This window comes from Micromonospora sp. AP08 (assembly GCF_008085935.1).
GTDB lineage: Bacteria > Actinomycetota > Actinomycetes > Mycobacteriales > Micromonosporaceae > Micromonospora > Micromonospora chersina.
In genome coordinates this window covers 508,713-566,383 of the sequence record NZ_VSEZ01000001.1, presented here as the reverse complement: position 1 = coordinate 566,383, position 57,671 = coordinate 508,713, and the positions used below count along the sequence as shown (strand labels likewise).

39 protein-coding genes, 1 pseudogene and 1 riboswitch (2 of these 41 cut by a window edge) are annotated in these 57,671 nt (G+C 74.4%); of the genes and pseudogenes, 22 read left to right on the top strand and 18 right to left on the bottom strand.

Annotated features, from left to right (window positions below):
- Nucleotides 1-1,452 carry the 5' portion of a Xaa-Pro dipeptidyl-peptidase gene (locus tag FXF50_RS02555; RefSeq protein ID WP_148425549.1) on the bottom strand. It extends 465 nt beyond the left edge of the window, so 1,452 of the gene's 1,917 nt are visible here — the first part of the coding sequence; its start codon is at nt 1,450-1,452; the stop codon falls past the left edge of the window.
- Between the two features lie 542 nt (nt 1,453-1,994).
- On the opposite strand from FXF50_RS02555, the gene FXF50_RS02550 reads away from it, so the two are divergent.
- Nucleotides 1,995-4,052 carry a M4 family metallopeptidase gene (locus tag FXF50_RS02550; RefSeq protein WP_148425548.1) on the top strand — a complete coding sequence of 686 codons (2,058 nt, stop codon included), beginning with the start codon at nt 1,995-1,997 and terminating at the stop codon, nt 4,050-4,052.
- Nucleotides 4,053-4,151: 99 nt separating this feature from the next.
- On the opposite strand, the gene FXF50_RS02545 is transcribed toward FXF50_RS02550, so the two are convergent.
- The 3 genes from FXF50_RS02545 to FXF50_RS02535 form a co-directional block, all read right to left on the bottom strand.
- Nucleotides 4,152-4,610, bottom strand: coding sequence for a YbaB/EbfC family nucleoid-associated protein (locus FXF50_RS02545; RefSeq protein WP_148425547.1), 459 nt, complete (start codon nt 4,608-4,610; stop codon nt 4,152-4,154).
- A 167-nt stretch (nt 4,611-4,777) separates the two neighbouring features.
- Nucleotides 4,778-5,434: a transglycosylase family protein gene (locus tag FXF50_RS30095; RefSeq protein ID WP_148425546.1), complete on the bottom strand. Its 657-nt coding sequence runs from the start codon at nt 5,432-5,434 to the stop codon at nt 4,778-4,780.
- Nucleotides 5,434-5,604: riboswitch (cyclic di-AMP (ydaO/yuaA leader) on the bottom strand. It overlaps the preceding gene by 1 nt.
- A 144-nt stretch (nt 5,605-5,748) precedes the next feature.
- Entirely contained in the window at nt 5,749-7,581 is a 1,833-nt protein-coding gene (locus FXF50_RS02535) for a glycoside hydrolase family 3 protein (RefSeq protein WP_148425545.1), read from the bottom strand.
- A 165-nt stretch (nt 7,582-7,746) separates the two neighbouring features.
- Here FXF50_RS02535 and FXF50_RS02530 point away from each other — a divergent pair, with 165 nt between their 5' ends.
- From FXF50_RS02530 to FXF50_RS02515, 4 genes are all read left to right on the top strand, one after another.
- Nucleotides 7,747-9,315: an LLM class flavin-dependent oxidoreductase gene (locus tag FXF50_RS02530; RefSeq protein WP_148425544.1), complete on the top strand. Its 1,569-nt coding sequence runs from the start codon at nt 7,747-7,749 to the stop codon at nt 9,313-9,315.
- A gap of 74 nt (nt 9,316-9,389) precedes the next feature.
- Nucleotides 9,390-9,860, top strand: coding sequence for a helix-turn-helix domain-containing protein (locus tag FXF50_RS02525; RefSeq protein WP_148425543.1), 471 nt, complete (start codon nt 9,390-9,392; stop codon nt 9,858-9,860).
- Between the two features lie 34 nt (nt 9,861-9,894).
- Entirely contained in the window at nt 9,895-10,593 is a 699-nt protein-coding gene (locus tag FXF50_RS02520) for an SDR family oxidoreductase (RefSeq protein ID WP_148425542.1), read from the top strand.
- A gap of 30 nt (nt 10,594-10,623) precedes the next feature.
- A complete protein-coding gene (locus FXF50_RS02515; protein ID WP_148425541.1) occupies nt 10,624-10,983 on the top strand; it encodes a hypothetical protein in 360 nt (119 codons plus the stop codon).
- 96 nt (nt 10,984-11,079) lie between these two features.
- Here FXF50_RS02515 and htpG read toward each other — a convergent pair whose 3' ends face one another.
- Complete coding sequence (htpG, locus tag FXF50_RS02510) at nt 11,080-12,972, bottom strand: molecular chaperone HtpG (RefSeq protein WP_148425540.1); 1,893 nt, start codon at nt 12,970-12,972, stop codon at nt 11,080-11,082.
- Between the two features lie 135 nt (nt 12,973-13,107).
- Between htpG and FXF50_RS02505 the strand changes: the two genes are divergently transcribed.
- The 4 genes from FXF50_RS02505 to FXF50_RS02490 are packed head-to-tail and all read left to right on the top strand — an operon-like array spanning nt 13,108 to nt 16,602.
- Nucleotides 13,108-13,839 carry a FadR/GntR family transcriptional regulator gene (locus FXF50_RS02505; RefSeq protein WP_148425539.1) on the top strand — a complete coding sequence of 244 codons (732 nt, stop codon included), beginning with the start codon at nt 13,108-13,110 and terminating at the stop codon, nt 13,837-13,839.
- A complete protein-coding gene (locus tag FXF50_RS02500) occupies nt 13,836-14,663 on the top strand; it encodes a sterol desaturase family protein (protein WP_148425538.1) in 828 nt (275 codons plus the stop codon). The genes FXF50_RS02505 and FXF50_RS02500 overlap by 4 nt, the downstream gene beginning before the upstream one ends.
- Complete coding sequence (locus FXF50_RS02495) at nt 14,660-15,301, top strand: lysoplasmalogenase (protein WP_148425537.1); 642 nt, start codon at nt 14,660-14,662, stop codon at nt 15,299-15,301. The genes FXF50_RS02500 and FXF50_RS02495 overlap by 4 nt, the downstream gene beginning before the upstream one ends.
- Before the next feature lie 56 nt (nt 15,302-15,357).
- On the top strand, nt 15,358-16,602 hold the full coding sequence (locus FXF50_RS02490) for a vanadium-dependent haloperoxidase (RefSeq protein WP_148425536.1): 1,245 nt from the start codon (nt 15,358-15,360) through the stop codon (nt 16,600-16,602).
- 5 nt (nt 16,603-16,607) lie between these two features.
- Here the strand turns inward: FXF50_RS02490 and FXF50_RS02485 are convergent, their stop codons facing one another.
- Nucleotides 16,608-17,480: an NAD(P)-dependent oxidoreductase gene (locus FXF50_RS02485; protein ID WP_148425535.1), complete on the bottom strand. Its 873-nt coding sequence runs from the start codon at nt 17,478-17,480 to the stop codon at nt 16,608-16,610.
- Nucleotides 17,481-17,660: 180 nt separating this feature from the next.
- Here FXF50_RS02485 and FXF50_RS02480 point away from each other — a divergent pair, with 180 nt between their 5' ends.
- From FXF50_RS02480 to FXF50_RS02465, 4 genes are all read left to right on the top strand, one after another.
- Nucleotides 17,661-19,814: an FUSC family protein gene (locus FXF50_RS02480; protein WP_148425534.1), complete on the top strand. Its 2,154-nt coding sequence runs from the start codon at nt 17,661-17,663 to the stop codon at nt 19,812-19,814.
- 64 nt (nt 19,815-19,878) lie between these two features.
- Nucleotides 19,879-20,361: an SsrA-binding protein SmpB gene (gene smpB / locus FXF50_RS02475; RefSeq protein WP_148425533.1), complete on the top strand. Its 483-nt coding sequence runs from the start codon at nt 19,879-19,881 to the stop codon at nt 20,359-20,361.
- Between the two features lie 76 nt (nt 20,362-20,437).
- Nucleotides 20,438-21,013, top strand: coding sequence for a transcriptional regulator (locus FXF50_RS02470; protein WP_148425532.1), 576 nt, complete (start codon nt 20,438-20,440; stop codon nt 21,011-21,013).
- Complete coding sequence (locus FXF50_RS02465) at nt 21,010-22,287, top strand: MFS transporter (RefSeq protein WP_148425531.1); 1,278 nt, start codon at nt 21,010-21,012, stop codon at nt 22,285-22,287. Before FXF50_RS02470 ends, FXF50_RS02465 begins: the two co-directional genes overlap by 4 nt.
- Before the next feature lie 53 nt (nt 22,288-22,340).
- On the opposite strand, the gene FXF50_RS02460 is transcribed toward FXF50_RS02465, so the two are convergent.
- Entirely contained in the window at nt 22,341-24,986 is a 2,646-nt protein-coding gene (locus FXF50_RS02460; RefSeq protein WP_255509842.1) for a glycoside hydrolase family 3 N-terminal domain-containing protein, read from the bottom strand.
- Nucleotides 24,987-25,207: 221 nt separating this feature from the next.
- Here FXF50_RS02460 and FXF50_RS02455 point away from each other — a divergent pair, with 221 nt between their 5' ends.
- On the top strand, nt 25,208-26,446 hold the full coding sequence (locus FXF50_RS02455) for a glycoside hydrolase family 16 protein (protein ID WP_148425529.1): 1,239 nt from the start codon (nt 25,208-25,210) through the stop codon (nt 26,444-26,446).
- A gap of 126 nt (nt 26,447-26,572) precedes the next feature.
- The gene (locus FXF50_RS02450) at nt 26,573-27,415 is read left to right on the top strand and encodes a PhzF family phenazine biosynthesis protein (RefSeq protein WP_148425528.1); all 843 of its coding nucleotides are present in this window, start codon (nt 26,573-26,575) and stop codon (nt 27,413-27,415) included.
- Nucleotides 27,416-27,466: 51 nt separating this feature from the next.
- Here the strand turns inward: FXF50_RS02450 and FXF50_RS02445 are convergent, their stop codons facing one another.
- Together FXF50_RS02445 and FXF50_RS02440 are read right to left on the bottom strand one after the other, a co-directional pair.
- Complete coding sequence (locus tag FXF50_RS02445) at nt 27,467-37,138, bottom strand: calcium-binding protein (RefSeq protein WP_148425527.1); 9,672 nt, start codon at nt 37,136-37,138, stop codon at nt 27,467-27,469.
- Nucleotides 37,139-37,419: 281 nt separating this feature from the next.
- A complete protein-coding gene (locus FXF50_RS02440) occupies nt 37,420-43,218 on the bottom strand; it encodes a TIR domain-containing protein (RefSeq protein ID WP_148425526.1) in 5,799 nt (1,932 codons plus the stop codon).
- Between the two features lie 108 nt (nt 43,219-43,326).
- Between FXF50_RS02440 and FXF50_RS02435 the strand changes: the two genes are divergently transcribed.
- Nucleotides 43,327-44,559: an SLC13 family permease gene (locus tag FXF50_RS02435; protein ID WP_148425525.1), complete on the top strand. Its 1,233-nt coding sequence runs from the start codon at nt 43,327-43,329 to the stop codon at nt 44,557-44,559.
- A gap of 68 nt (nt 44,560-44,627) precedes the next feature.
- Here the strand turns inward: FXF50_RS02435 and FXF50_RS02430 are convergent, their stop codons facing one another.
- Together FXF50_RS02430 and FXF50_RS02425 are read right to left on the bottom strand one after the other, a co-directional pair.
- Nucleotides 44,628-45,077 carry a hypothetical protein gene (locus tag FXF50_RS02430; protein WP_148425524.1) on the bottom strand — a complete coding sequence of 150 codons (450 nt, stop codon included), beginning with the start codon at nt 45,075-45,077 and terminating at the stop codon, nt 44,628-44,630.
- The gene (locus tag FXF50_RS02425) at nt 45,070-46,389 is read right to left on the bottom strand and encodes a molybdopterin-dependent oxidoreductase (protein WP_148425523.1); all 1,320 of its coding nucleotides are present in this window, start codon (nt 46,387-46,389) and stop codon (nt 45,070-45,072) included. The genes FXF50_RS02430 and FXF50_RS02425 overlap by 8 nt, the downstream gene beginning before the upstream one ends.
- A gap of 175 nt (nt 46,390-46,564) precedes the next feature.
- On the opposite strand from FXF50_RS02425, the gene FXF50_RS02420 reads away from it, so the two are divergent.
- Nucleotides 46,565-47,626, top strand: a complete 1,062-nt coding sequence (locus FXF50_RS02420; RefSeq protein ID WP_148425522.1) for an NAD-dependent epimerase/dehydratase family protein — start codon at nt 46,565-46,567, stop codon at nt 47,624-47,626.
- Between the two features lie 56 nt (nt 47,627-47,682).
- Here FXF50_RS02420 and FXF50_RS02415 read toward each other — a convergent pair whose 3' ends face one another.
- The 3 genes from FXF50_RS02415 to FXF50_RS02405 all read right to left on the bottom strand — a co-directional run bounded on the left by FXF50_RS02415 (nt 47,683) and on the right by FXF50_RS02405 (nt 51,744).
- A complete protein-coding gene (locus FXF50_RS02415; RefSeq protein ID WP_148425521.1) occupies nt 47,683-49,011 on the bottom strand; it encodes a radical SAM protein in 1,329 nt (442 codons plus the stop codon).
- 204 nt (nt 49,012-49,215) lie between these two features.
- Nucleotides 49,216-50,088: a class I SAM-dependent methyltransferase gene (locus FXF50_RS02410; protein WP_187399479.1), complete on the bottom strand. Its 873-nt coding sequence runs from the start codon at nt 50,086-50,088 to the stop codon at nt 49,216-49,218.
- A 192-nt stretch (nt 50,089-50,280) separates the two neighbouring features.
- On the bottom strand, nt 50,281-51,744 hold the full coding sequence (locus FXF50_RS02405) for a hypothetical protein (protein ID WP_370464069.1): 1,464 nt from the start codon (nt 51,742-51,744) through the stop codon (nt 50,281-50,283).
- 145 nt (nt 51,745-51,889) lie between these two features.
- Here FXF50_RS02405 and FXF50_RS02400 point away from each other — a divergent pair, with 145 nt between their 5' ends.
- The 4 genes from FXF50_RS02400 (at nt 51,890) to FXF50_RS02385 (ending at nt 54,885) form a co-directional block, all read left to right on the top strand.
- Nucleotides 51,890-52,564 (top strand): glycosyltransferase family 2 protein, encoded by a 675-nt coding sequence (locus FXF50_RS02400; protein WP_148425519.1) that lies wholly within the window; start codon nt 51,890-51,892, stop codon nt 52,562-52,564.
- The gene (locus FXF50_RS02395; protein WP_148425518.1) at nt 52,561-53,298 is read left to right on the top strand and encodes a DUF2064 domain-containing protein; all 738 of its coding nucleotides are present in this window, start codon (nt 52,561-52,563) and stop codon (nt 53,296-53,298) included. Before FXF50_RS02400 ends, FXF50_RS02395 begins: the two co-directional genes overlap by 4 nt.
- The gene (locus FXF50_RS02390; protein ID WP_148425517.1) at nt 53,295-53,924 is read left to right on the top strand and encodes a class I SAM-dependent methyltransferase; all 630 of its coding nucleotides are present in this window, start codon (nt 53,295-53,297) and stop codon (nt 53,922-53,924) included. The genes FXF50_RS02395 and FXF50_RS02390 overlap by 4 nt, the downstream gene beginning before the upstream one ends.
- A 61-nt stretch (nt 53,925-53,985) precedes the next feature.
- Entirely contained in the window at nt 53,986-54,885 is a 900-nt protein-coding gene (locus FXF50_RS02385) for a GNAT family N-acetyltransferase (protein WP_148425516.1), read from the top strand.
- A gap of 36 nt (nt 54,886-54,921) precedes the next feature.
- Here FXF50_RS02385 and FXF50_RS02380 read toward each other — a convergent pair whose 3' ends face one another.
- Both FXF50_RS02380 and FXF50_RS02375 read right to left on the bottom strand, forming a co-directional pair.
- Nucleotides 54,922-55,047, bottom strand: a complete 126-nt coding sequence (locus FXF50_RS02380; protein WP_255509841.1) for a hypothetical protein — start codon at nt 55,045-55,047, stop codon at nt 54,922-54,924.
- A gap of 9 nt (nt 55,048-55,056) precedes the next feature.
- Nucleotides 55,057-55,849, bottom strand: a pseudogene (locus FXF50_RS02375) (dienelactone hydrolase family protein); the annotation flags it as partial.
- 268 nt (nt 55,850-56,117) lie between these two features.
- Here FXF50_RS02375 and FXF50_RS02370 point away from each other — a divergent pair.
- The gene (locus tag FXF50_RS02370) at nt 56,118-56,579 is read left to right on the top strand and encodes a hypothetical protein (RefSeq protein ID WP_148425514.1); all 462 of its coding nucleotides are present in this window, start codon (nt 56,118-56,120) and stop codon (nt 56,577-56,579) included.
- Nucleotides 56,580-56,591: 12 nt separating this feature from the next.
- Here the strand turns inward: FXF50_RS02370 and FXF50_RS02365 are convergent, their stop codons facing one another.
- Both FXF50_RS02365 and FXF50_RS02360 read right to left on the bottom strand, forming a co-directional pair.
- Nucleotides 56,592-57,230 carry a M23 family metallopeptidase gene (locus FXF50_RS02365; RefSeq protein ID WP_148425513.1) on the bottom strand — a complete coding sequence of 213 codons (639 nt, stop codon included), beginning with the start codon at nt 57,228-57,230 and terminating at the stop codon, nt 56,592-56,594.
- Nucleotides 57,231-57,246: 16 nt separating this feature from the next.
- Nucleotides 57,247-57,671, bottom strand: the end of a protein-coding gene (locus FXF50_RS02360; protein ID WP_148425512.1) for an inositol monophosphatase family protein. The gene runs 478 nt beyond the window's last position; only the last 425 of its 903 coding nucleotides appear in the window; its start codon lies beyond the right edge, outside the window; it ends in the stop codon at nt 57,247-57,249.

Sequence of the window (57,671 nt, the reverse complement as noted above, 5' to 3'; positions counted from 1 at the left end):
CTCGCCGTCGACGCTGGCGCTGATCTTCACGATCGGGGTGCCGGAGACGTGCAGCGGCGCGGTCAACGGCCCGGAGAGGAACACCAGGCGGTTGTCGGTGTTCGCCGCCGGGTCCGACGGGTGCCGGATGGCGTTCGTGGCGGTCATCGTGGGGGTGTCCTGGAAGGTCGCCGACCCGTTGCCGGGGCCGGAGCGGACGGCCAGCCCGCCGACGTTCCCGGCCGCCGGCGCGCGGAGGAACACCTGGGTCGGCCGGGCGTCGGGCAGCGGCCAGGCGCTCGCGGTCTCCCAGACGTCCGGGGCCCGCTCGATGTCGACGGCCGGCTCCCGCATGATCCCGTTGTCGACGCGCTGGAGCCAGTGGTCGAACCAGCGGTGCAGGGTGTCCACCCAGGCGCCGCGCCGGAAGTCGAACGGGTCGACGTGGCCGGTGCCGGTCAGCCAGAGCTTGCGCGGCACGCCCTGCTCGCCCAGCGCCGCCCACCACTTGCTGAAGTGGTCCGGGCGGACGTTGTCGTCGTTGATGCCGTGCACCACGAAGACGCTGGCGCGGACCCGGTCGGCGTGCGGCACGTAGTCCCGCTCCGCCCAGAAGTCGTTGTAGTCGCCCGTGACGTCGTCGCCGCCCTGCCCCAGGGCGGCCCGCACCGGGGCGCAGTACGCGCGGCGGGCCGGGTTGGTGACCGTGTTCGCGAGGCTGCCCGAGTAGTTGTTCGCCCGGGTGACGAGGCCGTTGCTGCGGGAGTAGTCGTACCAGCTGGAGATCGCCGAGATCGGCACGATGGTGGTCAGCCCCGCCACCCCGTCGGCCGCCGCGGCGTTGGCCAGGGTGCCGTCGTACGACTTGCCGATCATGCCGGTGCGGCCGTTGTGCCAGTCCGCCACGACCTCCCGGCCGGCGGCGTCGACGCCCGGCCGCCGCCCGTTGAGCCAGTCGATGGCGGTCGGCGCGCTGATGTTGTCGGCCCGGCCGCCGGTGACCGGGCAGCCGGTCGAGTTGTTGGTGCCGATCATGTCGAGCAGGACCACCGCGTAGCCGCGCGGGACGAAGTAGTTGTCGTAGAACAGGGGCCAGGTGTCGTTCAGCCCGTCGCCGTCGAGGTCGGCCTTGCACTCGCCCTCGTTGCCGCGGCAGACCGTCGAGTAGTACGGGCTGGCGTCCATCACCACCGGCACCTTGAGCCCGTTCTCGCTGGCCCGGGGCCGGATCACGTCCATCGCCACGATGTCGCGGGCGCCGTCGCCGTCGGTGTCCACGTCCGAGGTGACGAAGACCCGTTCCCGGACCGCGTCGGCGTAGCCGAACACCGGCTGGGTGACCCCGTTCTCGACCACCAGCCGGGCGTGCTCGTCCGCGCCCGGTTCGGCCAGGGCGCCGGTCGCCGGCAGGCCGGTGACCGCGACCGCCAGGGCCACCACGGCGGCCCGCCAGGCATGTCTTCCGCTTCGCATCCGCATGCTCCTCCTCCCCGCGCCGGCCGCCGGCCGGCGGCGCACCCAGGGGCGACGCCGCCGCGGCGGTGGCCCCGAACCTACGGATCGACAGGTGTACGGGTCTTCGGACACCTGTGGAAGAAGCCCGCCCCGGGCTCCTACGCCTGTCGCAGGCCCGGGAAGATCGACGGCTCGACCGAGGGCCAATGCGCTCCATGCGCACACAGCGGCAATCACCGCAGATCGGACGGGCCACCGTCCACGGCGGATGACATTCGGCCTGATCAGGACCTATTGAAGATCATGGCTTCCTGAACTCCCGGCGACGACGCGGCGACCGGGAGGCGTCGGTTGCCCGGGTCACCCATTGATCCCGGCGCGGGGCCGTGTGATTGTGCCCCCAGCGAGTCGCCGACCCCGGGGGCTCGCCGACGGTCGATCTGTCGAACCGGGGCCACGCCGGCAGCCTCGGAGACCGACCGTCACCCCGCCTCGCAACACCGCGCCGCCCGTCCCCACCGGGCTCCGTGCGGCGCGCCTAGGAACAGGAGCGAACCCCCTTGAAGCTCTCACCTCGCCTCGTCGCGCTCTCCGGCGCGGCGGCGGCCGGGCTGATCGCCGCGGGCACCGCCGCCGCGGTGCAGGCCGCGCCGCCCGGCCCCGCCGCCCCCGACGCCGCACAGGCCCGCGCGATCGCCGCCGACTCGGCGCGCGCGCTGGTCGCCGACCGACCCGCCTACCTGCACGCCAGCTCGGACGAAGCGTTCGTGCAGAAGCCGGTCATCTCCTCCGAGGGCACCCAGTACGTGCCCTACGAGCGCACCTACAAGGGCCTGCCCGTGGTCGGCGGTGACTTCGTGCTCGCCACCGACGCGGCCGGCAACCTGAAGTACGCCTCCGTCGCGCAGCAGCAGGCCATCGGCAGCCTCGCCACCACGCCGAAGCTCACCTCGGCGGCCGCGGCGAAGACCGCGCGGGCCCAGCTCAAGACGGTCAGCACCGTCGAGGGGACCAACCTGGTCGTCTACACCCTCGGCGCCAAGCCGGCGCTGGCCTGGGAGACCACCGTGCGCGGCACCGACGCCGAGGGCCCGAGCCGGCTCACCGTCGACGTCGACGCCCGCACCGGGGCCGTGCTGCGCAAGCAGGAACGCATCGTGCACGGCACCGGCACCGGGGCGTGGAACGGGCCCAGCCCGCTGACCCTGAACACCACCCTGTCGGGCAGCACGTACTCCATGAAGGACCCGTCGGTCACCAACCTGAGCTGCCAGGACGCCGCCACCAACACGACGTTCAGCGGCTCGGACGACGTCTGGGGCAACGGCACCGCCACCAACAAGGAGACGGGCTGCGTCGACGCGCTGTTCGCGGCGCAGACCGAGCACAAGATGCTCGCGCAGTGGCTGGGCCGCAACGGCGCCGACGGCAACGGCGGCTACTGGCCGATCCGGGTGGGCCTGAACGACCAGAACGCCTACTACGACGGCACCCAGGTCCAGATCGGCAAGAACACCTCGGGCCAGTGGATCGGCTCGCTCGACGTGGTGGCCCACGAGATCGGCCACGGCATCGACGACCACACCCCGGGCGGCATCTCCGGCGCGGGTACCCAGGAGTTCGTGGCCGACACCTTCGGCGCGTCCACCGAGTGGTTCGCCAACGAGCCGTCGAGCTACGACGCTCCCGACTTCCTGGTCGGCGAGAAGGTCAACCTGGTGGGCAGCGGCCCGATCCGGAACATGTACAACCCGTCGGCGCTGGGCGACCCGAACTGCTACTCGAGCAGCATCCCCAGCACCGAGGTGCACGCCGCGGCCGGCCCGGGCAACCACTGGTTCTACCTGCTGGCCAACGGCAGCAGCCCGACCAACGGCCAGCCGGCCAGCTCCACCTGCAACGGCAGCAGCGTGACCGGCCTGGGCATCCAGAAGGCCATGAAGATCATGTACAACGCGATGCTGCTGAAGACCTCGTCCTCGTCGTACCTGAAGTACCGGGTCTGGACGCTGCAGGCGGCGAAGAACCTCTACCCGACCAGCTGCACCGAGTTCAACGCGGTCAAGGCCGCCTGGAACGCGGTCAGCGTGCCGGCGCAGACCGGTGAGGCGACCTGCACGGGCAGCACCCCGACGCCGACCACCACGACCACCCCGCCGTCGGGCAGCTGCACCGGCCAGAAGCTGGCCAACCCCGGCTTCGAGTCCGGCAACGTGAGCTGGACCGCCAGCTCCGGCGTCATCACGAACGACACCGCCCAGGCCGCGCACGGCGGCTCCTACAAGGCGTGGCTCGACGGCTACGGCTCGACGCACACCGACACGCTCACGCAGTCGGTGACGATCCCGGCCGGCTGCCGGGCGACGCTGAGCTTCTGGCTGCACATCGACAGCGCGGAGTCGACCACGACCACCGCCTACGACAAGCTGACCGTGAAGGCGGGCAGCACCACCCTGGCCACCTACTCCAACCTCAACAAGGCCACCGGCTACGTGCAGCGGTCCTTCGACATCTCGTCGCTGGCCGGCACCACCGCCACCATCTCCTTCAGCGGCGTGGAGGACAGCTCCCTGCAGACCTCCTTCGTCGTCGACGACACCGCGGTCACCCTGAGCTGATCGCCATCGAGCGGCCGGTCGTCGTCCTCCCGACGGCCGGCCGCTTCGTCGTTCCCGCGACAGGTCGCCGCCGGCCGGGCTTCACCGGCCGGACGGTGGTCAGGCCGGGCGGGCCGCGCCGGAGCCGGCGCCGTCGCGGCGGATCCGGGCCGCGACGCCCTCCATGGCCCGGCCGAAGCGCTCCATGTCCCGCGCGGACTGCTCCGGCAGGCCGCCGAGCCGCGCGGCCAGGGCGTCCACGTCCGCCTGGGCCGAGGCGCTGACCCGGGCGTCCAGCTCGGTGAGGGCGGCGTTCACGGCCGACACCAGGTGCCCGCAGAGGGCCTCCATGGACTCCCCGGCCAGCGCGGGGTCGACGGTGACGGATTCCAGCCGGCCACCCTGGACGGCGACGGCACGGATCCGGCCGCCGGCCGCGGCGCCCTCGGCCCGGAGCAGCTCGCCGGGCGCGCCGTCGGGGTGCTCGGCGGCCCGGGACCGCATCGCGGAGAGCGCCTGTTGGGTCCTGGTCAGCAGCTCGTCGAGGCTCGCGGCCGCGGAGAACGGGTCGTTGGTCATATCCGCGCTTTCTTCACGTCTTTCCGAGCACCGTGACGATAGCAACCACCTCCGACGCGGACGCCGGTGAGCCCGCCCGCCCCGTCCGACACGAACGCCCGGCCGGGAATCCCGGCCGGGCGTTCGCGGTGCGGTGGACCGGCCCGCGCGGGGCCGTTCCGGTGGGGTCAGCGCAGGCGCAGCTTCTGGCCCGGGAAGATCAGGCCCGGGTTCGCGCCCACCACGTCCCTGTTGCGCTCGTAGAGAGCGTGCCAGCCGCCGGCCACGTTCTTCGCGTCGGCGATCTCGGAGAGGGTGTCTCCGGGCCGGACGAGGTAGCTGCCGGCGCCGCTCGTGCTCGGCTTGGCCCGCCGCTCGCCGCGGACGGTCGGCCGGTCGGCGCGCGACTTCCGCTCCGTGGTGGCCTTCTTGGCGGACTTCGTCGAGCCCGAGTCCTTGCTGGCGTACCTCTTGGTGGAGCCGCCCTTCTTGCCGCAGACCGGCCAGGCGCCGATGCCCTGCCCGTCGAGGACCTTCTCGGCGATGGCGATCTGCTCGCTGCGGCTGGCCAGGTCGGCGCGGCTGGCGTACTTCTGGCCGCCGTAGCCGTTCCAGGTGCTCCGGGTGAACTGGAGCCCGCCGTAGTAGCCGTTGCCGGTGTTGATGTGCCAGTTGCCGCCGGACTCGCACTGGGCGACGGCGTCCCAGTTGACGCCGGCGGCGCTGGCCGGGGCGGCCGGGCCGAGAAGGGCGGCGGCGCCGGTGGCGGCGCCGACGACGAGCGCCCCGACGGCGGTGCGACGCTGCGCGGTCCGGCGGTGACGGGCGACGTATTCACTTGCCATGTGGGTTTCCTCCACGCCGACGAGGTGAGCTGTCGGGTTCGGGCCGAGGAGCCCGGCCGCCGGTGGCGGCTTCACCCCGAGGTGTCGTGCACCGAGGAACGTGGGTCCCCCGCTCCCGCCCGAGGTCCAGGTACCACCGGGCCGGCGGCGGGATTAGGCGTTGCCGGCCCGTGGTGTCCGCGATCGCGAACGGAAACGACGTTAGGAACCTTTTGCGACGAACGCCCACTTCTTGTGAAGTTCTTCACCCGGCCGAGCGAAGGTCGCCCCGTTCGAGTTGCGCACCGTCCGAAGGGGGCTTATCGAGGGGCGGCTCAATAGGTCAGGCCGTATCCCTGCGGGAAGAGCGGGACCTTGCCGTCGCCGGCGTTGATGGGCTGCTGGCTGACCGAGTTCATCCAGGTCATCGGCAGTTTGCCGGTCGGCGCGTACCCGCCGAAGAGGACGTCGGCCACGCCGCCACCCTCGGTGCCGGGCAGCCAGGAGGCCAGCAGCGCGTTCCACCGTGGCAGCTCGGCGGCCACGTCCAGCGGCCGGCCGCTGACCAGCACCACGATCACCGGCACGCCCGAGTTGCGCAGCGTCGTGATGGCACGCAGGTCGTCGCGGTCCAGGCTCATGCTGCCGGTGCGGTCGCCCTGGCCCTCGGCGTACGGGGTCTCGCCGACCACCGCGATCGCCGCCCGGTAGGTCTTGTCGATGCCGGTGCCGCGCTGGTTGTACGTGACCGTCGTGGTCGGACCGGCGGCCGCGCGGATGCCCTGGAGGATGGTGGTGCCCGGGGTGACGGCGCCGGAGGAGCCCTGCCAGGAGATGGTCCACCCGCCGCTCTGGTTGCCGATGTTGTCGGCGTTCTTCCCGGCCACGAAGATCTTGTTGTTGTCCCGGGCCAGCGGGAGCACGCCGCCGTCGTTCTTGAGCAGCACCTGCGACTGCCGCACGGCCTGGCGGGCCAGCGCGCGGTGCGCCGCGCCGCCCACCGTCGGGGTCCAGCTCCGGTCGGTGTACGGCCGCTCGAAGAGGCCCAGCTCGAACTTCTTCGTGAGGATGCGCCGGTTGGCGTCGTCGATCCGGCTCATCGGCACGTGGCCGTTCTGCACCTCGGCCCGCAGCGTGCTGAGGAACGTCTTCCAGGCCGTCGGCACCATCACCATGTCGATGCCGGCGTTGACGGCGGCGCTGACCTCGGCGGCGGTGAACCCGCTGACGCCGTCGATCTGGTCGATGCCGTTCCAGTCGGACACGACGAAGCCGGAGAAGCCCAACTCCCCCTTGAGGACGTCGGTGATCAGGTAGCGGTGGCCGTGCAGCTTCACCCCGTTCCAGCTGCTGTAGGAGATCATCACCGAGCCGACGCCGCGCTGCACCGCGGCCTGGAACGGCGGCAGGTGGACGGCGCGCAGGTCGGCCTCGCTGAGCTGGGTGTCGCCCTGGTCGTCGCCGCCCGTGGTGCCGCCGTCGCCGAGGTAGTGCTTGGCGGTGGCGAGCACCGACGTGGGCCCGCCCAGGGTGGTGCCCTGGAGGCCGGTGACCAGGGTGGACAGGCTCGACGGCAGGTCCGGGGTCTCGCCGAACGACTCGTAGGTGCGGCCCCACCGGTCGTTGCGGGCCACGCAGAGGCAGGGGGCGAAGTTCCAGTCCACACCGGTGCCGGTCATCTCCTCGGCGACGGCCTGGCCGATCTGCTGGACGAGCGCCGGGTCGCGGGTCGCGCCGAGGCCGATGTTGTGCGGGAAGATGGTCGCCCCGTACACGTTGTTGTGGCCGTGCACGGCGTCGACGCCGTAGATCATCGGGATGCCGAGCGGGGTGGCGAGAGCGGCGCGCTGGAAGCCGTCGTACATGTCGGCCCAGGACGCGGCGGTGTTCGGCGTGGGCGCGGAGCCGCCGCCGGAGAGGACCGAGCCGAGCCGGTACGTGGTCAGGTCGCTCGCGGTGACCGAGCCGCGCTCCGCCTGGGTCATCTGGCCGAGCTTCTCGTCGAGGGTCATGCGGGCGATCAGGTCGGCGACGCGGGTGGCGACGGGCAGCGTCGGGTCCTGGTACGGCAGGCCGGCCGCGGTGGCCGGGGCGGGCGCGGCCAGGGCGGTGACCGCGACGAGCAGGAGGGCGAGGCCGAACGGACGGGGGTGGTGGTGACGGATCACGGGTCGCTCCTTCCCTGAGGAACGCTGAGGCCGTTCACCGGCACCCTATGCCCGCGAGCATCGACTGTGAACAATCCGTGCCGGTTCCGGAACCGCCGGGCGGGCGGGCGCCGGCGCGGGCTACCGTGGCAGGGTTCGCGCAAGATCGGCTAGAGGCGGCGAGGCATGAGCGACCACGGACACGAGCTGGCATTCGGCGGCTTCCTCACCCCCTCGGCCGGGCGGCCGGAACAGGTGGTGGCGCGCGCGAAGCTCTGCGAGCAGGTCGGCCTCGACCTGGTCACCTTCCAGGACCACCCCTACCAGCCGGGGTTCCTCGACACCTGGACGCTGATGTCGTTCGTGGCCGCCGCCACCAGCCGCATCACCCTCGCGGGGAACGTGCTCAACCTGCCGCTGCGCCAGCCCGTGGTGCTGGCCCGCAGCGTGGCCAGCCTGGATCTGCTCACCGGTGGCCGGGTCGAGCTGGGCCTCGGCGCCGGCGCCTTCTGGGAGGCCATCGAGGCGGTCGGCGGGCGGCGGCTCTCCCCCGGCGCGGCCGTGGACGCCCTCGACGAGGCGATCCGGGTGATCCGCGAGGTGTGGGACACCGAGCCGCGCGGCATGATCCGCGTCGAGGGCGAGCACTACCGGGTGGTCGGCGCGAAGCGCGGGCCGGCGCCGGCGCACCCGGCCGAGATCTGGGTGGGCGCGTACAAGCCGCGGATGCTGCGGCTGGTCGGCCGCGCGGCGGACGGCTGGCTGCCGTCGCTGGCGTACCTGCCGAAGGGGCCGGCGGAGCTGCCGGCGCTCAACGCGGTGATCGACGAGGCCGCCGTCGAGGCCGGCCGGGACCCCGCCGCGGTGCGCCGGCTGCTCAACGTGACCGGCACGTTCTCCCGGTCGTCGAGCGGCTTCCTGGACGGCCCGCCCGAGCAGTGGGTGGAGGAGCTGGCCGGGCTCGCCCTGGACCACGGCATCGCCACGTTCATCCTCGGCAGCGACGAGCCGCGGGCCATCCAGCTCTTCGCCCAGGAGGTGGCGCCCGCCGTCCGCGAGCTGGTCGCCGCCGAGCGGACCACGCCGGGCAGCCGCGCCCGCGCCGTCGAGGAACAGCAGGCCGCCGTCGAGGCCGGCGGAACGACCGCGCTCGCGGTCACCCCCACCCCCGATCCGGGAGTACGGCTCAGCGCGCGCCGGCTCTGGGACGAGTCCACCCGGCCCGCGGCGCCGCCACCGCCGGCCGGGCACGTGTACACGGCCCGGGGGCAGGCCGTCGGGCAGCACCTGGTGGACGTGCACGACCACCTGCGCCAGGAGCTCGCCCAGGTGCGGGACCTGCTCGAACAGGTCAAGCGCGGCGCGGTCGCCCCGGACGCCGCCCGGGCCGTGCTGAACGAGATGACCATGCGGCAGAACAACTGGACGCTCGGGGCCTACTGCGCGGCGTACTGCACGGCGGTGACCCAGCACCACGGCCTGGAGGACGCCTCCATCTTCCCGCACCTGCGGCAGGCCGACGCGGGGTTGGCGGCGGTGCTGGACCGCCTCGAGGAGGAGCACGTGGTGATCCACGGCGTGGTGGAGAGCGTCGACCGGGCGCTCGTGAACCTCATCCGGCAGCCGGGCGACTTCACCGAACTCCAGGCGGCGGTGGACCTGCTCACCGACACCCTGCTGTCGCACCTGTCGTACGAGGAGCGGGAGATCGTCGAGCCGCTCGCCCGGCACGGCTTCTTCGCCGGCCAGCTCTGAGGGCGCTTATTCCCGGGTCCGGCGTGAGATGGCTGGCTTTTGTTTTCCTAAGTCAGCCGGGTAGCGTCGGGCCCATGACGGACTTCCTCGCGCAGCGCGACTCCTGGTCCACCGCCAACTGCTCCATCGCCGGAGCGCTCGGGGTGGTCGGCAACCGCACCACGCTGCTCCTGCTGCGCGAGGCCTCGTTCGGCACCCGGCGCTTCGACGACTTCGCCCGCCGCGTCGGCGTCAGCGAGCCGGTGGCCGCCGCCCGGCTCAAGCGCCTCGTCGCCGACGGCCTGCTCGACCGGCGGCCCTACCGGGAGCCCGGGCAGCGAACCCGCGACGAGTACGTGCTCACCGACAAGGGGCGCGACCTGCTGCCGGTACTCGCCGCCCTGCGCGAGTGGGGCGACGCGTACGCCGTCGAGGAGCCGTCGGTCCGACTGGCCCACCACGACTGCGGCGCGGCGGTCCACGTGGCCCTGCGCTGCGCGGCCGGGCACGACGTGCCGGCCGACCAGGTGGACCTGCTGCCCGGGCCGGGCCTGCTGCCGTCCTGACGATCCACCCCTTCGCCACCCTCAGGAGCACACCATGAAGATCGCTGGAAGCACCGCCCTCGTCACCGGGGCCAACCGGGGCTTCGGCCGGCACCTGGCCGCCGAACTGCTGGCCCGGGGCGCCACCGTCTACGCCGGCGCCCGCAACCCGGACACCGTCGACCTGCCCGGCGTCACCCCGGTGCGGCTGGACATCACCGACCCCGCGTCGGTGGCGGCGGCCGCCGAGCTGGCCGGCGACCTGACCCTGCTGGTCAACAACGCCGGCGTGAGCACCGGCGCCGACCTGCTCGACGGCGACCTGGCCGAGATCCGGCGGGAGCTGGAGACCCACTACCTCGGCACGCTGTCGGTGGTGCGGGCCTTCGCGCCGAGGATCGCGGCGAACGGCGGCGGCACCGTCCTGAACATCCTCTCCGTCCTGTCCTGGATCACGTTCCCGCCGGTGGGGGCGTACGGCGCGGCCAAGGCCGCCGAGTGGTCGATGACCAACGCGCTCCGCGCGCAGCTCGCCGACCGGGGCGTCCGCGTCGCGGGCCTGCACGTCGGCTACATGGACACCGACATGACCGCCCGGGTGACCGCGCCGAAGTCCGACCCCGCGGAGATCGCCCGGCTCGCCGTCGACGGCATCGAGGCCGACCGGTACGAGATCGTCGCCGACGACACCTCCCGCCAGGTCCTCGCCGGCCTCTCCGGCGGCGTCGCCGCCCTCTACCCCGACCTGCCGTGACCCGCCGCCGCCCGGCGGCACAATGACGGGATGCGACAGGGGTACGCCCACCACGCCGTCCTGGCCATGGCGCCGGACGCCGACGACGGCGCTCCCGGCGCCGCCGTCACCATGGCCCTCTGCGGCCACTGGGAGCACGAGCCGCCCTGCCCGGTGGCGGCCCACCACACCGGGACGGAGCGGGTCGGGGACGAGCTGCGTCTGCGCGTTCTCTTCGCCACCGAGCCGCACCTCGAACCGCGGGTGCGGCGGGACATCGACCGCGCGTTGGGGCAGGGGGAACTCACCGGCCCGGACGGGGCGACGACCCGGTGGCGGCTGCTCCGCAGCGGGATGCGCGAGCCGTCGCCGGACGAGGCGGCGCACCTGGACCGGCTGATCCGCGGCTGACCGGCCGCCGGGTCGTGGCAGGACAGCCACGGCCGGCGGTCGGTCCGTCCGGGCCGCCGGCCGTCACCACCCGGGCGACGGCCGGCGGGCCACCGGTCAGAGGCTCCGGGCGAGCCGGTCGGCGAGGATCCGGGTGAACCGGGCCGGGTCGGCCAGTTCCCCGCCCTCGGCGAGCAGGGCCATGCCGTACAGCAGCTCGGCGGTCTCGGTCAGGGCGCTGCTCTCGACGCCCTGCTCGTGGGCCTTGCGCAGCCCGGTGACGAGCGGGTGGGTCGGGTTCAGCTCCAGGATCCGCTTCACCCGGGGGACCTCCTGCCCCATGGCCCGGTACATCTTCTCCAGCGTGGGCGTCATGTCGTGCGCGTCGCCCACCACGCAGGCCGGCGAGGTGGTGAGGCGGGTGGAGAGCCGGACCTCCTTGACGCTGTCGGCCAGCGCGCCGGTCATCCAGGTGAGCAGGTCGGCGTACTCCTGGCGCTCGGCCTCGGCCCGCTCCTTCTCCTCGTCGGTCTCCAGGTCGACCTGGCCCTTGGCGACCGAGCGCAGCGTCTTCCCGTCGTACGCGCCGACGCGCTCGACCCACACCTCGTCGACCGGGTCGGTGAGGATGAGCACCTCGTAGCCCTTGGCGCGGAACGCCTCCAGGTGCGGGGAGTTCTCGATGGTGGCCCGGTTCTCGCCGGTGGCGTAGTAGATCTCGGTCTGGCCGTCCTTCATCCGCTCGACGTAGTCGCGCAGCGTGGTCAGCTCGGCCGGGTCGTGGGTGCTGGCGGCGCGGACCAGGTCCAGCAGGGCCTCGGTGTTGTCCGGGTCCTCCAGCAGCCCCTCCTTGACCACCGCGCCGAACTCGCCCCAGAAGGTGCGGTACGACTCGGCGGAGAGGTCCTTGAGGGTGGCCAGGACCTTCTTGACCAGGCGGCGGCGCACGGCGCGGATCTGCCGGTCCTGCTGGAGGATCTCCCGGGAGATGTTCAGCGACAGGTCGTGCGCGTCCACCACGCCCTTGACGAAGCGCAGGTAGTTGGGCATCAGCGCGTCGCAGTCGTCCATGATGAACACGCGCTTGACGTAGAGCTGCACGCCCCGGCGGCCCTGCGGGGAGAACAGGTCGAGCGGGGCGTGCGAGGGCAGGAAGAGCAGCGCCTCGTACTCGAAGGTGCCCTCGCCCCGCATGTGGATGGTCTCGAGCGGGTCGGCCCAGTCGTGCGCGACGTGCCGGTAGAACTCCTTGTACTCGGCCTCGTCGACCTCGTCCCTGGCGCGCGCCCAGAGCGCCTTCATCGAGTTGAGGGTCTGCTCCTCGCGCGTGGTGGCGCCGTCCTCGCCCGGCTTCTCCACGGTCATCCGGATCGGCCAGGCGATGAAGTCGGAGTAGCGCTTGACGATCTCGCGGATGGTCCACTCGGCCGTGTAGTCGTGCAGGTTGTCCTCGTCGTCGGCCGGCTTGAGGTGCAGGGTGACCGAGGTGCCCTGCGGCGCGTCGTCGACCGCCTCGATGGAGTAGGTGCCCTCGCCGGTGGACTCCCAGCGGGTGCCGCCGGCCTGCCCGGCGCGGCGGGTCAGCAGGGTCACCTTGTCGGCGACCATGAAGGTGGCGTAGAACCCGACGCCGAACTGGCCGATCAGCTCCTGCGAGGCGGCGGCGTCCTTCGTCTCGCGCAGCGTACGCAGCAGCTCCGCCGTGCCGGACTTGGCGATCGTGCCGATGAGCCCGACCACCTCCTCGCGGGACATGCCGATCCCGTTGTCCCGCACGGTCAGCGTGCGGGCGTCCCTGTCGACCTCGATCTCAATGTGCAGGTCGGCGGTGTCGACCTGGAGGTCCTTGTCGACCAGCGACTCCAGGCGCAGCTTGTCGAGCGCGTCGGAGGCGTTCGAGATCAGTTCGCGCAGGAAGACGTCCTTGTTCGAGTAGATCGAGTGCACCATCAGCTGGAGCAGCTGACGGGCCTCCGCCTGGAACTCCAACGTCTCAACCCGGTCGCTCACACCGACTCCCTTCCACTTCGCGGGCCTTCCGGCGGAAAGGATACGAGGCGTGCGCGCGCGGCCACCGGAGGGTGGCCGGTCGAATCTGGTCCAACCAGTTGACGGGTTGATGTGTGCGGGGCCACACTGCTGCCCATGGCCTTCGTCCCCGTCCCCCGCGCCTCGGTCTCCGACCACGTCTTCGGCCAGCTCCGCGACGCCATCGTCAGCGGTCGCTACCAGCCGGAGGAGACGCTGCCCGGCGAGCGGGACCTGGCCGCCACGTTCGCGGTGAACCGGCACGCGGTCCGGGAGGCGCTGCGCCGGCTCCAGCAACTCGGCCTGGTCCGGGTCAGCCAGGGCGGCGCCACCCGGGTGCTCGACTGGCGGGTGCACGCCGGGCTGGACCTGGCGCTGTCACTGGCCCGCTCGGGTGACGTACTCCCGGTCGAGACGCTGGTGCGCGACATGCTCGAGATGCGGGCCTGCATCGGGATCGACGCGGCCCGGCTCTGCGCCGAGCGCGGCGACCCGGAGGTCACCGCCGCGCTGGTCCGGGCGGCCGAGGAGTACGGCGCGCTCGCCCCCGACCTGGACCGGATGCACGAGGCCAACATCGCGATCTGGTGGCTGATCGTCCGGGGCAGCGGCAACACGGCCTACCTGCTGGCGTTCAACAGCCTGGTGGCCGGCACCTTCGCCGTGGGCGACGTCCCCCCGGACGCCCGGGCCGCCGAACTGCTCGACGTGGCCGGCCACCGCCGGCTCGCCGCCGCCGTCGCGGCCGGCCAGGGCACGGCAGCCGCCCGGCACGCCCGGGCCCTGCTGACCGCCCCGGTCACCACCCCCACCCCCACCCCCGCCACCCGAAGGGAAGCCCGAGCATGATCCCCGCCGTGCTCTACGCCGTCCCGGCGTTCCTGCTCCTGATCATCATCGAGGCGGTCTCCTACCGGTTCCTCCCCGACGACGACGAACGCGGCTACGAGCTGCGCGACACCACCACGAGCCTCTCCATGGGGCTCGGCAGCCAGATCATCGGCTTCCCCTGGAAGCTGCTCACCGTGGGCGTCTACGCCGCGCTGTGGACGGTCGCGCCATTCCACCTCTCCCCCGGCCACTGGTGGACCTGGGTGATCGTCTTCTTCGCCGACGACCTCGCCTACTACTGGTTCCACCGGCTGCACCACGAGGTCCGGGTGCTCTGGGCCAGCCACGTGGTGCACCACTCCAGCGTCTACTACAACCTCTCCACCGCGCTGCGGCAGAGCTGGACGCCGATGACCTCGCTGCCGTTCTGGCTGCCCCTGGCGCTGCTCGGCATCCCGCCGTGGATGATCTTCCTCCAGCAGTCGATCAGCCTCCTCTACCAGTTCTTCCTGCACACCGAGCGGGTCGGCGTGCTGGCGCGGCCCATCGAGTTCATCTTCAACACGCCCTCGCACCACCGGGTGCACCACGGCTCGAACGCCGAGTACCTGGACCGCAACTACGGCGGCATCCTCATCGTCTGGGACCGGCTCTTCGGCTCCTTCGAACCCGAGCGGGCCCCGGCCCGGTACGGGCTCACCAAGAACATCCAGACCTACAACCCGCTGCGGGTGGCCACCCACGAGTTCGCCGCGATCTGGTCCGACGTCCGGCACGCCACGTCGTGGCGGCACCGGCTCGGCTACCTCTTCGGCCGGCCCGGCTGGCAGCCGGCCCGGTGAGGCGCCCCTGGCTGGCCCTGTTCGGGGTCGTCGCCCTGGTCGAACTGGTCGGGGTCGCGCTCGACTCGACGCCGACGCAGTGGCTGGCCAAGCCGCTGCTGGCGCCGCTGCTGCTGGCGTACCTCTGGGACCGGCGACGCCGGGTGGACCCGGTGGCGGTGGGCCTGGTCGCCGCCACCGCGGGGGACGTGGCCCTGCTCGTGCCGGGACAGGCCGCGTTCCTCGCCGGCATGGGGTGCTTCCTGGTCACCCAGATCGCCTTCCTCACCGCCTTCCTGCGTCACCGCCGGCCGCCGGTGGCGGCCCTGGTCGGCTACCTGCTGGCCTGGGCCGGCGCGAACGCGCTGCTCTGGGGTTCGCTGGGTGCGCTGCGGCTGCCGGTGCTCGGCTACAGCCTGGCGCTGTCCCTGATGGCCGCCGCCGCGGCCGGGGTGTCCCAACGCACCGCGGCCGGCGGGGCGCTCTTCCTCGTGTCCGACCTGCTCATCGGCGTGGGTGCGGCAGGCCGCGACTTCCCCGGCCGGGACCTGCTGGTCATGGCCACCTACGCGGCGGCCCTCCTGCTGATCACCACGGGCTGGGTCGGCGCCACGGCGGTCCGGCCGGCCCGGACTCCGGATATCCTATTGATCCGATAGGTTTACTGGGTTACGCTGGCGCGGCCCCTGTTCCCCGCCGCCCCTCGGGAGCTCGCATGGCCTCCGCGCGTCCGTACCCCCGGCCCAGCCGCCGGGCCCTGCTGATCGGCGCCGGCGCCGGCGCGGCCAGCCTCGCCGCACCCGGCCTCACCGGCGTCGCCTCCGCCCGCGGGTCCGAGGTGGACAGCGTGGTCGAGTGGTACGACCTCACCGCGGCGACGATCGGGGTGATCACCGGCCCGCTCCAGGTCAACAGCAGTCGCACCTGGGCGATCGGGTGGATCGCCGCCTGGCGGGCGGTGACCCGGGCCCGCGGCGGCGCCGCCGCGGACGCCGCGCTCGCCGGTGCCCTGCACGAGGCCCTCACCACGCTGTCGCCGGCGCGCGTCGCCGATCTGGACGCGGCCCTCGCGGCCACACTGGACCGGCTCGGTCCCGCCGCGGCCGTGCGCGCCGCGGTCGAGAACGGCCGGGACGCCGCCCGCGACGTGCTCGCCGAGCGGGCCGGCGACGGGCTCGACCTCGCCTCGGTCAACCGGCCCTTCACGCCGCCGCCGGCGGCGCCCGGTGTCTGGCAGCCGACCCCGCCGGGTTACGCCGCCGCCGTGCAGGCGGGGCAGGGCGACGGCCGGCCGTTCCTGATCGAGGACGTGCCGGCGTACGTGCCCGGGCCGCCGCCGGCGCTGGACAGCGGTCGCTACGCCCGTGACCTGGCCGAGAGCCGGGCGGTCGGCGCGGCGCAGAGCACCAGCCGCAGCGACCGGCAGACCGACGTGGCCCGCTTCTGGGCGCAGACCTCGCTGAACGGCTACACCGGGGCGCTGCGCGCCGCCGTCGCCGGGATCCGCGGGACCGCCCGCCGGGTGGCGCTCGTCGCCCTCTTCCACGCGGCGACCGTCGACGCCCAGATCGTCACGTACGCGGCCAAGTACCGGCACCTGCGCTGGCGCCCGGTCACCGCGATCCGGACCGGGGACATCGCGCCGGATCCGGAGTGGGCCCCGCTGATCACCACCCCCGCCCACCCGGAGTATCCCAGCGGGCACACCACGTACGCCGGGGCCGGGGAGGTCGTCCTGCGCAGCCTCGCCGGGCCGCCGGCCGGGCCGGTGGTGCTGGCCAGCCCCACCGCCGCCGGCGTCACCCTGACCTACCGGGACTGGCGCGAGCTGACCCGGGACAACGTCGACGCCCGGGTGTGGTCGGGAATCCACTTCCGGCACACCGACGAGGTCGGCGCGGCGGTCGGTCGCCTCGTGGCGGCGGCCGGGCTCGCCCGCTGGGACGGCCGACCGCTGTAGCCCCGCTAGGCGGTGGCCTCGCGGGCGAGGGCCCGCGTCACCACCGTCAGGTCATCGCCGCCGAGGCCCTGCTCGACCGCGTGCCGCCACTCGCTCGCCAGGGCCTCGGCGGCCGGGAACCGGCCGGCCGGCACCTCGCGCAGCGCCAGGTCCACGTCCTTGAGCGCCAGGGCCAGGGAGTACTGCGTCGTGTAGTCGTCCCTTGCGATCCGGTCCAGCTTCTCGGCGGCCCAGGGCGACACCAGCGGGCTGCCGCGCAGGGCCCCGTGCACCGTGTCACGGTCCAGGCCCAGCGCGTCCCCGAGGGCGACCGCCGCGGCGAGCCCCTCGTTGACGAAGGCGAGCAGCAGGTTGTTCACCAGCTTCAGCCGCGACCCGGCGCCGACCGGCCCGACCCAGACGGTCCGCTGCCCGACCGCGTCGAAGACGGGCGCCACCCGGTCCCGCACCTGCTCGGGGCCGGAGGCGAGGACCACGAGGCGGCCCTGTTCGGCCGGCCCACGGCTGCCGGCCACCGGCGCGTCCACGAGGGTCACCCCGGGGCGCTGGGCGTCGACCAACTCGGCCAGGCGCTCGGTCTCGGTCACCCCGATGGTGCTCATCTGCGCCCAGACCGCGCCGTCGGGCAGCGCGGCCAGCATTCCCTGGTCGACGGCGATCGCCCGCACCGCGGCCGCGTCGGTCACCATGGTCACCACCACGTCGGCTCGGCGTACCGCCTCGGCCGGGTCGGCGGCGACCTCGGCGCCCCGGTCGCCGAGCGCGCGGGCCGGCTCCGGGTGCCGGTTCCACACCACCGTGGTCAGCCCCGCCCGGACCAGGTTCGCCGCCATCGGCGCGCCCATGCCGCCGAGCCCGAGCACCGCCACCCGCGTCATCCGCCGCTCCCCCACGTCGCCTACCGGGCAGCCTAGGCGCGCCGGACACGGTGAGCATCCCGATCGCGGACACCGGCCCGTCGGCCCATCCGTGGAACGCCACCGGGCCGCAGCGGATAGAGTCCCGCAGCAGACGGCCCGCCACCCCCCTGGATAGACCTGTCGGGGAGCGGGGTGGTCATGCGTCGACGGCCCGGCGAGGAGCTGCGGGACCGGTTGCGCCGCCGGGACCCGGGCTACCGCCTGGTCCGCCGGGCGGCCCGGCTGACCGTCGTCGCCTCGCTCGTCTTCTACGTCTGCCGCTACGGCCTGGGCGACGTCACCCTCGCCACGTACGCCCTCTTCGGCGCGGTCGCCACGGGCAGCTTCGCCCAGCTGCCGGGGCCGCCCGCGGAGCGGGCGCGGACCCTGCTGGCGGCCCTTCCGGTGGCCTGGTCGCTCGTGGCGGTCGGCACCGTGCTGGCGGTCAGCACCGCGGCGGCGTCCGCCGGGATGCTCGTCGTCGGGTTCGCCGTGGCGTTCGCCGGGGTCGGCGGGCCGCGCCTGGTCGGGCTGGCCAACGCGCTCCAGCTCTTCTACATCCTGGCCTGCTTCCCGCCGTACCGGCCCGACTCCCTCCCGGCCCGGCTGGCCGGCGTCACGCTGGGCGTCGTCCTCATCGCGCTCGCCGAGGTGTCGCTCTGGCCGGACCCGGCGCCGGCCGGCTTCCCGCAGCGCCTCGCCGCGGCGGCGGGCGGCCTCGCCGACCTCGTCGACACGCTGGCGGACGTGCTGGTCGCCGGGCCGGGCGCGGCGGAGGCGGCGGCCCGGCGGCAGGCCCGGGCGGCACGGCTGCTCGACGGGGTACGGATGTCCCGGCTGCCGGTGACGGCACGCCCGACCGGTGCCGGTCGCCGAGACCGGGCCTGGCGGGACGCGGCCGCGGCCGGCCATGAGGTGCTGGCGGTCGCCGGGTCGCTCGCGTCCCGACCGGGCGTGCCGGGCAGCGGGGACGCCGACCTGGTGGATGCGCTCCGACGGTGCGCGGCGTCGCTCCGCCGCGCCGCCGACGTCGCGGTGCGCCGGCCGGGCGCGGTGGCCGTCGACGAGCCGGAGCGGGCCACGGCGCTGCCGCCGTCGTGGCGGGCGGCCGGTCCGGTCCGGCTGCGCGTGGACGCGGCGGTCCGCACGCTCGTCGACCAGGTCGGGACGTTCGCGACGGCGGTCCGGATCGCCACCGGCCCGCGGGGACGGCACGGCCCGCGGCCGCCCGGGCCGGGTCCCGACCCCTTCTGGTACGCCGGGCGCAGCGCGTGGTCGCTGTACCGGCAGCAGTTCCGGGCGCACCTCACCCCGCGGTCGGTGTACCTGGAGGGAGCGGTCCGGCTCGCCGTGGCCCTGGCCGCCGCCCGGGTGATCGCCGGGGTGGTCAACCTGCAACACGGCTTCTGGGTGCTGCTGGCGACGCTCAGCCTGATGCGGGCCTCCGCCTCGGACACCCGGACCACCCTGCGTCCGGCGCTCGTCGGCACCCTCGCCGGGGGCGCGGCGGGCGGCCTGCTGCTGCTCGTCTCACCCGAACGGCAGGCGTACGCCGCCCTGCTGCCGCTGGCGCTGGTGCTGGCCTTCGGCGTCGGTCCCCTGCTCGGCCTGGGCTGGGCGCAGGCGCTGCTCACCCTGCTGCTCATCGTCGTGTTCGCCCAGCTCGACCCGGCGTCCTGGCAACTGGCCGGCGCCCGGGTGGTGGACGTGGCGGTCGGTGCCGTGGTGGGCGTCCTCGCCGGCCTGCTGCTCTGGCCGCGGGGCAGCGGCGGCGAACTGCGCCGCAACGCGGGCGCGTACCTGGTGGCGAGCGGGCGGGCCGCCGAGCGGACCGTCGGGGCGCTCGCGGGCACGGCGGACCCGCGTGGCGCGGTCGACGCGGCCCGCCGCGCGGAGGTGCTCGCCACCGCGTCCCTGGTCCAGTACCACGCGGAGCGCCACGATCCCCGGCTCTCGCACGTCGACTGGGACGCGGTGCTGGCGGCCGCGCACCGGGCCAACCACGGCGGGCAGGCGCTGCTCGCCGACCACCGGCTCGGGGCGCTGGCCCCGTGGCCCGGCCCGGCCGCCGCCCTGGCAGCCCGGGCCAGCCGGCTGTGCGAGGGCTACGCCGACCTGGCCCGCCAGGTCTCGCGGGCCCCGGTCGACCGGCCGCCCGCCCCGGCGGACCCGACCGGAGACGTCGCCCGGCAGGTGCACGGGCTGGTCCGCGACGGCGAGGACCGGCCGGGCGTGCTGGCCCTGGTGGAGGTCGACGGCTGGCTCGCCGACCTCGACGGGCACCTCCGCCGCGCGGCCGCCACACCACCGTGACCCCGGGGCACGGCCGCCACCGGCGGGTATCCTGCTCGGCGTCGGACCAGCGGGGAGGTGGGGCGTGACCAGGGAGACCGGGCGCAAGCTCGTCGCCTCCAACAAGAAGGCGCGGCACGACTACACGATCCTGAAGACGTACGAGGCCGGGATCGTGCTGGCCGGCACCGAGGTGAAGTCGCTGCGCGAGGGGCGGGTGTCGCTGGTCGACGCGTTCGCCCAGGAGCGCGACGGCGAGATCATGCTCTACGGCCTGCACATCGCGGAGTACGGCTTCGGCACCTGGACCAACCACCAGCCCCGGCGCACCCGGAAGCTGCTCCTGACCCGGGTCGAGATCGCCCGGATCCTGGAGAAGCTGCGCGACGGCGGAATCACGCTGGTGCCGCTGTCGATGTACTTCTCCAACGGCTGGGCCAAGGTCGAGCTGGGCCTGGCCCGGGGCCGCCGGTCGTACGACAAGCGCCAGGCCCTCGCCGAGCGCGACGCCAACCGGGAGATCGCCCGGGAGCTGGGCCGCCGCCTCAAGGGCCGCCGCCCCGCCTGAACCAATCCCGCCCATCCGACGGCGGCACGCACAAGGCTTCTTGTACATCATGTGTTGTGGGTCTAGGGTGACGGGCATGGCGGACGAGCCGAGCACGCTGCACCTGACCGACCCGAGGGCCATGCGGGCCCTGGCCCACCCCACCCGGATCCGGCTCCTCGGCGAGCTGCGCATCCGCGGCCCGCAGACCGTGGGCATGCTCAGCGACGTCACCGGCGAGGCGGTCGGCTCGGTCAGCTACCACCTGGGCAAGCTGGCCGAGCACGGCTTCGTCCGGGAGGCCCCCGAGCTGGCCCGCAACCGCCGGGAGCGGTGGTGGCGGGCCGCGCACGCGCGCACCGACTGGGAGCCGGTCGACCTGCTCGACGATCCGGAGCGGCGGCTCGCCTCCGACCTGCTGCGCCGGGCCGTCCTCCAGCGCTACGTGGAACGGTTCGAGGCCTACCTCGACGCCGAGGCGACCCTCGACCCGGCGTGGGTTCGGGGCACCACCAGCAGTGACAGCTTCCTGCACCTGACCCCCGACGAGCTGGTGGAACTGCGCGGCGAACTGTCCGAACTGGGTGCCCGCTGGCAGGCGCGCAGCAACCCCGACCGGCCGGACGCGCGGACCGTCACGCTGATCTGGCAGGCCTACCGGGGGCCGCAGTGAGCCGCTCGTGGGGGCCGCTGGCCGGGCTGCTGGCCGCGCACACGATCTCGCTCACCGGCAACGTGCTCACCCTGATCGCGCTGCCGCTGTACGTGCTGGCCGAGACGGGCTCCCCCGCCGCCACCGGGCTGGCCGGTGCCTTCGCCACCGCCCCGGTGGTGCTGGGTGGCGCCTTCGGCGGTGTGCTGGTCGACCGGATCGGCTATCGCCGGTCCAGCGTCCTGGCCGACCTGGTCTCCGGCGTGACCGTCGCCGCTGTACCGCTGCTGCACGCCACGGTGGGGCTGCCGTTCCCGGCGCTGCTCGGCCTGGTCTTCGTGAGCGGCCTGCTCGACACTCCCGGCCAGACGGCCCGGACCGCGCTCTTGCCCGAGGCGGCGGCCGCGGCCGGGGTGCCGATCGAGCGGGCGATCGGCTGGCTCGGGGCCACCGAGCGCGGGGCCCGCCTGGTCGGCGCGCCGGTGGCCGGCCTGCTGGTCAGCGCGCTGGGCGCGCTACCGGTGCTGGCCGTCGACGCGGTGACGTTCGCCGTCTCGGCGCTGGCGGTGGCGGCGCTGGTGCCGGCGAGCCTGCGGCCGTCCCCCGAAGCCGACGCCCCCTCGGCCGGCTACTGGCGGGACTTCGCGGCCGGCCTGCGCTTCCTCGTCCGCGAGCCGCTGTTGCGCGCCATGGTGCTGCTGGTGCTGGTCACCAACCTGTTCGACGCGGCCAAGAGCAACGTGCTGATGCCGGTCGTCGCCGCGCGGGACCTCGGCGGCGCGGCGGCGTTCGGCCTGCTGGTCGGCGCCATGGGCGGCGGCGCTCTGGTCGGCTCGCTGCTGTTCAGCGCCGTCGGGCACCGGCTGCCCCGCCGGGCGACCTTCGTCACCGCCTTCGCCGTCTGCGGCGCCCCGCCCTTCTGGGCGCTCGCCGCCGCCCCGCCTTTGCCGGTGATCGCCGCGGTCTGCGTGGTGTCCGGCCTCGCCGCCGGCGCGATCAACCCGCTCATCGGCGCGGTCGAGTTGGAGCGCATCCCGGCGACAATGCGGGCCCGGGTGTACGGGGTGATCGGGGCGGGCGCCTGGGCGGCCATGCCGGTGGGCGCGCTCGGCGCCGGGCTGGCCGCCGACCGCTTCGGCACCACCGCGACCCTGGTCGCCGTCGGCGCCGGCTACCTGCTGGTGGTGCTCACCCCGCTGCTCGGCGGCCCGTGGCGGGACCTGCGCCGACCGGCGCCACCGGAGCAGCCGCGGCCGGACCGCTCCCCCACACCCGCCGCCACCGCAGCGAAGTGACGGCACGCCGGTCTCCCCGGTGACCGCTCATCCGGGGAGACCGGCGTGGCGCGTCAGGCGGCGACGCGGGCGAGCAGCGTGAACGCGCGGACCGGGTCGCCGGTGAGCTGGGCGTGGTCGGCGTCGGCGATCAGCGCCGCCCAGTTCGCCGGCGCGCTCCCCCGCACCACGGCGGCCTGGGCGGCGTCCCGGGCCACCCCGAGGATCGCCTCGACCAGCGCGCGGTCCCGGTGGTCGGCGCCGAGCTGCCGCCCGAGCCGGTCCAGCACCCGGGGGGCGTCCCGCAGCGAGCCGTCCGCGTTCCACCCGGACGCGGCGAGAGCGGACCGCACCTGCGGTCGGTCGGCCGCGACCGCGGCGAGCCGGTCCCGGCCCGGGTCGGTGCGCAGGCCCCAGCCGAACGGGAACAGCGGCCGGTAGTCGGCGTCGCCCACATTGACCGGCACCTGCGCCTCGTCGCGCGGCCAGCTCACCGGCAGCCGGCCGGTGAACGGGCGGCGGCCGAAGAGCACGTCGGCCACGCCGGCGCCCTCGCTGCCCGGCAGCCAGGAGGCCACCAGGGCGTCGATCTCGCCGAGCTGGTCGGTGAGCACCTGCGGGCGGCCGGAGACCACCAGCACCACGCAGGTCGGCAGCGCCGCGCAGACCTTGTCGACGGCCGCCCGGTCGGCGGCCTGGAGCCGGAGCGACTTCTCCTCCTGCTGCGGCGCGCTGCACCAGCCGCACTCGGGCCCGCCGACGTCGCCGTAGCCCTCCGCGTACGGGGTCTCGCCGACCACCACGACGCCGACGTCGGCGCCGTCCGTGGGGGCCGAGGCGTCGGCGCTGTACGTGACCCGGGCGCCGGGGGCGACTAGGCGGATGCCGTCCAGGATGGAGGTGCCGGGGACGGCGTCGGCGCCGGAGACGCCCTGCCAGGTGACCGTCCAGCCGCCGGCCTGGTTACCGAGGTCGTCGGCGTTGCGGCCGGCCACGTAGAGCGAGGCGTCCCGGCGCAGCGGCAGGGCCCGCCCGCGGTTCTTCAGCAGCACCTGCGATTTCGCGACCGCCTCGCGGCCGATGGCCCGGTGTGCCGCGCTGCCGACCTGGTCGACGTCGTCGGCCGACGCGTACGGGTGCTCGAAGAGGCCCAGCTCGAACTTCTTGGTGAGGATCCGCCGCACCGCGTCGTCGATCCGCGCGGTGGGCACCCGCCCGGCGATCACCTCGGCCAGCAGCAGCTGGGCGAACTGCTCGGCGCTGTACGGCTCCATGAACATGTCGGTGCCGGCGTTGACCCCGACCCGGACCTTGTACGCGGTCAACCCGCCGTTGGTCGGCTCGGCCGGGTCGGGGATCTGGTGGATGCCCTCCCAGTCGGAGATCAGGAAGCCGTCGAAGCCCAGCCGGCCCTTGAGCACGTCGGTGATCAGCTCGCGGTGGGCGTGCATCTTGGTCGGGTTGCCGAGCCCGTCCTCGGTCCAGTCCACGCTGGAGAAGGAGGGCATGACGCTGCCGACCTTGTGGGCCCGCACGGCCGGCGGGTAGGGGGCGAGGTCCACCCGGGCGAAGTGCTCCCGGTCGGTGACGGTGACCCCCTGGTCGATCGGGTACTTCTGCTCCCACCAGGGCTTGCCCTCGTTCGCGGCGGCGACGGCCTCGTCGTAGTCGGTGTCGCCGTCGCCGGCATAGTGCTTGGCGGTGGCGAGGACCCGGTCGGTGTCGTCGAGCCGGCCGGGCCGGCCCTGGAGGCCGTCGATGACGGTCTCCATCGACACCACGAGCGCCGGGTCCTCGCCGAAGCTCTCGTAGCTGCGGCCCCACCGCTCGTCCCGGGAGACGCAGAGGCAGGGCGCGAAGTTCCACGGGATGCCGGTGGCGCGTACCTCGGCGGCGGTGGCGTGGCCGACCCGCTCGACCAGCTTCGGGTCGCGGGTGGCGCCGAGCCCGACGTTGTGCGGGAAGACGGTGGCGCCGACGACGTTGCCGTGGCCGTGCACGGCGTCGATGCCGTAGATCAGCGGGATCTGGAGGCGGGTGCTGAGCGCCTGCGCCTGGAGCCCGTTGACCATCTCGACCCAGGCCGCCGGGGTGTTGCTGGCCGGGGTGGAGCCGCCGCCGGAGAGCACCGAGCCGAGCTGCCAGCGGGCGACGGCGGTCGGGTCGTCGGCGACCGCCGCCCGCTCGGCCTGCGTCATCTGGCCGATCTTCTCGGCCAGGGTCATCCGGCCCAGCAGGTCGGCGACGCGGCGCCGCACCGGCAGCCGGGGATCGAGGTACGGCAGGCCGTGCGCGGCGACCACCACGGTGGGCCGGGCCGCGACGGTCGCCCCGTCGGCGGCGAGGGTCAGCGGCACCGTCTCGGCGCTCTCCGCCGCGCCGTCCGCGCGCACGGCGACCTCGACCGGGCGGGTGGCGCCGGACGGGGTGCCCGCCGGGAAGGTCAGCGTGCCGGAGGCGGCGGCGTAGTCGACGCCGGGGGTCGCGGTGCCGGCGCCGGTGGCCCAGCGCACGGTGACCGGAGCGGCCAGGGGCCGTCCGTCGGAGGTGGACACCGCGAGGTCCACCGGCACCCGGCTCCCCTCGGCCGCCGCGTACACCGACCGGCTGGCGGTGACGGTGACAGCGCGGGGGTCGGCGGCCGCCGCGGGCAGGGCCGGCAGCAGGGCCACCACGAGGGCGCCGGCCGCGCCGAGTGTCACGGGTCTGGGCAGTCTCATGTCGCGCCTCCCCTGGGACCGGTCGCCCGCACCCCGTCGGCCCGGGGCCGCCCACGTCCCGGTACCGGATCCTCCCGAACCGGATCGCATTACGTCAATATTTCCGGCCGGTTCCGGAACCGGCCACGAGAGCCGGGAAGCGCTCTCTTGACAGCTCCGAACTTCATTCATAACTTCATCGAAGTCTATCTTTAACGTTTGTTTACAGCAGGGAGACTTCCGTGCGCAGCATCCGCACCCTCGCCGTCGTGGCCCTCGCGGCCGTGGGCCTCACGGCGGCGCTCACCACCGTCACGGGCGCCCCCGCCGTGGCCGGGCCCGGCGCCGTCACCTGGTCCGACGACTTCACCGGCCCGGCCGGCGCGGCTCCCGACGGGAGCAGGTGGCGGTACGACATCGGCGGCAGCGGCTGGGGCAACAACGAGCTGCAGTACTACACCAACAGCACCCGCAACGCGGCCCTCGACGGCAACGGCAACCTGGTCATCACCGCCCGCAGGGAGAACCCCGCCGGCTACTCGTGCTGGTACGGCAGCTGCCAGCACACCTCGGCCCGGCTGCTCACCAACGGCACGTTCAGCCAGGCGTACGGCCGCTTCGAGGCGCGCATCAAGATCCCGCGCGGGCAGGGGCTCTGGCCGGCGTTCTGGATGCTCGGCAACGACATCGCCACCAACCCCTGGCCGAACAGCGGCGAGATCGACATCATGGAGAACGTCGGCAAGCAGCCGTCCACCGTGTACGGCACGCTGCACGGCCCCGGCTACTCCGGCGGCAACGGCCTGGGCGGCTCCACCTCGCTCCCGAACGGCCAGGCGCTCGCCGACGCGTTCCACACCTACGCCGTCGACTGGGCGCCCGACTCGATCACCTGGTACCTGGACGGCGTGGCGTACTCCCGCAGGACCCCGGCCGACGCGGGCAGCAACCGGTGGGTCTTCGACCACCCGTTCTTCATGATCATGAACGTCGCGGTCGGCGGCAACTGGCCCGGCTCGCCGGACGGCAGCACCACCTTCCCGCAGACCATGACGATCGACTACGTCCGGGTCCAGGCCTGGGACAACGGCGGCGGCGGGGGCACCGGCGGGCAGATCGTCGGGTACGGCGACAAGTGCGTGGACGTGGCCAGCGCCAACACCGCCAACGGCACCCCGGTCCAGCTCTGGACCTGCAACGGCACCGCCGCCCAGCGGTGGACCTGGAACGCCGACGGCTCGGTCCGCGCGCTCGGCAAGTGCCTCGACGTGGCCAGCGGGTCCACGGCCAACGGGGCGAAGGTGCAGCTCTGGGACTGCAACGGCACCGGCGCCCAGCGGTGGGTCTTCAACGCCAACGGTGACATCGTGAACCCGCAGTCCAACAAGTGCCTGGACGCCACGGGCGCCAGCTCCGCCGACGGCACCCGCCTCCAGATCTGGGACTGCACCGGCGGCGCCAACCAGAAGTGGCGCCGCTGACCCTCACCCCGCCGCGGGTGGGTATGGGGGTCGCCACCGCCGCCGGCCTGGCGCCCACCGGCGTCGTGCACGAGGGCGGGATCAGGTGGACGGGGCCCGCCGGCAGCTGACGCGTACGGTGGCGCCATGACGGAAGTCCTGCGGTACGCCGCCTTCACCACCGACCCGGCGGCGGGCAACCCCGCCGGCGTGGTCCTCGACGCCGGCCGGCTCACCGATGCGGAGATGCAGGCCATCGCCGCCGACGTCGGCTACTCCGAGACGGCGTTCCTCACCGCCACCGGCCCCGGCGAGTACGACGTGCGCTACTTCAGCCCGCAGGCCGAGGTGCCGTTCTGCGGCCACGCGACCATCGCCTCCGCGGTGGCCGTCGCCGAGCGCGCCGGCACCGGCGACCTGGTCTTCCGGACCCCGGCCGGAGCGATCCCGGTGGCGACCGCCCGGGACGCCGACGGGCGGCCCACCGCGACCCTGACCAGCGTGACCCCCTCCGACGCGCCCGTGGCGGGGGACGACCTCGCCGAGGCCCTTTCCGCGCTGGGCTGGGCGCCGGAGGACCTCGACCCGGCGCTGCCGCCCCGCGTCGCGTACGCCGGGGCCCACCACCTGATCCTGGGCGCCGCCACCCGGGAGCGGCTGGCCGCCCTCGACTACGACTTCGACCGGCTGCGCGACCTCATGCTGCGGCGGGACTGGACGACCGTGGCGCTCGTGTGGCGCGCCTCCGACACCCGGTTCGACGTCCGCAACCCCTTCCCGGTCGGCGGCGTCGTCGAGGACCCGGCGACCGGGGCGGCCGCCGCCGCGCTCGGCGGCTACCTGCGTACCCACGGTCTGATCGAGCCGCCGACCACGCTGCGCCTCCATCAGGGCGCGGACCTGGGCCGGCCGGGCCTGCTGGTGGTCGACGTGCCGGCCGGCACGGGCGGGACACGGGTGACCGGCACCGCGGTGGTCATGCCGGGCTGACACGCCGGGGCCCGGCTCCCCTCGCGGAGAGCCGGGCCCCGGACGCCTCGCTCAGTCGGTGCAGGACGGGGTGTCGAAGTGCCCCGGTGTGCTCGGGAACGCCGCCCCGGCCCCCTGGTCCGGGTTGTCCCGCGGGTACACGTAGGACAGTTCCAGGAAGGCCGACGTGCCCGCCGTGGTCACGTCGCTCGCGTTGCGACCGGCGCCGTTCGCCCAGGCCAGCCGGGTCAGGAAGTCCTGCATGGCCGGGCTGTGCTGGCGGACGTCGTTGAACCCGCCGTACGCCGCGTTGCAGTGGGTGAACAGGTTGTACGCGCCGTTCCAGTCGAACAGCCGGTCACCGTTGTTCGGCCCGTTCTGCGTCACGTCGCCCTGGAGCACATCCCGGTCCCAGCCGCCGTAGATCCAGTCGGTGCCATGGTGGTGCTGGTTGTCGGCGAGGACGTCGTTGTCCAGGTTGGTCGCCTCGAACCAGCGGCACGGGTCGACCGTGCCGGCCGCCAGGTCCACCGGCCAGGCCCCCGCCGCGCAGTTGTCCGGGTAGGAGCCGCGCGGCCGGAAGTCCAGCAGGTCGGACCCGAGCACCGCGGTGACCGCCGGGCCGCTGGTGGCCCCTGCGCCGCCGAACAGGTGGTCGACGTACTGGTCCTGGTCGCCCCGGGCGGCGGCGCTGAACACGCCGTTCACCAGGCACTGCGGGTTGGCCGCGTCGAGCGCCGGGTCGCAGCCCTTGCCGCCCCAGAGCACGTCCGAGCCCTCGCCGCCGAACACCTCGTCGCCGCCGCTGTCACCGTTGGCCACGTCGTCGCCGAAGCCGCCGTGGATGTTGTCCGCGCCGGCCCCGCCCCGGATGAGGTCACCCGCCCCGGCGGTCAGCCCGGCGTACGGCATGGGCGCCGAGGTGGCGCTGCCGATCCAGGCGTCCCCGTCGGTGTCGTGCAGCAGGTCCACCCGGCGGTCGTAGCCGCCGGCCCGGAACCCGGTGAACGTCTCCTGGGGGACCGAGGAGAGCGTCGCCGTGAAGCCCAGCGCCGCCACGTCGTCGGCGTTCAGGTACTGGTTCACCACGCCGCCCCGGTCACCGAGGATGGCGTCGCGGCCGTCCTCGCCGTAGAGGCTGTCCGCGCCCAGCTCACCGAAGAGGTCGTCGTCGCCGGCGCCGCCCCGGATCTGGTCGTCGCCGTCCTGACCCCACACCCCGTCGTTGCCGGCGTCCCCGTAGAGCTGGTCGTTGCCGTAGGCGCCGGCCGGCTCGCAGGTGGACTGGGCGGTGGTGCAGAACCGGGTGGACGGGCCGGGCAGCGCCGGGTCGTGCGTCCGGGCCACCGTGGCGTCGGCCGGCACCGCGCCGGTCGGGTACCGCTCGGTGTAGACCCGCTCGGCCGCCTTGCCGTCGACCGTGGTCACCGTCCGCAGCAGCGAGCCGTTGTCGCCGAGGAGCACGTCGTCGGCGCCGTTGCCCTCGACCACGTCCCCGGTGTCCCGGAACCCGGCGGCCGCGCTGCCGCCGATCAGGTCGTCCTGCCCGGCCGGCGCGCCGGCACCGACCAGGTCGGCCGGGGCCGCCGGGTCACCCGGCCAGCCCGGGTCGGGCAGCGGGGCGACTGTGGTCCGGCCCGCCGCGCCGAGGGCGGTGTCGCCGCGCAGCGTGTCCGCGCCGCCGTTGCCCTCCAGGTAGTCGCCGTTGCCGTCGCCGGTCAGGGCGTCGTCGCCGTCCTGACCCCAGAGGGTGTCGACGCCGTCGCCGCCACTGATCCGGTCCGCGCCGAACCGGTTGGGGCTGATCGCCGCCCGGTCCAGCAGCACCACGATCCGCGGGCCGAACGCGGTGCCGTCCGCGCCGAGCCGGACCGTCACGGCCGTGGGCTGCTCGCCGGGCAGCGGGCGGAGCACGGCGCCGTTGTCACCGATGACCGCGTCGGAGCCGGGTCCGCCGAAGACGGCGTCCGCGGTGTCCGGCTGGCCCGTCGTGGCCGCCCCGGTCCCGTCGTACGCGGTGCTGGAGCCGCCGACCAGGTCGTCGTCGCCGGCGTCGCCCTCGACCCAGTCGGAGCCGGGGCCACCCTCGGCGAAGTCCGCGCCCGCGTCGGCGTGCACCCGGTCCGGTCCGCCCTGGCCGAAGATGACGTCGTCGGCGTCGCCACCGGAGATCAGGTCACCGCCGCTGGTGCCGGCCGCCGGGGTGAACCCGAGGTCGAGCAGGGTGACCTTCCGCGACGGCACGGTCCGGGCCTGGGTGACCCGGGTCGCGTCGGCCGTGGCCGGCGTGAACCGGGCGTTGTCCCCGGCGATCAGGTCGGCGTCGCCGTCGCCGAAGAGCTGGTCCCCGGTGTCGGGGCGGCCGGTGCCGGCGGCGGGCTCCTGTGCGGAGCCGCCGACGATCTCGTCCTTCCCGAGGCCACCGTGGACCAGGTCGGCGCCGTTGTTGCCCTCCAGCTGGTCGTCCCCGCCGTCGCCGTCGACCCGGTCGTCGCCGAGCCCGCCGTACGCGATGTCGCCCTGCGGGCCGCCGGAGATCACGTCCCCGGCGCCGGCGGCCGGCACGTCACCGGCCAGGTCCAGCGGGTACGGCCCGACGTCGCCGATGCGCGGGGTGCCGTTGTCGCCGACGACGCGGTCCACGCCGTCCTCGCCGTAGACGAAGTCCCGGCCGTCGGCCACGCCGGCCACCCGTCCGCCGCCGTAGAGCACGTCGTCGTCCGGGCCGCCGAGGACCTGGTCGCCACCCTCGTTGCCCTCGGCGGTGTCCACGCCGGTGCCGCCGTACAGGCCGTCGTCGCCGGTGTTGCCGAAGAGCAGGTCGATGCCGTCGTCGCCGTGCAGCTGGTCGACGCCCGGACCGCCCCAGGCCCGGTCGGCGCCGCCGCCCAGGTGCAGGGTGTCGTCGCCGAGCTGGCCGCAGGCCCGGTCGTCGCCGCCGCCGAGGTCGGCCCGGTCGTTCCCGCTGCCGGCGGTGACCACCTCGACCCCGGCGCCGCCGAGGATGAGGTCGGCCGAGCCCTGGTCGGTGGGGGCCGGCTGGTCGCCGGCGAGGCTGGCGTCGGCGCAGGTCTCGGCGGTCAGCCGCTTGTCGCCGAAGACCGTCGCCCCGCCGTCGCCGCCGACCACGTGGTCGCTGCCCAGGCCGCCGACGAGCAGCTTGGTCTGCGACTGGGTGCCGGCCGGCAGCGGCTGGTGGACGACCTGGCGGGCCGGGCCGTAGCCGTCGGTGCCGTCCGGGTCGCCGACGGTGGACGGCTCGGCGATCACGTAGTCCTCGTCCGGGCCGCCGAACAGCTCGTCGGTGCCGTAGCCGCCGACCAGAACGTCGTCGCCGCCGTAGCCGTACAGGTGACCGGTCTGCCCGTTGGCCGAGTGGGACACCACCATGTCGGTGCCGGCGCTGCCGTGCACGGTGTCCTGGCCGGCGCCGGTGTCGACCTTGTTGGTCAGCCCGGCGTCGCCGCTGCCGGCGGCGTCCGGGTCGGCCGGGACGGCGCTGCCGGCGGTGTGGATGGTGTCGTCGCCCCTGCCGCCGTTGAGGATGTCCTCACCGGGGCCGCCGACCAGGATGTTCGTCCCGTTCGGCCGGTCGTCGAGGACCACGCCGACCACGTCGTCGCCGCCGTTGCCGTAGACCGTGCTGGCGCCGTGCCCGACGGTCACGTGGTCGTCCGCGCCGGTGGTCTCCTCGGTCGGGTCCTTCAGCTTCGTCCAGTCGACCAGGCCGGTCAGGCTCTTGTCCCCGACCGAGGTGTGCACGGTCGTGGCGCCGGCGCGGTCGACCGCGCCGAGGTCGCTGTCACCGGCCACCACGTTGTTGCCGTCGCCGGTGGTGACGGTGTCCTTGCCCGCGCCGCCGGCCACCCGGCTGACCTGGCCGGCCGCCTCGGCGGTGACGATGACGTCGTCGCCGCCGCGCCCGTCCACCCAGGCCGGGCCGGTGCCCGTGCGGATCTGGTCCCGCCCGTCGGAGCCCAGGACCACGGCCGCCTTGTCGAACGCGGCGGTCTTCGTGCCGTCGCCGCCGGTGTCACCGTCGCCGAGCAGCAGCACCGACAGGGAGACCTTGTCCGCGTCGGCGACCTGGTAGCCCCGCCCGTCGACGACCACCCGGGTCAGGTTCGGGTCGAGGAACTCCTGCTTGCGCCCCAGCGCCTCGACCGCGAAGCCGTCGAAGTCCGGGTCGGTGTCGGCGAAGTGCACCGCGTACACCTTCACCACGTCACCGGCGTAGGTGCCGGCGCCGTTGTCCCACGCCTTGTCCCCGCGCTGCTCCTTCTTGCCGAACTTGCCGGCGAAGACCACCAGGGTGTCCCCGGTCGTGCCACCCAGCTCGGGTGGCTTCGGTGTGCAGTCGGGTTGTGCGCGGAAGTCCAGCAGGGTGGCGTCGACGAGGGTGAAGTCGAAGGTCTTGGAGAACAGGAACAGGTCGATGGTGATGTAGACCTTGAGGAACACCGACAGCTGCCCGCTGGTGGTGAAGAGGCAGACCGGGTTCACCAGCAGCGCCTGGAGGAACTCGCTGGTGCGGAACTTCCCGTCGTTGTTCGGGTCGTTCCAGCTGAACCCGACGGTGAGCCGGATGCCGCCCTGGATGCCCGCCTTGACGATGAGCACGCTGACCTCGGCCCCCGCGGCGATCTCGCCGCGCAGGGTGACCACCGGGACGGGCTTGCCGCTGCTGTCTGTGGTCTTGAAGTAGAGGCCGTCGAGGAGGCTGATGGCGTCCAGGTCGGTGCCGTCGGTGGCCGCCTCCACCGCGTGCCGGATGCCGGCGGTGTCCAGGCCGGCGATGAACCGGGCGGTCACCGAGGCGCTGCCGGAGAGGGTGACCAGCACCGGCGGCGGCGCGTACACCGGGCCGAACGACTGCCGCCAGCTGAACCCGAGCGACAGCGGCCCGGAGTCGAAGCTGACCAGCTCGACGTCCTGCCCCATGAGCAGCCCGAACAGCGAGCCCGGGTTGTCGAAGATCGGGAAGCTGAAGCCGGTCTTCTGCGCGTTGGACTTCCCGTCGGAGCCCGGGGCGAAGAGCTTCTCCCCGTCGTTCCCGGCGGCGGTGTCCACCGCCGTCTTCACCTCGGCGGCGGTCTTCGCCTTCGTGAACGGGTCGTCGCGCTTGATGAGGCTCTCCGCGGACGCGGGCGACGCCTCGGTGGTGAGCGCCTTGGCCGGGTCGACCAGGAACTGGCCGAGCGGGATCGAGCAGCCGTCACCCTCGTCGCAGTCCGGTATCCGGTTCACGAAGGTGACCACGGCGCGGACGGTGTCGACGAAGTCGAGCTTCGGCCCGCCGGTCAGGGTGCTGAACGTCTTGGCCAGCCAGACCAGGGTGATGTCCGGCCCGCCGGTGGCCTTCGACAGGTCCGACAGCACCGGGATCGGCGCGTACAGGGTGTCGATGACCGGCTGGAGCGGGCCGGTGACCGCCTTGAGCTTGTCCACCACCGGCTTGAGGATCTTGCTGAAGAAGGCGCCGGCGTCCAGCGCGATGTCGGTGAACGTCACCTGGAGCGGGGTGGTCACCCCGCCGCCGGTCGGGCTCAGCCCGCCCTGCTTGTGCTCCAGGCCCCACTTGAGGCCGAAGCGGGCGCTGACGCCGGGCAGCGCGGAGCCGACCTCGTCGCCGGTGTTCACCGCCGCGGCCAGCTTCCAGTCGATGTTCACCTGCGCGGTGAGATCGGTGGCGAGCAGCGAGCCCAGGTCGGCGAACTCGGCCAGGGTGAGCTTGGCGTCGGCGTCGGCCGCGCAGTCCGCGGCGACCGTCGGGTCGAAGCAGCTCTTCTCCGCCGCCGAGCCCTTCAGGTCCACCCCGAAGTACGCCCGCACCAGCGGCGCCGTGCCCTGCTTGGTCGCCTTCACCTGGATGAAGGCGAGCTGGGCGGCCAGGTCGCCGGTCATGTCGAAGTTGGCGCCGATCTGCACCTCGGGCGCGGTGTCCCCGTCGTGGGTGGGGACGTAGAAGCCCTCGTGCCGGTCGAGCACCAGGTCCAGGTGCAGCTTCCAGCCCAGCTTGGCCTGGATGCCGTCGGGGGCGCCCTTCTTCGCCTTCAGCGACAGGCCGGGGATGCCCAGGTCGAGCGGCACGTTGACGCCGAGGCACTCGTCGCTGTCGCTGGCGTCCTTGCAGCCGTCCGCGGCCGAGGGCGCGCCGCGCGAGGCGGTCAGCTTGATCCGGATGGACTGGAAGTCCTCCGGCTGGCACGGGGTGGCCACCCCGGTGCGGCAGCCGACCACCGCGCTCACGCCCGGGTCGAGGTCGGCCAGCACGTCGTTGAGGGCGGTCTGCATGCCGGCGCTGTCGAGCGTGGCGTTGGCCAGCACCGGGCCGATCGCCTCCTTGACGTCCTCACGCAGTTGGGCCACGAAGCGCTGGCCCTGTTGCAGGTCGTCGCCGACCAGTGGCAGCTTGCCGTCGAAGCTGGCCAGTCGGAGCGCCTCCTCCACCTTGGCCAGGTAGCCGTCGATACCGACGTTGAAGTCGGTCAGCTTCAGCGACAGGTTGGCGAAGCAGGAGGTGAGGTCCGGGGTCTGCGCGTGCGGCGCCAGGTCCAGCCCCATGGTGAAGGTGAGCAGGTTGGTGGCGTCGGCGGGTTCGCAGTTGTTGACGAACAGCGGCGCCCGGGCGCAGAGCGGGGTGGTCGCACTGCCGACCCCGCCGCCGCAGTCCACGCCGGCGGTGGTGAACGTCGGCGTCAGGCCGAACAAATCGGTGACCGGCCCGTCGGCGGCGAGCCCGCCCAGGCCCACGCTGAGGTCGGCCTTGACGGTGGCGAAGTCGGGGTCCTTGCCGAGGTCGAGCGCGAGCGGGCCGACCCGGGCGGCCAGCGCCGCGTCGGTCACCCCGCCCTTGACGGTGACCTTGGCCGAGGAGCTCTTGTCCAGCAGGGGCGCCGCGTTGAGCTTCAGCGGCAGCAGCAGGCCCAGCTTGGCCTGGGCGTCGACATCCAGGGCGAACGTGCCGGAGCTGTCCAGGCTGACCAGCTCCCGGGCGCCGTCCCACGTGAAGGCGAGCGGCCCGGCCGTGCGGACGTTGCGCTTCCAGTCCAGCCCGACCCGCAGGTACGGGCCACCGGCCCGCTCGTCCAGGGTGAACTGGATCCCGCTGTCCGCCCCGATCGCCTTGTTGAGCTGGCCGAGGGCGTCCTGGAGGGTGTCCGGGGGCGCGGCGAGCAGCTTGTCCAGCGCGTCGGCCAGCTCGGGCCGCAGCGCGTACGCCGTGCCGTCGGCCGGCTTGGGCGTGCCGGCCGCGTCGACCCGCAGGGTCTGGCCGTCCACCCGGTCCAGCACCCGGTACGCCTTGCTGCCGATCACCACGGTCCGGCCGGCCAGCCGCGGGTCGAAGGCCGCGTCGCCGCTGCGGTTGCCGTCCTTGAGCAGGAAGTTCGCCCCGTCGGCCGGGAACGTCACGCCCTTGCCGACGCCGCTCTCGTCGGCGCCGAGCAGCTCACGGGCCGAGCGGCCGAGCAGCGGGATCTCGGTGTTCAGCGGCCCGCTGCCGCCCCCCGGCTGGGTGAGCGCGGCGTTGACCAGCCGCAGCGCCTCGATCACGACGGCGAAGAGGGCCTTCGGGTCGTCCGGGTTGAAGTCGACGGCGAAGATGCCGTCGAGGCTGCTGGTGTCCACCACCGGCTGCTCGCCGGCCTTCCAGCTGACGTCCACGCCGACGCCGTCACCGAGGGCGCCGGTGGCGCCCGGGACGCTGACCGTGACCCGCCCGGTGGTCTTCACCGAGGAGGAGACGGCGAGCAGGTTGCCCGGCTCGGTCTGCAACCGGCGGAACAGCTCGCCGAGGCTGACGTCCTGTGCCTGCTTGAAGCTGACCTGGAGCATCCGCTGCCCGGCGGCGGCCGGTCCGACGGCGAGGTCGCCGCCGAGCTTGACCTTGAGGAAGCCGGCGGTGGCGAAGAAGTCGACCCCGGTGGTGATCGGGAAGTCCGCCGCGAACAGCGGCGTGGCCGGGTCGGTGCGCAGCAGCACCCGGTCCGCGTTGGCGGCCGGGCTGCCGAGGTCGTCGCGCAGGTCGAGCACGAGGGTGACGGCGGCGCTGTAGCGCGGCTTCACGGTGGCGAAGGTGGCCTGCGCGTTGGCCGCCCGGAGGCCGACCTTCTTGTCCCCGCCGGCCGGCTTGGTGAGCGCGCCGGCCAACTCGACCGCGCCGATGTTCGGGCTGGAGCCGCTGATCACCCAGACGCTGTCGGGGCCGGGCTGGCCGCCGATCCAGTTCTCCTGGAGGGTGACCGTGGTGGCGGTGTTCGCCGCGATGGTGCCGGCCGAGGTGCCGGCGACCACCCGCTGGCCGACCAGCTCACCCGGGGTGAACCGGTTCCCGTCGACGCTGAAGCCCTTGGCCGTGAAGGTCGCGCCGCGGCCGGAGACCGAGGCGGCGCCCGGGTCCAGCGGCACGGCCACGGTGGACTCCCGCTCCAGCTTCACCCGGAAGACCAGCTTCTCGCCCGCGAAGGAGAGGTTGTCGACCGGCAGCCCCTCGGCGGCGAGCAGCTTGACCAGTTCCTGGATGGAGCTGAACTTCGGCTGGCCGGCCTTGGCCGGCTCGTCGGTGGCCGGGTTGAACTCCGGGTCGTCCGGCTTGGGGTGCACGTACTTCTTGAGGAACCCGGCGAGCTTCTCGTTGACCTTGACCGCGTCGGCGAAGGTGCCGCGCAGGAAGGGCAGGCTCAGGTTGCCGGCCGGCCCGCTCTGCTGCACCCCGCTCAGCAGGGTGGCGAGCTGGGCCAGCCCGGAGGCCAGGTCCAGCGGACTCATGTTGCGGAACTTGGCGATGGTCTCGTCGAGCCCGGCGGTGGTGACGGTCGGGCTGCCCACGCTGATGTCGTTCCAGTCGACCTTGACGGTGGCGGCGACGGCGGGCAGGGCGAAGGGGGCGCCGGCGGTGGCCGCGCCGAGGTTGACCTGGCCGTGCACGGAGCCGGGGCCCGGCTCGCTCTCGGTGTCGGAGATCCGGCCGCCGCCGGCGTTGTCCAGGGCCACCTGGACCAGCCCGGCGAGTGAGCCGGCCGCGCCGAGCTCACCGGTCCCGGCGCCGGCGCCGGTGTCGAAGGCGAGCCGGCCGTCGCCGTTCGGGTCGGTGACGGTGGCCTTCACGTGGGTGCGGGCGGTGAGGGTGCTGCCGGCCGTGAGCGTGACGCCGAGGATGCCGACCGAGGCGGTGGCCTGGTCCAGGTCGGCGCGGAGCGTCGCCGCGGCGTCGATGTCGAGGCGCGGGGTGTCCCCGTCGCGGACCAGGTAGGTCTCCCCCGCGGCGGTGTGCCGGGCCCGCAGGTGCAGGGTCGCCCAGCCGGTGACGTCGACCGCCTGGGCCACGGTCACCCCGCCGACCGCCAGGTCCTTGGCGGTGACCTGCCGCTTGGCGGTGACCACCACGTCGAGCAGGTGGTCGCCGCCGCTGGTGGTGACCGTGCTGGTCAACCGGGTGCCGCCGCCGAGGTCCACGTCGTCCTTGGTCAGGCCGCCGGCCAGGGCGTCGGACGCCTTCCGGGCGAGCTTGTCGGTGTCCACCAGGGCGCCCGGGCTGACGCCGAGCAGCGGCAGCGGCTGGCCGAGCAGGCCGACCCGCGACAGGCCGCCCTCCGCCCAGGTGGCGGTCCTCGACATCAGGGTCTTGAGCGCGCTTTCCCACGCCTCGTCCGCGTGGGCCGGCGCCGCCGTCCACACCAGGGCGAGCGCGGCGGTCACCACCGCCGCGGTCAGGCCGGCGAGCAGCCGCCGTAGAGCCACCATGAGCCACCTCTTCCTCGATGGCCGTCACCGACGGCGCTGGTCCCGCGCCAGCACATCGATCGCGGAGGAGACCCACAACTTCTGTGTCGAGATCGTGACAGAGCGTCAGGCTGATCGGTCGACGTCACTACGCCGGTAGTCCTGATCGGACTGAGCGGTCAGCCAGATCGGCGGACCGGCACGGACGGACCCCGGCGAGCCGTGTAACGAAACGCCGGGCGGCGACGCTGGTGTAAGCCGCTGTGCACGGCGGCCGGGGCCCGTGTGACGGGCGGGCCGGGTCAGAACGGGGCGTCCACGGCCAACCGCCGCACCTGCGTCAGGTACGGGTCCAGCTCGCCCACCTCGAACCGGCAGGTGCCGATGACGTGCCAGAACTGGCCGCCCGGGTCACCGTCCAGCTTGTACCGCCCGTCCGGGCTCACCGCCGCCCAGCCGTCGGGCAGGCCGATCAGCGTGGTCCGCAGCTGGGCGTGCTCCGGGTCCGCGACGTCCCACAGGCGCACGGTGCCGTCGTCACCGGCGCTGGCCAGCAGGCTGCTGTCCGGGCTGAACGCCACCGACCAGACCCGTCGGGTGTGAGCGGCCAGGGTGCCGTGCAGCCGGCCGGTCCCCGGGTCCCAGAGCCGGATGACGAGGTCGTCGCCGGCCGTGGCGAGCAGGTTGCCGTTGGGGCTGAACGCGCACGACCAGAGCCGGCCGGTGTGCTCGGTGAGCACCGTGCGCCGCTCGCCGGTGACCGCGTCCCAGACCACGGCCGCGCCGTCGTTGCTGGCGCTGGCGAGCAGCGTCCCGTCGGTGTTGAAGGACACCGCGTACACCCGGTCGGTGTGGTGTTCGAGGGTGAGCCGGCAGGTCGCGGTGGCCGCGTCCCAGAGCCGGACGAGCTGGTCGTCGCAGCCGGTGGCGATGGTCTCGCCGTCCGGGCTGAACGACATGGCGCGCACCCGGCCCCGGTGCGGGGTGAGCGTGGCGAAGTGCCGGCCGGTACGCCGGTACCACAGCCGCACCGTGTCGTCGTCGTTGGCGGTGGCGAGGGCGTCGCCGTCGGGGCTGAACGCGGTCGCCCAGACGTGGTCGGTGTCCACGTTGAGCTCCCGCTCGTCGACGCCGGTGTCGGTGTTCCACAGGTGCACGCCACCGTCGCCGCTCGGCGCGGCGACCAGCGACTCACCCGGGCAGAAGACGGCCGACAGCAGCCGGTCGGCGGGGCTGGCGAGCTGCCGGACCAGCCGGCCGCTGCGCGGCTCCCAGAGCCGCACCACACCGTCGTTGCCGCAGGCCGCCAAAACCTCACCGTCGTCGCGGAAGGACAGCGCGGTGACCCGCCGGCCGTGCCCACGCAGGGTGTGCTGGAGCTGCCCGGTGCGTACGTCCCACAGGCGGGTGGTGCCGTCGTTGCTGCTGGTCGCCACCTGGGCCTGGTCGGGCCGCCAGACCACCGGCCAGACCGAGCCGCGGTGCCGGGTCAACTCGTGCCGCGGCTGGCCGTCGGCGCTGTCCCAGAGCTGGATCGCGCCGTCGCTGGCGGCCGTGGCGAGCAGGCTGCCGTCGCCGTTGAACCGGACGCTGTAGATGGCGCCGCGCTGCCGGCCGAGCACCCGCACCGGGCGACCGGTCTCCACCTCCCAGAGCCGCAACGCGCCATGGGTGTCGCCGGTCGCCATGAGCGTGCCGTCAGGGTGGATGTCGAGGGCGTACACGTCGGCCTCGTGGCCGCGCGGCTGGCGCAACAGCTCGCCGTCGGTGGCCCGGCGGATCCAGACCCGGCCGTGCTGGCCGACCGCGGCCAGCAGGCGGCCGTCCGGGCTGTGCACCACCCGGTAGACCACCTCCGGCTCGCGCACCTCGAAGGCGAGGCGGCCGGAGGGGATGTCCCAGCCCCGGACCACGCCGGCGCTGTCGACCACCACGACCCGCCGGCCGTCCGGGCTGAACGAGGTGCCCCAGATGGGCGCAGCGTGGCCGGGCCACTCGTGGCGCAGCCGGGCCGTCCGGGTGTCGTAGAGCCGGACCACGCCGGCCGCGTCGCCCACCACGAGCCGCCCCCGCTCGCCGTCGGTGAGCAGCGGCCACACCCAGCCGGCGAAGACGTCCTCGATGACGTGCCGCACGTCGCCGTGGTCGGCGTCCCACAGCCGTACGGTGAGGTCCGCCGCCCCGGTCACCAGCTGGTGCGAGGCGGCGTCGAAGCGGACCGCGTAGACCCGGCCCCGGTGGCCCTGGAGGGTGCGGACCGGCAGCCCGGCCGCCGTGTCGCAGATGAGCACACCTCCGTCGTCGCTGCCCACCGCGAGCACCGCCCCGTCCGGGCTGTACGCCACGGGCACCGGCAGCCGGCCCACCTCGAAGCCGTACGCCACGCCCACCGCGGGCGGGGCCAGGCCCGGCGCGACCGGACGGCCCGGGGCGACCACGGCGCCGCGCAGCTCCGGCGCGCGCAGCAGCGCCGCGTCGGCGCTCACGTCGATCAGGGCGGTCCGGTGCCACCGGCTGCCGGTGATCCGGGCGCCGCGCAGGTCGGCGCGGAACAGCCGGGCGCCGGCCAGCTCGGCGTCCCGCAGGTCCGCCCCGGCGAGGCGGGCCTGGTCCAGGCGGGCGCCGCGCAGCCGGGCGTGCTCCAGCCGCGCCTCGGTGAGGTTGGTGGCGACCAGCCGGGTGTCCGTCAGGTCGGCGCCGGTCAGGTCCGCACCGGCCAGTTCCCGGTGCGACAGGTCCTCGCCGCGCAGCACCGCGCCGCGCAGGTCGGCCCGGTCGGGCAGCCGCAGCCGGGCGCTGAGCCGCAGCGCGTTGGCCCGGACCGTCTCCCCGGCCGTCTCGTCACCCAGCACCCGGGCGGTCCAGGCGGTGCACCGGGCCGGGTCGGCGAGGTCGCCCAGGAACTCCACGGTCAGCGCGGACAGCGGACGCACCGCCAGCGCGGTCGGCTCCTCACCCCGGTTGAGCTGCGCGGCGATCCCCTCGGCGACCAACCACTCCATCACCGAGGTGTGGATGAACCCGAACAGCCCGTCGTCGGTGCGGACCAGCAGGCTGCCGGCGCCCACCGCGTGGATCGCCTGCGGCCCGGACAGCCGGGAGTCGGCCAGCCCGGCGAGCTGGCCGGCGGCCTCGGCCAGCTCGGCCAGCCGCAGGTAGGACTCGCCGCTCTCCCAGAGCTGGAAGGCCAGCCGGCTCACCGCGTGCCACAGCTCGGGCCGGCGCAGGCTCACCGGCGCGCCCGGGATCCCCTGGGTGCGCCGCTCCTCGAAGTCCAGCCAGGACTCCAGGATCTCCCGGTAGAGGGCCGCCGCGCTGAACGTGCCGCCGGCCCCGGCCACCGCGGCCAGCCGCCCCTCGTCGAGGTTGGCGATGAAGCCGAGCATCCGCGGGTTGCGGGACAGGCCGAGCAGGTCCTTCACCCCGGCCAGCAGGTCGAGCCGCTCGCGGGCGGCCCGCTCGTCCCCGCCGTAGCGGTTGCGCAGGAAGGTCTCGATCTGGCCGGGGGTGAAGTCCTCGATGGCCAGCACCCGGCGGTGCGGCAGCAGGCCCACCCGCTCGCCCAGCGCGGTCAGCACCTGCGAGTTGGTCTTGAAGTGCTGGGTACGGCTGCTCACCACGATCTTCGCGTGGCCCTCGGCCGCCTGGAGCAGGGTCTCCAGGTGGTCGGCCGCCCGGTCGTAGGTCACCCGGGCGACCAGCTCGTCGAAACCGTCGAAGAGCAGCACGATCCGCCCCTGCCGGAGCATGTAGCGGAACGCCTTCAGGTCGATCACCTGCTCGCCGTGGTTGGCCAGGTGCGCGGCCACGAGGCCGTCGACCGAGTGCGCCTTGTCCAGCGCGCGCAGCTCCACCAGGATCGGGATGAGGTCCGGGGCGGCCGTGGGCAGCCGCCGGGCCACCTCGCGCAGCGCGAAGGTCTTGCCCCGGCCGAAGTCGCCGAGCACCAGCACGAACCGGCCGTCCGGCGCGGAGATCAGCTCCAGCAGCTCGTCCACCACGTCCTCGCGGACCCGCTGGTCGGCGCCGACCAGGTGCCGGTAGCGCTGCGGCACGTACTGGCCCGGCGGGTAGAGCCGGTCGGCCTGCAGCCGGGCGGTCTGCGCGGCCACGTACTCCCGCAGGTCGAGAAGGCCCTGGAACTCGGTCAGGTGCAGCAGCCGCACACCGCGCCGCTGCGCCGCCTCGGCCAGCCCGCGCGGCACCCGGTCGCCGTCGTAGACCAGCTCGGAGGGGATGTCCGGGTCGGTGGCGTGCACCCGCCGGGCGAAGTGGTCGACGTCGGCCGCGGTCGGGGTGCCCACGTACGCCCCGACCCGCTGCTGCCGGACCACCCCGTCCGCCCGGTAGGTGACGTAGAGATGCGGCGGGTCGACCTCGACCCGGCGGAGCAGCACCCGGTCGTGGCGCGCCTCGCAGACCTCGGCGAGCCGGTCGAGCAGGCGCTCCAGCGGGGCGGGCGGTGCCACGGCCGGCGCGGCGGCCGGCGGGTCGACGACCTCGCCCTGCGTGGGCCCCTCCACCACGGGGGGCCGCCGGGGGTCGGGCACCTGGGCCGGGCCGGCCGCGCCGAACGTCGCCTCGGCGCGCGGCCAGCTCAGGCTGGTCGGCTCGCCCACCTCGTGGCGGTCGTCGCGGCCGAGCACCCAGCGGGTCATCCCGCCGGCGTCGAGCCGGAGCACCTGGGCCCGGCCGTCGCGGGAGGCGGTGGCCAGCGGCACCACCGGGTCGACCCGGGCGGCGGGCGCGGCGTCGGCGAGCAGCAGGTTGAGCATCGGGCCGACCAGCCGGTTGAACGAGCCGCGGTCGCGCAGGGACGCCCGGTCGGGCACGGCCACCTCGTCGGCGTACGGGGTGCGCGGGCCCGGGGCGTGCGCCATGGCGCCCAGCCGCAGCCAGCCGGACTGCTGGTAGTGGCGCAGCCGCTGGGCGAACCAGGTGGACTGCGCCTCGCCGAGGAAGCCGTACCGGTCCTCCTCGCGGTGGGTGATGGCGACGGTGGAGTTCAGCCCGGCCACCACCACCCGCAGGTCCGGCACCGGGAAGAGGGTCCACGGCTGCTCGCTGTCGAAGATCCGGTCCTCGAGGCCCTGGTAGAGCTCGTCGAACAGGCGCGCGTAGTGCCGCCACTTCGGCCAGTACGGCGGCTGCGGGTCGACGTCGTCGGCCTCGCAGGTGGCGAAGTAGGCCCGGCTCGCGGCCATGGTGACGTCACGCGGGCCGGGCACCACGACCAGCCGGTGCGGCTCCAGGCCGAGCAGCACCCGCAGCCCGGTGAGGAAGCTCAGCGCGTCGGAGAACTCCCGGGGGCTGCCCGACTCGGTCAGGTTGCCGGCCACCACGAGCAGGTCGGGCCGGGGCACCCCGTCGTTCATCAGCAGGGTGAGGTCGCCCATCAGGTGTTCCTGGAGTTCGCCCGGGGTGACCGGGGCGCCCGGCTCGATCACCCCGCGGCCGAAGCGCGGCCCGGCCACCTGGAGCACGGTGAGCGCGCCCCGCGCCGTGGGCACGGCCGCCGCGGCCGGCGGGAAGGGCGGCGGGTTGATCGGGGTACGCCGGGCGCGGCGCGGGGCGGGCGCACCGCCGGCGGGCGCGGCGAGCACCCCGGCCGGGTCGGCGGGATGGTGCGGGAAGGCCGGCTGCCGCATCGGCTTGGCGCGGCCGTCGAGCGCCTCCCGGATCCGGTCCAGCACCCGGCCCCGCGCCTGCGCCGGATCGCTCACGCCGACGAGGTCGACATAGGTGATGGTGGCGAGCAGGCCGTCGATGGGGCAGTCCTCGACCCGCACGGTGACCAGCTTGTTGCCCGTGCCGTCCGGGTCGGCGCGCAGCGCGGCCTGCCATTCCAGCTTGCCGTACGTGGAGTGCAGGTAGCGTTCGGACAGGACCGCCACCACCACCTCGGCCTCGCGGACCCCGCGGTCCATGAAGTCGATGAAGTTGGTGCCGGCCACGAAATCCCAGGCCTGGAGCAGGGTGCGGTAGCCGGCCGCCTCGAACTCCCACGCCAGCCAGGTCGCCCAGCGCTCGTCGGCCGGCGAGTAGCTGATGAAGAAGTCGATGGGGCGGTCGGACCGGGTCGGGTGCGCGCCTACAGCCACCCGATCATTATGGCCACTGACCGTCAATCCGTGGACACCCTCGGCAGCCGCTGCGGCGCTCGCGTCAGGCCGGTCGGGGCGGGCGGGCGTGTGCGAGGATCATCCCTCGTGGAGACCGTGGGCGAGCCGCCGTCCGCCGCACCGGACCGGAGCCGCTGGGGCCGCCTGCACGTCCTGGACTGGATCGCGCTGGGGCTGGCCGTGGTGGGCGTCCTCTGCGTCCTCACCGGACTGCTCCCCCGCGCCGACGCCGAGGCCACCGTACGCCGGATCGTGCCCATCCTGATCTTCCTGGGCACGGTGGTGGTACTGGCCGAACTGACCGCGGTGGCCGGGGTCTTCGACGCGCTCGCCGCCCGGGTGGCGATCACCGCCCGGGGCAGCTACCGGGCGCTGTTCTGGCTCTGCGTCGGGTTCGCCTCGGTGACCACCATCGCGCTCAACCTGGACACCACGGCCGTCCTGCTCACCCCGGTGATGATCGCCCTGGCCCGCAAGCTGGGCGTGCCGCCGACCCCGCTGGCCATGACCACGGTCTGGCTGGCCAACACGGCGAGCCTGCTGCTGCCGGTGTCCAACCTGACCAACATCCTGGCCAGCGACCGCGTCGGCCTGGACCCGGTGCCCTGGGCGGCCCGGATGTGGTGGCCGCAGCTCGTGGCCATCGTGATCACCATGGCGCTGCTCTGGTGGTGGTACTGGCGGCCGGCCCGGGCCGGCGCCGACCCGTTCGTCCCGCCGCCGCCGCACGTGCCGCCGGACCCGGTGCTCTACCGCACCGCGCTCGCCGCCTGCCTGCTCTTCGTCGCCGGGATCCTGGTCGGTGTCGAGATCGGCGTCGCCTCCGGGGTGGCCGCCGCGATCCTGGTCGCCGGCTTCGCGGTGCGCGCCCGGGGCAGCCTGCGGCTCGCCCTGGTCCCGTGGCGGCTGCTGGTCTTCGTGGTCGGGCTGTTCCTGGTGGTGCAGACCGTCGGCCGGCACGGCCTGGACACCGTGATGGGCACGCTGATCGGCCCCGACCCCGGCGCGGCGGGCGCGCTGCGGGCCGGTGGCGTCGGCGCGCTCTTCGCCAACGTGGTCAACAACCTGCCCGCGTACCTGGCCGGCGAGGCGGTCATCGCCACCGGCAACCACACCCAGTTGCTGGCCCTGCTGGTCGGCACCAACGTCGGCCCGCTCGCCACCCCGTGGGCCTCGCTGGCGACACTGATCTGGTACGAGCGCTGCCGGGCCGCCGGGGTGGCCGTGCCGCTGGGCCGGTTCGTGGCCACCAGCGCCGCGCTCGCCGTCCTCGTCACCACGGCCACCGTGGCCGCCCTGCTGGTCGGCCCGGGCTCCTGACGTTCCGGTTCGAGGACTACGACGACGCCCAGATCCGCAAGCTGCGCATCGCCCCCTGACCGTCGCGGTCAGCGGGCCCGATGGGCCAGCCGGCGGGCGGCGTAGAGCAGCGCGCTCCCGGCGAACAAGGCCGCGCTGACCGCCAGCCACCGGCCGAGCATGGCCCGGGGCGCCAGGCCGGTCGCCGCCAGGTAGGTGCCGTCACCGAGGCCGAGGATCCCGGGCAGGTAGACCAGGAACAGCAGGCCGGCGCCGAGCGCCGGGATCCGGACGTGGTTCAGCGGCGACGGGGCGCCGCGCCGCCCCAGGGCCCGGCGCAGCACCCGGTCGAGCGACGCGTACACCGGGAAGAGCACGAGGTCGTGCGCGATCACCGCGCCGAGGAACCAGAGCAGCATGCGAAGGGCCGACGCCTCGCCGGCCAGCCGCAGCGCGATCCAGCCGGTGACCGCGAAACAGCCGGCCAGCAGCAGCAGGTGCCAGGACGCGGCGCCGTAGGTCCGCCGGAACTCAGCCATCGAACACGATCTCCGCCACCCACTTCGTGCAGTGCACCCCGGGCAGCGCCGGCACGATGACCCGCGCCGGGTAGCCGTGGTCGGGGCTCAGGTCGACGCCGTTGACCCGCAGGGCGAGCAGCGCGTCCGGGTCCGTCACCTGGCCGCCGTGCAGGACGGCCTCGCGGAACAGGCCGGCGCGCTCCAGCGACCGCACCCGCGCGGTGGCCGGACCGGCCGCCCCGACCAGGGCGGCGAGGTCGCGCAGCCGGACCCCGGTCCAGCTCTGCGACGTGGACCAGCCCTCCACGCAGGCGATCGGCAGGACGGCGGTGTGCTGTGCCAGGGCGAGCAGCCGGGCCCGGTCCAGGGCGACCGTGCGGTTCCCGGCGCGCAGGGTGAGCCGCCAGCCGGGCCCGGTCTGCTCCGGGGTCACGCCGGCCGCCGCGACGCTGCGGTTGACCGGGAAGCCGGTCGGCCCGTCGTCGATCCGCCGGCCGCGCGGCAGGAGCAGCGCGGTGCGGCGCAGCGCGTCGACGCTCTGCCCGACCGTCAGCGCCGCCAGCAGCAGCGCCCCGCCGCCGACCAGGGCCAGCACCCCGCGCCGGCTCATCGTCGCCGGCCCGGGCCGCCGCGCCACCAGCCCGTCCGGATCCGCCGGCTCCGGGCGGGTCCGCTCCACCGGGGTACGCGCGAAGCCCGGCCCGCGCAGCGCGGTGAGCATCCGGGGCAGCTTGATCGCCACGTGGGTGACCAGCGCGGCCGTGAAGATCCAGGCGCCGTACCAGTGCGCGGTGTAGAAGTCGAAGCCGAACAGGTACGCGTACTGGATGTTCAGCAGCCCGGTGGCCGTCTGGAAGAGGATCCCGCCGACCAGCAGCAGCAACGACAGCCGCTCCAGCGCCTGGGCGGCCGAGCGGGCCGGCGGCCAGTCGAAGAGCTTCGGCACCACCGACCAGAGCTTGCCCAGCACCACCGGGACCAGCACGATCCCCAGCGTCACGTGCAGCCCCTGGGTCAGGCGGAACAGCCAGGCGGGCCGGGTCGGCCAGTCGAAGACCGGCGGGTGCAGCCAGCCCACGTCCCGGGGGAACGCCTGGTCGAGGCGGGGCCCGTAGGCGATCCAGTCGAGCAGCCCGGTGACGATCACCAGGGGCAGGGTGGCCAGCAGGACGGCGCCGAGGACCGAGGTCAGCCAGGGTCCGCGGACCGGGCTGTGCCAGGCCCGGTCGGCGGCGTCGACCCCGGGCGGGCGGTGCCGGGCCAGGCCGCGCCAGAGCGCCGCCGGAGCGGCCGACGGCGCGTCGTCCGGTGGGGGCGGGCTGGCGGGCACGTCTCCTCCTCCCGGTCCGCGCTGCGGGTGTCTTCAGCAGGACGCTAGACGCCGCGCCCGCTCGCCGGTCCGGTTTGCCGCATTACCGAACCCTTACCGCCGCCGTCTCTTACGGACCGCTGACGTCCGCCGGGAACCGCCCGAACCGGACCACGAGGTGCCCTAGCCTGACCGCATGCGCGTACTGGTCACCGGCGCGGCCGGCTTCATCGGATCGCAGATCGCCGACCTGCTGGCCGTCGAGGGCCACGAGCCGGTCTGCCTGGACGCGCTGCTGCCCCAGGCGCACGGCGGCGCGCTGCCGGAGTGGTCCCGGCCGCACGACCCGGTGGTCGGCGACGTCCGTGACGCCGCGCTGCTGGACCGACTGCTGTCCGGGGTGGACGCGGTGTGCCACCAGGCGGCCATGGTGGGGCACGGGCTGGACCCGTCCGACGCCCCGGACTACGCCGGCCACAACGACCACGGCACGGCGGTGCTGCTCGCCGCCATGCACCGGGCCGGGGTGTCCCGGCTGGTGCTGGCCAGCTCGATGGTGGTCTACGGCGAGGGGCGCTACACCTGCGCCCGGCACGGCGTGGTCCGCCCCGCCCCGCGCCGGCCCGCCGACCTGGCCGCAGGCCGGTACGACCCGACCTGCCCGGCCTGCGGCGGCACCCTCGACCCGGCCCTGGTCCCCGAGGGCGCCCCGCTGGAGCCCCGCAGCACCTACGCGGCCAGCAAGCTCGCCCAGGAGCACTACGCCGCGGCCTGGGCCCGGCAGACCGGGGGCGGGGTGTGGGCCCTGCGCTACCACAACGTCTACGGCCCCCGGATGCCGCGCGACACCCCGTACGCCGGGGTCGCCTCGCTGTTCCGCTCGGCGCTCGCCGACGGCCGGCCGCCCCGGGTGTACGAGGACGGCCGGCAGCGCCGCGACTTCGTGCACGTCACCGACGTGGCCCGGGCCAACCTCCTGGCGCTCACCGCGCCCACCCCGGACGGGCTGGTTCCGGTGAACGTCTGTTCCGGCGAGCCGCACACCGTCGGCGACCTGGCGGCCGCCCTGGCCGGGGCGATGGGCGGCCCCGAGCCCGAGGTGGTCGGCGGGGCGCGGGCGGCCGACGTCCGGCACGTGGTGGCCGACCCGACCCGGGCCCGCGACCTGCTCGGCTACACCGCCCGGGTCACCTTCACCGAGGGCGTGACCGCCTTCGCCACCGACCCCCTCCGCGAACCCGCCGCCCTACCGGCCTGACTCCTGCCCATTCCCCCGTTGATCATGATCCGACTGCCGCGCCGCTCGGTGGTGCGTCACGCCGGGGTGGCTGTCAGACCTCCCTCGGCCGGGAGGCTGTCCATGAAGGAGCTGACTGAGAAGACCGCGTTGCCGGCGCCGGGCGGGCCGTAGCCCGGCGGGCTGGACAGCCGGTTCGCCTCCATCGTCGCCCGGTAGACCTCCAGCAGGCGGATGTGGTACTCCAGCGGGGCGCCCTGCGGGTTGGTACGGCCCAGCGGCGTCGTCGGCTCCGGGCACCATGTGGTGAACCGTGGGGTGATACCGCGGGACATGAAAAACTCCAGGCCCTCGCCGGTCGAATCGATCGCCTCGTCAACCGTCGCGAATCCGAACGGCGCGGCCATTTCGACCCCGGCGACGAAGTTCGGGATCACGTTGCGCGGCCCGAAGATGTCGGCGGAGTCGAGGATCCGGCGATGCCACTCCTCGCGTCCCACGTACCGCTCCTTGCCCGGGCAGTACAGCTCGAAGAGCCGCTTGTCCCACACCTCGTAGTTCGGGTGGTAGATGCGGATGCCGTAGTCGTGGAAGCGCTGCACATCGTCCTTCGGCAGCGCCTGGGCGACGACCTTGCCGATCCACCGGCCCGGGAACCGCTCCTCGATGGCCTTGGCATAGCGGCCGTAGAAATCCGCCTCGGCCAGCCCGTCGACCCTGGAGGTGACGCTGCCGCCGGTGAGGGTGTACGCACGCGAGGCCCCGGCCGTGTCGTACCGATCGATGATCTCCATCGCTTCCAGCACCTCGTCGATCGGCTTGACCCCGGTGTACGGTCGGCCGGCCGCCTTGTGCTGGCGCCAATTGTGGTTGATGTCGCAGTACTGGCACTCCTCCTTGGCGCCGAAGTACTGGCAGACCCGGAACACGGTCAGGTAGATCAGGTAGCCCCACTGGATCGTGGGCGCGACCTCCATGACCGACTTGCCGTTGGCGAGTCGGTGCCGGTAGTACTCGGGCATCGGTGGCAGACCGACGTACGCGATCGGCCGGTCGTCCAGGAACAGCTGGAGGGCGCCACTCCCGTCGTCCTTCACCCGGTACGGCGAGTCGGGATTGACGCGCACCGACACGACGGTGCGCCGCAACCCGTACGGGCCGCCGGTGAGCACGATCTCCTCCGGTGGCCGGCGCAGAGCGGCCGTGCCCAACTCCGGCAAGGTCCGATGGTCGAAGGAGAAGATGAAGTACGACTTCGGCTTGACGTCGCCGTTCTCGTTGTCGGTCAGCGCCGAGTCGTCGAAGGCCATGCCGCCACGCAGCAGGTCCTCCTTGATGACCGCCTCCGGCGGGATGTGCGGGAACCGCCCCATCAGGTCCTCGATGAGATCCGTGCGGGTCTGCATGCGCGCTCCCTCGATCCGTCGTGACTACGCCGCCGCGAAAACAGCATCAACCAGGCCGGCGGCCGCTGGCATCGTTGTGCTCGGCCGACGCTACCCGCTCCCGCGCCGCGAGTGAGGGGTGACCTCCGACGCTCATCGGGCCTGGTCGACGCGATCCGCTCCGCACCCACCCGCCCGTTACTGATCTTTCATGGCGAGGCGAGTTCAGGGTCGCTGTGCGCGGAGGAACGCCGTGGCCATCGTGCGGCGCGTTGGGGTGCCGGTGGCGGCCAGGGCGTTCATGTGCGCGTCGAGACGCTCGCGTTCTTCGTCGTTCAGGGCGGCAGCGATCGCTTCGCCGTACGTCGGGACCAGGGGGTTGGGCGCGACGCACTTGAGCGTCTCCCAGTCCGCGATCGGCTCAGCGGGCACGTCGACCTGGGCACGGTAGTCCAGTTCCACCGCGTCGAAGCCTGCGGTCACCGCCCAGTCGACGAGATCACGCTCGTCGAAGTCGGTCATCGGTCGCGTGGTTTCCTCGGTGGTGCTCCGGTAAACGTCGCGTACCTTGGCGATCAGGTCGTTCACCGGCGAGTTGCCCAAGCCGAACAGATCGTCGGGGCGCCGCTGCATCACGAAGCGGTTGACGGGCTCGAAGAGGGAGATCCGTCCGCCCGGCCGCAGGACCCGGAAGAACTCGGCGAAGGCGGCGGCCTTGCGATCGGAGTAGATGAGCACCGATCGAGTGGTCACGACGTCGACGGAGGCGTCAGCGATACCGGCTAGATCATCGGCCGACGCGACCATGAAGCTGCACCGCCCGTCGCCGCCGGCGGTGCGCCGGCACTCGTCGAGCACGTCCTGTGAGACATCGCTGAAGATGACGTGACCGTCCGGGCCGAGCCGATCAAGCGCACCGAACCCGATCAGTCCGGTCCCGCAGCCCACGTCGAGGACCACGTCGTCGGGCTCCAGGCCAGCTCGATCAAGGACGCCGTCGCGAAACGCCGCCAGCTCCGGGGCGTAGCGGGCACGCAAGATCGGGCTGTTGCCGTCTCGGCGGGTCAGGAGCCATTGTGCCCACTTGTCCGTCGTCACCGGGCCACCGTAACCCCGGCGCACATACAGCCATGCGCATGACGTAGCGCTACCCCACCGTCGCCCGGCTCGTCGTCGACGGCGCCCACCTCGACGCCGAGGAGACCTTCCACCACAACCTGGTCGCCGTTCTGGACGGCATCACCAGCCATCCCCACACGTGACCCGCTGGTTCGGTACGCCGGCGGCGCGTCAGGAGACCGTGAGGAGTAGGTGGTTGACGGCCAGCGCGGTGAGGGCCTGGGCGGCCAGCCACCAGCGGCGGGTCGGTGCCGGCAGGCGGGCCACGGCGACCAGCAGCCAGACCACGAACGGCAGCCAGATCCGCTCCACCTCGGCCTTGCTCATCCCGGACAGGTCCGCGGCGGCCACCGCCAGCGCCGCGGCGGCCGGCAGCAGGACGGCCGGCCCGAGGGCCGTCACCCGCGCCGCCCACCGCCCGCCCGGCCGGACGGTGGCGCCGGGCCCGACGTCCGGCCGGCCGGGTACCCGGTCACCGAGCGGGCCGCCCGGCGCGGAGCCCGGTGACCGCCAGGCGGCCCGAGCCGCGAGCACCGTGCGGCGCAGCGCGGGGCCGAGCACCGGTCCGGCGGAGAGCAGCAGCGCCGCCAGGTTCGCCCACACCCAGTACGCGTACGGGCGCTCGGCCGCCCAGCCCTGGTAGTAGCGTTCGACGACCCGGTCGTACCCCTCCCACCACCGGAAACCGGCCAGCGCGAAGAGCGCCGTCACGGCGGCGACGCCGGCCGTCGCGGCGAGCAGCGCGGCCCGGCGCCGGTCGCGGCGCAGCGCCAGCACGGCCAGCGCGAGCACCCCGACCAGCACGAACCCGTACGACAGGTGCAGCGCGAAGCCGAGCAGCAGCCCGCCGGCCAGCGCCGCGACCGTCCCTCGTGCCGCCAGCAGGGCCAGGCCGGCGGCGACCACGCCGGTGAAGACGGCGTCGCCGGACGCGCCCAGCCAGACCGCGCCGGGCAGCAGTACCAGGAACGGCAGCACCGTGCGCGCCGCGTCGGCGGCGCCCAGCGCGCGCAGGGTCACCGGCACCGAGACCGCGGCGGTCGCGCCCACCAGCACGCAGCAGAGCGCCGCGGCGGTGCCGCCGCCCAGGCCGATCCGGTCCAGCCAGACGAAGACCAGCAGCGCGCCCGGCGGGTGCCCGGCCGTGTGGGTGGACCACGAGTCGGGCTGGAAGTCGAGGATCCGGTCGGTGAAGCCGGCCAGCATCCGGGGGATCTCGGCGACGCCGGGCACCTCGTGCAGGTACTCCGCCTGCGGGGTGAGCCGCCGGGTCAGCCCGGCCGACCAGCCGTCCACCAGGGCCAGCGACAGCGTCCAGGCCACCGCGGCCAGCCAGCCGGCGGCCAGCAGCGCCGCCCAGCGGGCGGTCCGCGCCCAGCGTAGGCCCGGGCCGAGCACGACCACGGCGACCAGCACGGCGAGCGGGGTGCCCCAGCCGACGTGCGGCCGCCAGGTGGCGTAGAGCGGCGCGGCGTCGGCGTGCAGGCCCGCGCCGCGGCGGTTGAGCACCAGCCCGACGGCGACCGCGGCGGCGAGCAGCACCGCCTCGACGGCCAGCACGACGAAATCGCCGCGGTGCCCCGGGGTGGTCCGCCGCGGGCCGGGGACGCGGGGCAGGGTGGCTGCGGGTCTCATGACGACCGGACGGTACGGCCCGTCGGGCCACCGGACGGGCGGAACCGCCCTCGCGTCACCGGATGGTAAGAAATGCCTGCTCGGTAAGGGTTCCGTAAGCACGATCGGGGCCTTGCCGGGAGCGCACCGGCCTAGCGTCGGCGGCATGCCGACACAGATCGACGTGGTGCTGCCGTGCTTGGACGAGGCCGCCGCCCTGCCCGGCGTGCTGACCGCGCTGCCGCCCGGCTACCGGGCGATCGTGGTGGACAACGGCTCCCGGGACGGCTCGCCGGAGGTGGCCGCCCGGCACGGCGCGCGGGTGGTGCGGGAACCTCGCCGCGGCTACGGGGCGGCCGTGCACACGGGCCTCGAACACGCCGAGACCGAGCTGGTCTGCGTGCTCGACGCCGACGGCTCCTTCGACCCGGGCGAGCTGCCCACCCTGGTCGCACCGGTGGCGTCCGGTGCCGCCGACCTGGCGGTGGGCCGGCGCCGGCCGGTGTCCGCCGGGGCCTGGCCGTGGCACGCCCGGGCCGGCACGGCGCTGGTCGCCGCGCTGCTGCGGCAGCGGGGGGTGCCGCTGCGGGACCTCAGCCCGATCCGGGTGGCCCGGCGGGACGCCCTGCTCGCCCTCGGGGTCACCGACCGGGCCTTCGGCTACCCCCTCGAACTGATGATCCGGGCCGCCGCGGCGGGCTGGCGGATCCACGAGCGGGACGTCCGCTACGCGCCGCGCGCGGCCGGGACCCGGTCCAAGGTCTCCGGCTCGGTCCGCGGCACGGTCCGCGCCACCCGGGACTTCCTGGCGGTGCTGCGCAGCGTGGACGGCCCGCGGTGACCGTCCTGCTGGTGGTGGCCAAGGCGCCTGTGGCAGGGGCGGTCAAGACCCGGCTCTGCCCGCCCGCCGAGCCCGCGCAGGCGGCCCGGATCGCCGCCGCCGCGCTGCGCGACACCCTCGGCGCGGTCACCGCCACGCCGGGCGTCGTCCCGGTGCTGGCGCTGGCCGGACGGTTCGCCGACGCCGAGGACGGGCCGGACCTGGCCGCCGCGGTCGCCGGCTGGCCGGTGCTGGCGCAGCGCGGCGACGACTTCGCCGACCGGCTCGTCCACGCGCACGCCGACGTGGCCGCCGCGTACCCGGGACGGCCGGTGCTCCAGATCGGCATGGACACCCCGCAGCTCACCGCGGCGGTGCTGGCCGCCGCCGTACGCCGGCTCGGCGCGCCGGCGACCGACGCGGTGCTCGGCCCGGCCGCGGACGGCGGCTGGTGGGCGCTGGGGCTGCGCGACCCCCGGCAGGCGGCGGCGCTGCGCGGGGTGCCCATGTCCACCCCCGACACCGGGCGGCGCACCCGGGCCGCGCTGGCCGGCCGTGGCCTGCGGATCGGGACGCTGCCGGTGCTGCGTGACGTGGACGACTGGGCCGACGCGCTCGCGGTGGCCGGCCTGGCCCCCACCGGCCGGTTCGCCCGGGAGGTGTCCGCCCTGCGGGCCGGGGAGGTCGCCGTCGCGCGGCGGACCCGGGAGGCGGGCCCCCTGCGGCCAGCCCGGCCGGTCGGGGGCCGGCGGTGACCGCCGACGGCTTCGGCACCGCGCTGCGCCACCGGGACGCCGACGCGCACTGGCTGGTGCAGGCCGACGGGACCCGCCGCCGGCTGCCGGTGGAGCGGTGGCACGGGCCGGCCGAACCGGCGACCGCCGCGGTGGTGTCCCGGTGCGCCGGCCCGACGCTGGACCTGGGTTGCGGGCCGGGCCGGCTCACCGTGGCGCTGGCCCGGGCCGGGCTGACCACCGTGGGGGTCGACGTCTCGGCCCGGGCGGTGGCGCTGACCCGGGCGCGGGGGGCCGTCGCGGTCCAGGCCGACCTCTTCGGCCCGCTGCCCGCCGAGGGCCGGTGGCGGCACGTGGTGCTGCTGGACGGCAACATCGGCATCGGCGGTGACCCGGCGCGGCTGCTGCGCCGGTGCCGGGAGCTGCTCCGCCCGGACGGCACGGTTCTCGTCGAGCTGGACCCGCCCGGCAGCGGCACCTGGCAGGGTCGGGCGCGCGTGGTGTCCGGGCAGCGCCGGGGGCCGAGTTTCGGCTGGGCGCGGCTGGACACCCTGGCCGTGCACGAGCCCGCCGCGACGGCCGGCCTCGTGGTCCGCGAACTCCACCTGGCCGGCCGGCGCTGGTTCGCCGAGCTGGCCGCCGGCTGACCCGCCGCCGCGCGGGAAATCCGGTACGGCCGCGGCACGGCGGCGGGCTACCGTGCGGCGCATGAACGACGAACCGACCCTGCACTTCTGCACCGATCCGGGCGAGTTCCTCGCCGCCGCCGGTGACCACCTGGCGGCGAACCCGGTGGTCGGCACGGTCGTGGCCACCCTGGCGCACCGGACGCTGGCCCGGCGCGCCGACGGGGTCGCGCCGCCCGAGGACGACTGGTGGTTGGTGGTCCGGGACGCGTCCGGCGCGGTCGTCGGCGCCGGGATGCGGGCGGCACCCTTCGCGCCGCGCCCGCCGTTCCTGCTGCCGATGCCCGACGAGGCAGCCGTGGCGCTGGCCCGGGTGTGGCACGAGCGCGGGGAGGAAGTGCGCGCCGTCAACGGCGCGCTGCCCACGGTCCGGCGGTGCGCCGCCGAGGTGACCCGGCTCGGCGGCGGCCGGGTCGAGGTCGCCCAGCACACCCGACTGCACGAACTCGGCGAGCTGGTGCCGCCGGCGCGGGTGCCGGGCGCCCTGGCGGTCGCCACCGAGGACGACGTCGACCTGTTTGCCGAGTGGTTCGACGCGTTCATGGCCGACGCCGACGAGCAGGCGGGCCGCCCGCGCGGCGTCAGCGCGCACGAGACCCCCGACCGGGCCGAGCTGCTGCGCCGGATCCGGGGCGGGCGGGTGTGGTTCTGGACCGACGAGGCGGGCCGGCGGGTGCACCTCACCGCCGCCAACCCGCCGTCGTTCGGCGTCGCCCGGATCGGCCCCGTCTACACCCCGCCGGAGCAGCGCGGGCACGGCTGGGCCAGCAACGCGGTCGCGGAGGTCTCCCGGCTGCTGCGGGCCGAGGGCGCCCGGGTGTGCCTCTTCACCGACCAGGCCAACCCGACCTCGAACCGGATCTACGCGAACCTCGGCTACCGGCCGGTGGTCGACATGGCCAACCTGGTCATCGTGCCCTGACCCGGGCCGGCCGGCCCCGAGCCGCCGGTACGGGGATCAGCTGGCGACGTCGAGCGCGGCCAGCCGCTCCGGGTCGGCGATCACGTCGATGGCGGCGATCCGCCCGCCGGTGACCGTGAACGCCATCACCGACAGCGGCCGGCCGGCCGCGCTGACCAGCACCCCGGCGGCGCCGGGCGCGCCGATCGGGAGCGGATCCCGATCGGCGCGTCCCGGACCACGGGCCAGCGGGTCAGCCGAGGTGCCGGGCGAAGAACCGCAGCGTGCTGTCCAGTTCGAAGGCCGGCATGTCGCCGTGCCCGCCGGTGTTGGCATGCAGGGTTTTCTCGGGCGAGCCCAGGGCGTCGAACAGCGCCAGGCCCTGGGCCCGCGGCACCCGCTCGTCGTCCCACTGGAGCAGGAACTCCACCGGGACGGTGATCCGAGCGGCGGCCTCCGCCGAGGCCAGCGCCCCGCCCAGCCCGAGCACCGCCGCACGGACCCGGGGTTCGGCGGCGACGAACGGAACGCCGAGGCCGCAGCCCAAACACACTCCCCAGTAGCCCACCGGACCCGGGCCGACGTGGTCGAGCTCCTGGACCGCGTCCAGGACGGCCCGCCACTCCGGGACGGTCTGGCGGGCCACGAGCGCCTGGAACTCGGCGATGAGCGGAGCCAGTTCCTCTCCGGCATCCGCGCGAGCCTGGTTCTCGGTCGCGATCCGGTCGTACTCCTCCTCCTTCGGCCGGTCGCCATGGGCCGGCACATCCACCGCCGCGACCGCGAAGCCACACTCCGCCACGAAGCGGCGTGCGCGGTCCACGATGTCGGGGGCCTTCTTGTGCTGGCCGCCGCCGTGTCCCATGAGGACGAGGGGGCGCGTGCCGGCGCCGCCTTCCGGCGTCCACAGCACGCCGGGGATCTCGCCGAGGGTGAAGAGCTGTTCGGAGACGCCGTCCGACGACGTCGCGGGGTTCACACGCATAGCTGTCGAGCCTTTCGGGATGCCTTCTGCGGGCACTCCCTAGGCCGCGCGAGGGAGGGAGCCCCGACCTGTCACAGCGTTGATCGGTCTCACCTCCTCAGGTCGCAGCAGCGCACAGCGACGCAGAAGCTATCACGAAGGGCTCACCCGCGTCGGTGCAAGATCGACCCACAGGGCGGACGGCCCGCAGAGCGGTGGCGAACCGCCCGATATGGGTGGCAAGGCGAGCCGGAGTGCTGTCTACTCCTCGCCTGTGGGTGGAACAGCCTTGAGCGTCCTGACTCCCTACCCGGCCGAGCGGGTCGAACCGATCCTGGTCGAGGAGATGACCGCCGAAGGCCTGATCCGGTATGAGCCGGACCCGACCGACTGGTACTCCGCCGACGGCCTGCCCTACGGCTACCACCTCCAGTCGCCGGACGCCGAGACCGATCCCGAGGAGCTGCGAGTCGTGGAGCGGGCAATCGGGGTGACCATGCGCTGCGACGTCGGGCTGCACATCTTCGTCAGCGACCTCGCCGGCCGTCCGGCCCTCGCCCGGATGGCTCAGCGAGTCGCGCAGCGGACCGGCGGCTGGGTGTTCGTCGAGTTTCACGGCCCGCCCGCCGCAGAACTCCTCCACCGCCTTGCGGACGCAGGCCGCTGCATCCCGGTCGGCGACGCGGTCTATCTCGACGCGGCGGCGATGGCCGCCTGGATCGCGCACCCCGACTTTCACGTCACCAAGTGAGCAGGTCGCTATCTAGGGCCGACTGGCCGGGCAGTTGTCGCTGGTGAGCGTGACGCTGTACTCGGTGTCGTCGTCCGTGATGCCCGACGGCACACCGTCGAACCACGTCTCGACCTTCTCCCGGCCCCGGTGCTGCTCGTAGTGCAGGTGCGGCGCGCCGGAGTTGCCCGTGCTGCCCACCCGCCCCAGCTGCTCACCCTGAGCGACCCGCTGTCCGGCCCGGACCAGAGGCGGTTCGAGCAGGTGCAGGTACTGCGTCTCCCACCGTCCACCGTGGTCGATCTTCACCCAGTACCCTCCCCCACGGCCGCGGGGACCCTTCGGGTTCTCGGGGGTACGCCCACCCAGGGACCCGTTGATCCCCGCCACGGTGACCGTGCCGGCGTGGGACGCGAGCACCGGCCGCCCCCACGCGTCGCCTTCCGTGGGGAACAGGTCGACGTCGAAGTCGTCGTGGCCGGGGTAGGTGCCCAGCCGCCAGGTCTCACCGCAGGACACGGGGAGCTGGAACGGCGGGCGCGGGCCCGGCGGCCGCAGCAGGGGCACGACGACCACGGCGAGGGCGAGAACGGCCGCGGCCCCGCCGAGCGCGAGAACGACGCGTACGACACGGCGCCGGTCGCGGGGTCGGTCTGGCTTGCCGGTCGTCACCGCCCCGAGTATGCCCCTACCAGCCGACGGTGGAGAGGCTGATCGGGGTGAGCTGGCGGACCTGCGGCTCGATCCACTGGGCCGCGGTGACCAGCTTGACCAGCCGGTCGATGGTCTCCGGCGGCCCCGCCACGAAGCTGCGCCGGTCCGCCGGGCAGCCGTACCGGTCGTCGAAGCAGCCGCCGTCGAGGGCGCGGACCACCATGCCGGCCTCGGCGGCCAGCAGCATCCCGGCCGGCAGGTCGACCGCCTCGGGCCGGTAGCCCACGATGCCGTCGATGTCGCCGCGGGCCAGCATCACCCAGGACAGCAGTGGCGCCCACAGTTGCAGCACCCGGCGGGCGGTGGTGTCGAGCACGACCTTCAGCGCGCGGGCGGTGCTGTCGTCCCGGGCCACCTCGTGTCCCTGCGTCCAGGCCAGCACCGGCGCGGTCGGCACCG

What these genes read in the sequence shown, in the direction of transcription:
- FXF50_RS02545 (WP_148425547.1), bottom strand. Translation starts at nt 4,610, where the DNA reads ATGACCAACGACCCGTTCTCCGCGGCCGCGAGCCTCGACGAGCTGCTG.
- FXF50_RS30095 (WP_148425546.1), bottom strand. Translation starts at nt 5,434, where the DNA reads ATGGCAAGTGAATACGTCGCCCGTCACCGCCGGACCGCGCAGCGTCGC.
- FXF50_RS02530 (WP_148425544.1), top strand. Translation starts at nt 7,747, where the DNA reads ATGAGCGACCACGGACACGAGCTGGCATTCGGCGGCTTCCTCACCCCC.
- FXF50_RS02525 (WP_148425543.1), top strand. Translation starts at nt 9,390, where the DNA reads ATGACGGACTTCCTCGCGCAGCGCGACTCCTGGTCCACCGCCAACTGC.
- FXF50_RS02520 (WP_148425542.1), top strand. Translation starts at nt 9,895, where the DNA reads ATGAAGATCGCTGGAAGCACCGCCCTCGTCACCGGGGCCAACCGGGGC.
- FXF50_RS02515 (WP_148425541.1), top strand. Translation starts at nt 10,624, where the DNA reads ATGCGACAGGGGTACGCCCACCACGCCGTCCTGGCCATGGCGCCGGAC.
- FXF50_RS02505 (WP_148425539.1), top strand. Translation starts at nt 13,108, where the DNA reads ATGGCCTTCGTCCCCGTCCCCCGCGCCTCGGTCTCCGACCACGTCTTC.
- FXF50_RS02500 (WP_148425538.1), top strand. Translation starts at nt 13,836, where the DNA reads ATGATCCCCGCCGTGCTCTACGCCGTCCCGGCGTTCCTGCTCCTGATC.
- FXF50_RS02490 (WP_148425536.1), top strand. Translation starts at nt 15,358, where the DNA reads ATGGCCTCCGCGCGTCCGTACCCCCGGCCCAGCCGCCGGGCCCTGCTG.
- FXF50_RS02485 (WP_148425535.1), bottom strand. Translation starts at nt 17,480, where the DNA reads ATGACGCGGGTGGCGGTGCTCGGGCTCGGCGGCATGGGCGCGCCGATG.
- FXF50_RS02480 (WP_148425534.1), top strand. Translation starts at nt 17,661, where the DNA reads ATGCGTCGACGGCCCGGCGAGGAGCTGCGGGACCGGTTGCGCCGCCGG.
- FXF50_RS02470 (WP_148425532.1), top strand. Translation starts at nt 20,438, where the DNA reads ATGGCGGACGAGCCGAGCACGCTGCACCTGACCGACCCGAGGGCCATG.
- FXF50_RS02460 (WP_255509842.1), bottom strand. Translation starts at nt 24,986, where the DNA reads ATGAGACTGCCCAGACCCGTGACACTCGGCGCGGCCGGCGCCCTCGTG.
- FXF50_RS02450 (WP_148425528.1), top strand. Translation starts at nt 26,573, where the DNA reads ATGACGGAAGTCCTGCGGTACGCCGCCTTCACCACCGACCCGGCGGCG.
- FXF50_RS02445 (WP_148425527.1), bottom strand. Translation starts at nt 37,138, where the DNA reads ATGGTGGCTCTACGGCGGCTGCTCGCCGGCCTGACCGCGGCGGTGGTG.
- FXF50_RS02430 (WP_148425524.1), bottom strand. Translation starts at nt 45,077, where the DNA reads ATGGCTGAGTTCCGGCGGACCTACGGCGCCGCGTCCTGGCACCTGCTG.
- FXF50_RS02420 (WP_148425522.1), top strand. Translation starts at nt 46,565, where the DNA reads ATGCGCGTACTGGTCACCGGCGCGGCCGGCTTCATCGGATCGCAGATC.
- FXF50_RS02415 (WP_148425521.1), bottom strand. Translation starts at nt 49,011, where the DNA reads ATGCAGACCCGCACGGATCTCATCGAGGACCTGATGGGGCGGTTCCCG.
- FXF50_RS02405 (WP_370464069.1), bottom strand. Translation starts at nt 51,744, where the DNA reads ATGAGACCCGCAGCCACCCTGCCCCGCGTCCCCGGCCCGCGGCGGACC.
- FXF50_RS02400 (WP_148425519.1), top strand. Translation starts at nt 51,890, where the DNA reads ATGCCGACACAGATCGACGTGGTGCTGCCGTGCTTGGACGAGGCCGCC.
- FXF50_RS02385 (WP_148425516.1), top strand. Translation starts at nt 53,986, where the DNA reads ATGAACGACGAACCGACCCTGCACTTCTGCACCGATCCGGGCGAGTTC.